The sequence below is a fragment of the Candidatus Bathyarchaeota archaeon genome (assembly GCA_026014745.1).
Lineage (GTDB): Archaea > Thermoproteota > Bathyarchaeia > Bathyarchaeales > Bathycorpusculaceae > Bathycorpusculum.
Genome location: JAOZHS010000001.1, coordinates 115,344 through 173,014, shown reverse-complemented (window position 1 = coordinate 173,014; position 57,671 = coordinate 115,344). Strand labels below are relative to the sequence as shown.

The 57,671-nt window shown below is 45.8% G+C and carries 52 protein-coding genes and 1 tRNA gene (1 of these 53 only partly in view); 25 read left to right on the top strand and 28 right to left on the bottom strand.

The features are described 5' to 3' along the window. The first annotated feature begins 81 nt into the window (after nucleotides 1–81). On the top strand, nucleotides 82–1,608 hold the full coding sequence (locus NWE92_00900) for a carboxypeptidase M32 (GenBank protein MCW4028194.1): 1,527 nt from the start codon (nucleotides 82–84) through the stop codon (nucleotides 1,606–1,608). Here NWE92_00900 and NWE92_00895 read toward each other — a convergent pair. Beyond that, the gene (locus tag NWE92_00895; GenBank protein ID MCW4028193.1) at nucleotides 1,596–1,790 is read right to left on the bottom strand and encodes a hypothetical protein; all 195 of its coding nucleotides are present in this window, start codon (nucleotides 1,788–1,790) and stop codon (nucleotides 1,596–1,598) included. The two genes, NWE92_00900 and NWE92_00895, sit on opposite strands and share 13 nt — an antisense overlap. A gap of 404 nt (nucleotides 1,791–2,194) precedes the next feature. Between NWE92_00895 and NWE92_00890 the strand changes: the two genes are divergently transcribed. Then, nucleotides 2,195–3,427, top strand: coding sequence for a bifunctional 5,6,7,8-tetrahydromethanopterin hydro-lyase/3-hexulose-6-phosphate synthase (locus tag NWE92_00890; protein MCW4028192.1), 1,233 nt, complete (start codon nucleotides 2,195–2,197; stop codon nucleotides 3,425–3,427). 40 nt (nucleotides 3,428–3,467) lie between these two features. Here the strand turns inward: NWE92_00890 and NWE92_00885 are convergent, their stop codons facing one another. Further along, complete coding sequence (locus tag NWE92_00885) at nucleotides 3,468–4,712, bottom strand: MFS transporter (GenBank protein MCW4028191.1); 1,245 nt, start codon at nucleotides 4,710–4,712, stop codon at nucleotides 3,468–3,470. Between the two features lie 329 nt (nucleotides 4,713–5,041). Here NWE92_00885 and NWE92_00880 point away from each other — a divergent pair, with 329 nt between their 5' ends. Next, a complete protein-coding gene (locus NWE92_00880; GenBank protein ID MCW4028190.1) occupies nucleotides 5,042–5,428 on the top strand; it encodes a 30S ribosomal protein S6e in 387 nt (128 codons plus the stop codon). 91 nt (nucleotides 5,429–5,519) lie between these two features. After that, the gene (locus tag NWE92_00875; GenBank protein ID MCW4028189.1) at nucleotides 5,520–6,767 is read left to right on the top strand and encodes a translation initiation factor IF-2 subunit gamma; all 1,248 of its coding nucleotides are present in this window, start codon (nucleotides 5,520–5,522) and stop codon (nucleotides 6,765–6,767) included. A gap of 3 nt (nucleotides 6,768–6,770) precedes the next feature. Here the strand turns inward: NWE92_00875 and NWE92_00870 are convergent, their stop codons facing one another. Beyond that, nucleotides 6,771–7,205 carry an NUDIX domain-containing protein gene (locus NWE92_00870; protein ID MCW4028188.1) on the bottom strand — a complete coding sequence of 145 codons (435 nt, stop codon included), beginning with the start codon at nucleotides 7,203–7,205 and terminating at the stop codon, nucleotides 6,771–6,773. A gap of 134 nt (nucleotides 7,206–7,339) precedes the next feature. On the opposite strand from NWE92_00870, the gene NWE92_00865 reads away from it, so the two are divergent. The 7 genes from NWE92_00865 to NWE92_00835 all read left to right on the top strand — a co-directional run bounded on the left by NWE92_00865 (nucleotide 7,340) and on the right by NWE92_00835 (nucleotide 10,195). Next, a complete protein-coding gene (locus tag NWE92_00865; protein MCW4028187.1) occupies nucleotides 7,340–7,762 on the top strand; it encodes a DNA-binding protein in 423 nt (140 codons plus the stop codon). After that, nucleotides 7,763–8,347, top strand: coding sequence for a DNA-directed RNA polymerase (locus NWE92_00860; GenBank protein MCW4028186.1), 585 nt, complete (start codon nucleotides 7,763–7,765; stop codon nucleotides 8,345–8,347). Between the two features lie 11 nt (nucleotides 8,348–8,358). After that, a complete protein-coding gene (locus tag NWE92_00855) occupies nucleotides 8,359–8,544 on the top strand; it encodes a DNA-directed RNA polymerase, subunit E'' (GenBank protein MCW4028185.1) in 186 nt (61 codons plus the stop codon). Between the two features lie 67 nt (nucleotides 8,545–8,611). Next, a complete protein-coding gene (locus NWE92_00850) occupies nucleotides 8,612–9,142 on the top strand; it encodes a GTP-dependent dephospho-CoA kinase family protein (protein ID MCW4028184.1) in 531 nt (176 codons plus the stop codon). Between the two features lie 43 nt (nucleotides 9,143–9,185). Then, nucleotides 9,186–9,494 carry a hypothetical protein gene (locus tag NWE92_00845; GenBank protein ID MCW4028183.1) on the top strand — a complete coding sequence of 103 codons (309 nt, stop codon included), beginning with the start codon at nucleotides 9,186–9,188 and terminating at the stop codon, nucleotides 9,492–9,494. A gap of 89 nt (nucleotides 9,495–9,583) precedes the next feature. Further along, nucleotides 9,584–9,721, top strand: coding sequence for a 30S ribosomal protein S27ae (locus NWE92_00840; GenBank protein MCW4028182.1), 138 nt, complete (start codon nucleotides 9,584–9,586; stop codon nucleotides 9,719–9,721). A gap of 45 nt (nucleotides 9,722–9,766) precedes the next feature. Then, complete coding sequence (locus NWE92_00835; protein MCW4028181.1) at nucleotides 9,767–10,195, top strand: hypothetical protein; 429 nt, start codon at nucleotides 9,767–9,769, stop codon at nucleotides 10,193–10,195. A 161-nt stretch (nucleotides 10,196–10,356) separates the two neighbouring features. Here the strand turns inward: NWE92_00835 and NWE92_00830 are convergent, their stop codons facing one another. From NWE92_00830 to NWE92_00805, 6 genes are all read right to left on the bottom strand, one after another. Next, entirely contained in the window at nucleotides 10,357–13,176 is a 2,820-nt protein-coding gene (locus NWE92_00830; GenBank protein MCW4028180.1) for a PQQ-binding-like beta-propeller repeat protein, read from the bottom strand. 352 nt (nucleotides 13,177–13,528) lie between these two features. Further along, on the bottom strand, nucleotides 13,529–13,936 hold the full coding sequence (locus tag NWE92_00825) for a 30S ribosomal protein S19 (protein MCW4028179.1): 408 nt from the start codon (nucleotides 13,934–13,936) through the stop codon (nucleotides 13,529–13,531). Nucleotides 13,937–13,979: 43 nt separating this feature from the next. Further along, complete coding sequence (locus NWE92_00820; GenBank protein ID MCW4028178.1) at nucleotides 13,980–14,720, bottom strand: 50S ribosomal protein L2; 741 nt, start codon at nucleotides 14,718–14,720, stop codon at nucleotides 13,980–13,982. A 20-nt stretch (nucleotides 14,721–14,740) separates the two neighbouring features. Further along, the gene (locus NWE92_00815; protein MCW4028177.1) at nucleotides 14,741–15,001 is read right to left on the bottom strand and encodes a 50S ribosomal protein L23; all 261 of its coding nucleotides are present in this window, start codon (nucleotides 14,999–15,001) and stop codon (nucleotides 14,741–14,743) included. Next, the gene (gene rpl4p, locus NWE92_00810; GenBank protein ID MCW4028176.1) at nucleotides 15,001–15,783 is read right to left on the bottom strand and encodes a 50S ribosomal protein L4; all 783 of its coding nucleotides are present in this window, start codon (nucleotides 15,781–15,783) and stop codon (nucleotides 15,001–15,003) included. Before rpl4p ends, NWE92_00815 begins: the two co-directional genes overlap by 1 nt. 11 nt (nucleotides 15,784–15,794) lie before the next feature. Further along, nucleotides 15,795–16,808: a 50S ribosomal protein L3 gene (locus tag NWE92_00805; protein MCW4028175.1), complete on the bottom strand. Its 1,014-nt coding sequence runs from the start codon at nucleotides 16,806–16,808 to the stop codon at nucleotides 15,795–15,797. A 385-nt stretch (nucleotides 16,809–17,193) separates the two neighbouring features. On the opposite strand from NWE92_00805, the gene NWE92_00800 reads away from it, so the two are divergent. Then, a tRNA-Ser gene (locus NWE92_00800) sits at nucleotides 17,194–17,316 on the top strand. 152 nt (nucleotides 17,317–17,468) lie between these two features. Further along, a complete protein-coding gene (locus NWE92_00795; GenBank protein ID MCW4028174.1) occupies nucleotides 17,469–18,620 on the top strand; it encodes a M28 family peptidase in 1,152 nt (383 codons plus the stop codon). A 19-nt stretch (nucleotides 18,621–18,639) separates the two neighbouring features. Here the strand turns inward: NWE92_00795 and NWE92_00790 are convergent, their stop codons facing one another. The 3 genes from NWE92_00790 to NWE92_00780 form a co-directional block, all read right to left on the bottom strand. Continuing rightward, the gene (locus NWE92_00790) at nucleotides 18,640–18,774 is read right to left on the bottom strand and encodes a hypothetical protein (protein MCW4028173.1); all 135 of its coding nucleotides are present in this window, start codon (nucleotides 18,772–18,774) and stop codon (nucleotides 18,640–18,642) included. Nucleotides 18,775–18,807: 33 nt separating this feature from the next. Beyond that, complete coding sequence (locus NWE92_00785) at nucleotides 18,808–19,794, bottom strand: radical SAM protein (protein ID MCW4028172.1); 987 nt, start codon at nucleotides 19,792–19,794, stop codon at nucleotides 18,808–18,810. A 107-nt stretch (nucleotides 19,795–19,901) separates the two neighbouring features. Beyond that, the gene (locus NWE92_00780) at nucleotides 19,902–20,933 is read right to left on the bottom strand and encodes a radical SAM protein (GenBank protein MCW4028171.1); all 1,032 of its coding nucleotides are present in this window, start codon (nucleotides 20,931–20,933) and stop codon (nucleotides 19,902–19,904) included. A gap of 405 nt (nucleotides 20,934–21,338) precedes the next feature. On the opposite strand from NWE92_00780, the gene NWE92_00775 reads away from it, so the two are divergent. Continuing rightward, nucleotides 21,339–24,056, top strand: coding sequence for a cation-translocating P-type ATPase (locus NWE92_00775; GenBank protein ID MCW4028170.1), 2,718 nt, complete (start codon nucleotides 21,339–21,341; stop codon nucleotides 24,054–24,056). A 51-nt stretch (nucleotides 24,057–24,107) separates the two neighbouring features. Here NWE92_00775 and NWE92_00770 read toward each other — a convergent pair whose 3' ends face one another. Then, nucleotides 24,108–25,973, bottom strand: coding sequence for a hypothetical protein (locus NWE92_00770; GenBank protein ID MCW4028169.1), 1,866 nt, complete (start codon nucleotides 25,971–25,973; stop codon nucleotides 24,108–24,110). 185 nt (nucleotides 25,974–26,158) lie between these two features. On the opposite strand from NWE92_00770, the gene prf1 reads away from it, so the two are divergent. Together prf1 and NWE92_00760 are read left to right on the top strand one after the other, a co-directional pair. Further along, the gene (gene prf1 / locus NWE92_00765) at nucleotides 26,159–27,436 is read left to right on the top strand and encodes a peptide chain release factor aRF-1 (GenBank protein MCW4028168.1); all 1,278 of its coding nucleotides are present in this window, start codon (nucleotides 26,159–26,161) and stop codon (nucleotides 27,434–27,436) included. Nucleotides 27,437–27,487: 51 nt separating this feature from the next. Next, nucleotides 27,488–28,063 (top strand): nucleoside 2-deoxyribosyltransferase, encoded by a 576-nt coding sequence (locus NWE92_00760; GenBank protein MCW4028167.1) that lies wholly within the window; start codon nucleotides 27,488–27,490, stop codon nucleotides 28,061–28,063. 16 nt (nucleotides 28,064–28,079) lie between these two features. Here NWE92_00760 and malQ read toward each other — a convergent pair whose 3' ends face one another. Genes malQ through treZ form a run of 4 tightly spaced genes read right to left on the bottom strand, consistent with a single transcriptional unit; the run spans nucleotide 28,080 to nucleotide 36,387 of the window. Next, nucleotides 28,080–29,582 (bottom strand): 4-alpha-glucanotransferase, encoded by a 1,503-nt coding sequence (gene malQ / locus NWE92_00755; protein MCW4028166.1) that lies wholly within the window; start codon nucleotides 29,580–29,582, stop codon nucleotides 28,080–28,082. Next, entirely contained in the window at nucleotides 29,575–32,184 is a 2,610-nt protein-coding gene (treY, locus tag NWE92_00750) for a malto-oligosyltrehalose synthase (GenBank protein ID MCW4028165.1), read from the bottom strand. Before treY ends, malQ begins: the two co-directional genes overlap by 8 nt. Then, nucleotides 32,130–34,565, bottom strand: a complete 2,436-nt coding sequence (locus tag NWE92_00745; protein ID MCW4028164.1) for a DUF3536 domain-containing protein — start codon at nucleotides 34,563–34,565, stop codon at nucleotides 32,130–32,132. The genes treY and NWE92_00745 overlap by 55 nt, the downstream gene beginning before the upstream one ends. Beyond that, on the bottom strand, nucleotides 34,558–36,387 hold the full coding sequence (treZ, locus tag NWE92_00740; GenBank protein MCW4028163.1) for a malto-oligosyltrehalose trehalohydrolase: 1,830 nt from the start codon (nucleotides 36,385–36,387) through the stop codon (nucleotides 34,558–34,560). Before treZ ends, NWE92_00745 begins: the two co-directional genes overlap by 8 nt. Before the next feature lie 173 nt (nucleotides 36,388–36,560). Between treZ and NWE92_00735 the strand changes: the two genes are divergently transcribed. After that, nucleotides 36,561–37,799, top strand: a complete 1,239-nt coding sequence (locus NWE92_00735) for a glycosyltransferase (GenBank protein ID MCW4028162.1) — start codon at nucleotides 36,561–36,563, stop codon at nucleotides 37,797–37,799. A gap of 5 nt (nucleotides 37,800–37,804) precedes the next feature. Here the strand turns inward: NWE92_00735 and NWE92_00730 are convergent, their stop codons facing one another. After that, the gene (locus NWE92_00730; protein MCW4028161.1) at nucleotides 37,805–38,107 is read right to left on the bottom strand and encodes a hypothetical protein; all 303 of its coding nucleotides are present in this window, start codon (nucleotides 38,105–38,107) and stop codon (nucleotides 37,805–37,807) included. Between the two features lie 155 nt (nucleotides 38,108–38,262). Between NWE92_00730 and NWE92_00725 the strand changes: the two genes are divergently transcribed. The 4 genes from NWE92_00725 (at nucleotide 38,263) to NWE92_00710 (ending at nucleotide 43,482) form a co-directional block, all read left to right on the top strand. Beyond that, a complete protein-coding gene (locus NWE92_00725) occupies nucleotides 38,263–40,332 on the top strand; it encodes a radical SAM protein (GenBank protein ID MCW4028160.1) in 2,070 nt (689 codons plus the stop codon). A gap of 295 nt (nucleotides 40,333–40,627) precedes the next feature. Then, on the top strand, nucleotides 40,628–41,797 hold the full coding sequence (locus tag NWE92_00720) for a magnesium transporter (protein ID MCW4028159.1): 1,170 nt from the start codon (nucleotides 40,628–40,630) through the stop codon (nucleotides 41,795–41,797). Nucleotides 41,798–41,924: 127 nt separating this feature from the next. Then, on the top strand, nucleotides 41,925–43,061 hold the full coding sequence (locus NWE92_00715; GenBank protein MCW4028158.1) for a hypothetical protein: 1,137 nt from the start codon (nucleotides 41,925–41,927) through the stop codon (nucleotides 43,059–43,061). An 85-nt stretch (nucleotides 43,062–43,146) separates the two neighbouring features. After that, entirely contained in the window at nucleotides 43,147–43,482 is a 336-nt protein-coding gene (locus NWE92_00710; protein MCW4028157.1) for a hypothetical protein, read from the top strand. A gap of 72 nt (nucleotides 43,483–43,554) precedes the next feature. Here NWE92_00710 and NWE92_00705 read toward each other — a convergent pair whose 3' ends face one another. Continuing rightward, nucleotides 43,555–43,911, bottom strand: a complete 357-nt coding sequence (locus NWE92_00705) for a hypothetical protein (protein ID MCW4028156.1) — start codon at nucleotides 43,909–43,911, stop codon at nucleotides 43,555–43,557. A 75-nt stretch (nucleotides 43,912–43,986) separates the two neighbouring features. Further along, entirely contained in the window at nucleotides 43,987–45,243 is a 1,257-nt protein-coding gene (locus NWE92_00700; GenBank protein MCW4028155.1) for an adenosylhomocysteinase, read from the bottom strand. 152 nt (nucleotides 45,244–45,395) lie between these two features. On the opposite strand from NWE92_00700, the gene NWE92_00695 reads away from it, so the two are divergent. Both NWE92_00695 and NWE92_00690 read left to right on the top strand, forming a co-directional pair. Next, nucleotides 45,396–46,001 carry an ATP-binding protein gene (locus tag NWE92_00695; protein MCW4028154.1) on the top strand — a complete coding sequence of 202 codons (606 nt, stop codon included), beginning with the start codon at nucleotides 45,396–45,398 and terminating at the stop codon, nucleotides 45,999–46,001. Between the two features lie 10 nt (nucleotides 46,002–46,011). Continuing rightward, entirely contained in the window at nucleotides 46,012–46,878 is an 867-nt protein-coding gene (locus NWE92_00690; GenBank protein MCW4028153.1) for a PHP domain-containing protein, read from the top strand. On the opposite strand, the gene NWE92_00685 is transcribed toward NWE92_00690, so the two are convergent. The 3 genes from NWE92_00685 to NWE92_00675 form a co-directional block, all read right to left on the bottom strand. Further along, on the bottom strand, nucleotides 46,875–47,882 hold the full coding sequence (locus NWE92_00685; protein MCW4028152.1) for a hypothetical protein: 1,008 nt from the start codon (nucleotides 47,880–47,882) through the stop codon (nucleotides 46,875–46,877). The genes NWE92_00690 and NWE92_00685 overlap by 4 nt on opposite strands. Before the next feature lie 250 nt (nucleotides 47,883–48,132). Then, nucleotides 48,133–48,762 carry an orotate phosphoribosyltransferase gene (locus tag NWE92_00680; protein MCW4028151.1) on the bottom strand — a complete coding sequence of 210 codons (630 nt, stop codon included), beginning with the start codon at nucleotides 48,760–48,762 and terminating at the stop codon, nucleotides 48,133–48,135. Nucleotides 48,763–49,037: 275 nt separating this feature from the next. Next, nucleotides 49,038–50,009 (bottom strand): hypothetical protein, encoded by a 972-nt coding sequence (locus NWE92_00675; GenBank protein ID MCW4028150.1) that lies wholly within the window; start codon nucleotides 50,007–50,009, stop codon nucleotides 49,038–49,040. A 249-nt stretch (nucleotides 50,010–50,258) separates the two neighbouring features. On the opposite strand from NWE92_00675, the gene NWE92_00670 reads away from it, so the two are divergent. Continuing rightward, the gene (locus NWE92_00670; protein MCW4028149.1) at nucleotides 50,259–51,842 is read left to right on the top strand and encodes a DNA-directed DNA polymerase II small subunit; all 1,584 of its coding nucleotides are present in this window, start codon (nucleotides 50,259–50,261) and stop codon (nucleotides 51,840–51,842) included. Here NWE92_00670 and NWE92_00665 read toward each other — a convergent pair. Then, on the bottom strand, nucleotides 51,837–53,078 hold the full coding sequence (locus tag NWE92_00665) for an orc1/cdc6 family replication initiation protein (GenBank protein MCW4028148.1): 1,242 nt from the start codon (nucleotides 53,076–53,078) through the stop codon (nucleotides 51,837–51,839). The genes NWE92_00670 and NWE92_00665 overlap by 6 nt on opposite strands. A gap of 799 nt (nucleotides 53,079–53,877) precedes the next feature. On the opposite strand from NWE92_00665, the gene NWE92_00660 reads away from it, so the two are divergent. Then, nucleotides 53,878–54,309: a hypothetical protein gene (locus NWE92_00660; protein ID MCW4028147.1), complete on the top strand. Its 432-nt coding sequence runs from the start codon at nucleotides 53,878–53,880 to the stop codon at nucleotides 54,307–54,309. 11 nt (nucleotides 54,310–54,320) lie between these two features. Here the strand turns inward: NWE92_00660 and NWE92_00655 are convergent, their stop codons facing one another. From NWE92_00655 to NWE92_00640, 4 genes are all read right to left on the bottom strand, one after another. Further along, nucleotides 54,321–55,094, bottom strand: coding sequence for a MarR family transcriptional regulator (locus tag NWE92_00655; protein MCW4028146.1), 774 nt, complete (start codon nucleotides 55,092–55,094; stop codon nucleotides 54,321–54,323). Nucleotides 55,095–55,378: 284 nt separating this feature from the next. Next, a complete protein-coding gene (locus tag NWE92_00650; GenBank protein ID MCW4028145.1) occupies nucleotides 55,379–55,858 on the bottom strand; it encodes a hypothetical protein in 480 nt (159 codons plus the stop codon). Nucleotides 55,859–56,364: 506 nt separating this feature from the next. Continuing rightward, nucleotides 56,365–57,198 (bottom strand): carbon-nitrogen hydrolase family protein, encoded by an 834-nt coding sequence (locus NWE92_00645; protein MCW4028144.1) that lies wholly within the window; start codon nucleotides 57,196–57,198, stop codon nucleotides 56,365–56,367. 10 nt (nucleotides 57,199–57,208) lie between these two features. Next, nucleotides 57,209–57,671 carry the 3' portion of an NAD+ synthase gene (locus NWE92_00640; GenBank protein MCW4028143.1) on the bottom strand. Its footprint extends 353 nt past the window's final position, so 463 of the gene's 816 nt are visible here — the last part of the coding sequence; its start codon lies off the right edge, out of view; its stop codon occupies nucleotides 57,209–57,211.

The following is a 57,671-nucleotide window of genomic DNA, read 5'->3' as shown; positions in this document are numbered from 1 at the left end:
AAAGAACCAAAAAGTAACGATTGCTTTTTAGGAGTAACAGTAAATAAAACCGCAGCTTATAGGAAAAGGGGAGAAAAAGTCTTGAACAACACAGAATCAGCTTACAAGGAACTTTTAGCAAAAACCAAAGACGCCACGGTCCTTTCCACAGCGGAAGGCATCATACACTGGGATATGGAAACCATGATGCCACCCAAAGCGGTCGAGCAACGCAGCCAACAGCTTGCCCTGCTTAGCCGCATCCACCACCAATTAGCCACTGACCCCCAAATCGGGAAACTCTTAGACGCCATCCAAACCAGCAGCCAATACAAAGCAATGGGACAAACCCAGAAACGTAACCTCTACCTTATCAACAAAACCTACAAAGAACAAACCGCGCTACCTGAAAAACTGGTTTCCGACCTTGCCATGCAAGAAGCTGTAACTGTGAACAACTGGAAAAAGGCAAAAGCAAAAAAAGACTTCAACCTCTACAAAGCGGACCTCCAAAAACTTTTCGAACTCAGCCAAGAAGCGGCAGAAATTCTAATGAAGGTTAAAGGCGCCAAAACGCCATATGACGCTTTGATTGATAATTTTGAACCTAACATGTCAACCGAAAACATAACGGCTACGTTTAGGGAGTTGCTGGCTGGTTTGAAGCCTTTAATCGCCAAAATTGAAGCCTATCAAACTCAGCCTTCAAAAATACTAAGTCAGCATGTGCCCGTTGAAGAGCAGCGCAGAATTACTCAACTTATAACGCAGACGCTTGGCTATGACACCGCCTCAGCTGACGCGGCGGGAAGAGTTGATGAGACAGAGCATCCCTTCACCACAGGCTACTACAGTGACGTGCGCATAACCACCCATTACTACCCAGACAACTTTGCTAGCTCAATCTTTTCAGTACTTCACGAAAGCGGACACGCCCTATATGAGCAGCATCTAAACCCAGAATGGGAGTATCAACCCGTCGGCTCCACCTGCTCGTATGGCATCCATGAATCCCAATCGCGATTCTACGAAAACATGATTGGACGCTCCAAAGAGTTCTGGATGGCTTTTCTGCCTAAACTCAAAAAAGCCGCGCCAAGCCTCGCCAGATTAGAGTTAGACCCCTTTGTTGAGGCCATTAACAGGGTGGAACGTTCTAAAATCCGCATTGAAGCCGACGAAGTCACCTACAGTCTCCACATAATTATCCGCTTCGAGTTGGAACGTGACCTCTTCGCGGGCAAAATCACGGTGGATGAGTTACCGCAGGTTTGGAAAGAGAAATACGCCGAGTACTTGGGCGCCAAGGTTGAGGATGATGCGGAGGGGGTTATGCAGGATACACATTGGGCAAGCGGCTTGTATGGGTACTTCCCCAGTTACGCGTTAGGTAACATTTATGGGGGCCAAATAAGGGCTCAAATCAACAAAGACTGCCCTAACTGGCAAAACCAACTCGCAGAAGGCAACCTTGGGCCCGTTAACGATTGGCTAAAAGAAAACATTCACCTCAGAAGCGACCTCTATGACCCTCAAGAACTAATCAAGCTGGCGACAGGAAACAACTTGGATGCCAAGCCGTTTCTGCAATACTTAACCCAGAAGTACAGTTTGCTTTATGGGTTTTGAGCGGCGGCGGGTGTCTTGGTGAGTTCTTTATAGAGATAAATCAGGATGTAGGCGGCAATTGAGCCGATGAACATGTAGACGCCGGCGTAGCCCACCATTGCGTTGTAGACGTTGGCGCCGTAGAGGAAAAGCAGGAAACCGACTGCAAATATGGCGGCTAAGATCCAGTCAATCCTTGACATAACTGTTCCCCACGAGTTAGGCATTCAATGCGAGGCTTGAAATATAAAGATTTAGAGGATAAAAACGCTGCAAAACTTCAGCAAATCATAAACAGGAAAAAGGGAGGCGTCTCAAACCGCCTAAACATCTTTTGGACCTTATCCGAGAGTCTTAAATATCGGGGTAAGTTAACCAAAAACACCGAGGTTAATAGTTAATGTCGGGAACGGATTTTAGAAAGCCACAAAACAAAGAAGAATTCATAAAAATTTTAACAGAAGCCGCAAAAAAAGAGGTTTGTTCGAAAGGCAAACCAACAAAACCGACAGTTATTGGAACAGCAAAAAAGATGGATATTCACAGAGACACACTTTATTCTTGGCTAAAAGAGTATAATGTCGATTTCAAAGAAATCATCGATAATATGCCGACAATCGATGACGCCGCGCCCGTTAACAGTGAACCAGCATTCTTCATCGGTGAATCACTGGTTGGAGAAGGAAACGAAGTTGCGCACATTGACCTTATGATAGGCGACAAAAATGGCCCCATAGGTCAAGCATTCGCAAATGGCATGACCAGCCTATCCGCAGGTCACACGCCATTACTTGCAGTCATCAGACCAAACCTACCGCCTAAACCCCACACGCTCATCGTCCCCAAAGTCACCATCAAAAACATGGAAGACACGGGCAAAATATTTGGTCCTGCTCAAGCTGCAGTTGCAAAAGCCATCGCTGACTCCGCCGAGGAAGGCGTCATTCCAGTTGACAAACTTGACGAATGGGTTATCGTATGCAGCGTATTTATTCACCCTCAAGCAACCGATTACCGCAAAATCTACCAATATAACTATGGCGCAACCAAAATGGCGCTTCAACGTGCGCTCAATCAGTACCCCTCCTTGGACAAAATCATTTACGATAAAGACCGCGCCAAGCACCCCATCATGGGCTTTAAAGTTCCAAGATTATGGAGACCACCCTACCTCCAGATTGCACTGGATGCACCCTCACTTGAAGGAGCAAAGAAGGTCATAGAGCAACTGCCGGGCAGCGACCGCATCATCATTGAAGTCGGAACACCACTCATCAAACGCTACGGCACACGAGTAATTAGCGAACTTAGACAAGTAGCCAAAGACAAATTTATAATCGCAGACCTCAAAACCCTCGACGTAGGCAAAGTGGAAGCTGACATCGCCTACGAAGATACCGCAGACGCCGTTGTCGCAGCGGGTTTAGCGCCCCCCGAAACGCTGGATGCAACCGTCCAAGAAGCCAAACGCTTAGGCATCTACCCGGTCATCGACATGCTTAACGTTGAAGATGTTTTAGCTAAACTAAAATCGCTCAAAGAGTTGCCAGACATCGTCATCTTACACCGCGGAATTGACCAAGAAACTGGCAGAAGCTGCGGACTTGAACGCATCCAGATGATTCGCAAAGCCTTCCCCAACAAGAAACTCCTCATCGCAGTTGCAGGCGGCATCGTCCCTGAAACAGCCAAAGAAGCCCTCGAGCAAGGAGCAGACATCCTAATCGTCGGCAGATACGTGACACAATCCAAAGATGTCGAGCGGTCAGTACGCGACTTCCTTGAGCTCACGCCCAGCATGCGTGAAGACATCGACCTCTACAGAGTCCACACCGAATAAACTAAAGGGAGCAAAAAAGCTCCAAACTTCTTTTTTTGCGTTATCTACAGATTTTTATCACGAGGAACGCGACTAAAAAGAGAACAGCAGTAATTATGAAGATTGGAACATAAACGAATTGGTTTGGAAGATAGGTAAAGCTGTAAGCAAGGAAAGGTCCTAAAAACGCGCCTACTGCGCTACCTAAACCGACCATTCCATCAAAGAGACCAGCTTTTCCTTCAGGAATAATTTCCATCGAAAGGGCAAGCATCATGATATAGTACATAGCGTATACGAAGCCTAAACCGACTAGCAAAACACACGTTAAGGTAGTTGGCGCAATAGCGAAAGAAACTACGCCGACAAGAGCAAAAACTAAAAGGCTACGAAGGAGGATAAAGCGGGGCATCTGCTTTCTTATGTTAATAGATCTTGCCTGTCTGCGAATAAGGAAGTAACCAACCGTTGCGCCAACAGAATTCAGGATGTAGGCTAAATACACATATTGAGCTTGCCCGCCGAATAATCCTTTGAGGTAAATAGGTAAAGGAGTGAAGAACAGGCTAGAAGCAAGGGAAAACAGAACTATCGCAACAGCAAATCCAACAAAGCTGTCCTGTTTTAGGGATCCATCCCAACGCAATCCATCCATCATTCTACTTGAGCATTCAACGCCGCGGCAGGTAAAGTCGATTTTTCTTTCAATACCGACGAGGCGTCTTTCAAAAATCATCAGTGGATCGGCAATCAAAGCCACAGCCAACACCAAGGAAACTACACTTAAACCGCTGCAGATATAGAGGGCGTAGTTGGCTAAAACAGAGAAAGCAACGCTTGAAGCGAACATGAACATGCCGATAGCTAAGCCTATGATGAAGCCGATTTCGGTAAGGCCCTCATAGAAGCCAAAGGCGCGTTCCCAGTCGCTACGACTATAGTTTTCTGTGACAAGCACATTTTTTGGAGACTCATGGGCTACATGGAGCATTTGCATCATAACATAGAGGACAACAAATACGATTAGGTTCTGAGCAAAGGGCAAAGTCATCAGGAAAAGAATTATTGCTATTGAAAGGAAAGACAGCAGAATGAAGGCTTTGTAGTGGCGCGTTTTATCGCAAAGGTAACCCCAAATAAACGATGCGGGAATCGAACAGAAAATGGCTATCGAGGTCATTACACCTAAAGCTAGGAGGGGTCCGCCTAGCAGGCTGGTATTTTGGAAAGTCACCACATATAGCGGTATGAAGACTGTTAGTAAACCAAAGGCCATGTCGTGAAAGAAGAACCCTAGCCGCCACATAGCTCAGAGAGCACTCGGAGGTCAGATTAAAACATTTACCCACTCAATTATTAGTTTACAGAAATTAGGTCTCTGCCACGCAAGATAACATTGAATTTGATTAGATAAGTTTGAACCAAAAGCACAGAAACACCCATCAGCCCCCTGCGGATTTATCAACCACTAAAAAGAAAGTACCTCCTGCAAAATGATAACTATCTTGAAGTTTTCGTTTGACTTAAAATCACGCTTCTGGAAGGCAGTTTCAAATAAATTGTAGCCTCAACGGGATAAATACTTAATAGAGAGACCCTCCAACTTCATATCTCCGCTGGAGAGTTAATCAGTAAATGGCAAAATTCAAAGTCATAGTTTCCGACCCACAAGCAGGAACATCCAAAGTAGTTGAACTCGAAGAAGCACGCGCAACCCCGTTCATAGGCAGAAAACTAAACGAAACCTTAGACGGCGCAGTGGTCGATTTACCAGCACACAAAGTGCAGATTTTAGGTGGCTCCGACAAAGACGGCGTCCCCATGAGAGGAAACGTTCATGGCGGTGTACGCAGAGCTGTGGTTTTAAGCGGCGGAGCAGGATTTAACCCCCACAGAAAAGGCGAACGAAGACGCAAAACCGTCCGAGGCGACACAATCACCGACGAAATCGTGCAGATAAACATGAAAATCGTCGAACGCCCAGCAGGCGCGAAACCCATCGAATCGGCAAAGTCGCAATAATTCCTGCCAAGTTTAAGAGTTAAACCTTATAAACTCCCATCCTTAATTCATCCTTTACTAACTCGTATTTACTGAAAAGAAGAAGAAAATTATGAGTAACGCACCAAAAGCTCTGCCGAAACAGCCCGAAGTCAACATTGGAACCATCGGTCATGTTGACCACGGAAAAACAACCCTTGTACAAGCTTTAACTGGAACTTGGGCGTCTAGGCACAGCGAAGAACTCAAACGAGGCATCACAATCAAACTCGGCTACGCGGACATGCCAATTTTCAAATGCCCCAAATGCCCACAGCCAAAAAACTACACCAACAAACCTGTCTGTGATAACTGCAACTCACCCGCAGAATTTGTCCGCGCTATAAGCTTTGTTGACGCACCCGGACACGAAGCGTTGATGGCTACAATGCTTTCAGGCGCAGCAATCATGGACGGCGCAATCCTCGTTATAGCCGCAGATGAACCCTGCCCTCAACCCCAAACGCGCGAACACCTCGCAGCGGCAGAAGTCAGCGGCATAAAAAACATGATTATCGTACAAAACAAAATCGACATCGTCGACGAAAAAAGGGCATTGGAAAGCTACAAAGAAATCAAAGCGTTCGTAAAAGGCACGGTCGCTGAAAACGCACCCATCATTCCTGTTTCAGCCCAACGAGGAATAAACATCGACGTGCTTCTAGACGCCATAGAGACTATCATCCCTACGCCCAAACATGACCCCACCAAACAGCCCCTAATGTACATCATCCGCTCCTTTGATGTTAACAAACCAGGAACAAGCATCGAAGACTTAGAAGGCGGCATCTTAGGCGGCACAATTGCACAAGGCAAATTTGAAGTAGGCGAAGAAATCGAAATCCGCCCAGGCATCATGGCAGAACGTGAAGGCAAAGTAGTCTATGACCCACTAATCAGCGAAATCGTCAGCCTCCAAGCAGGACAACAAGACGTCAAAGAAGCCACCAGCGGCGGATTAGTCGGCATCGGAACTCTTCTAGACCCATCCTACTCCAAAGCAGACGGCTTAACAGGCAGCATCGCAGGCAAAACAGGCATGCTACCACCCACAACAACAGAACTCACATTGGAAACTCATGTTTTAGAACGCGCTGTAGGCACAAAAGAACTCCTCAAAGTCGAAAAAATCAACCCAGACGAAGCATTACTACTCCACATAGGCGCAGCCGTCAACATAGGCAAAGTCATCTCTATCAAACAAAACATCATAAAAGTGAAACTAACCCGACCAATCTGTGCCCTACCAGACTCCAGAGTAGCAATAAGCAGAAAAATAACTGCCCGCTGGCGCCTTATCGGATACGGCTTGGTAAAGTAGCGGTTATTCTTTTATTATTCCCTTGTTTTTTAGGAATTCATGTGCTCTAATCAGCACAACTTTTGCATTTTTAAAAGTTAATTTCTGTAGAGCCTGCTGATAATCAAGCCAGACAAAGCCCACATGCTCAAAGCTAATGGTAACATCTCCAGTTTGAGATTCCATAATAAAAAAGACAACTTCTTTATGCACAGTTAAACCTTGGCGCCGATAAAAATAGGCTATGGATTCTCGGAAGCCCTCAACAAATTGGGCCTCGGTTATGGCGGTTTCTTCTCGGAGTTCACGGGTGACGGTTTGCTTTTCCGATTCGTTGACTTCTACGTTGCCTTTAACGAAGTCCCAGTGCCCCGCGGCGTAATTTAGCAAAAGATACTTTGTTGTTTCATCAGCCTTTTTAAGGTAAACAACTGCGCCACAGGATTTCTCGCGAAGCACTGTACTCACCATTGGCTGAATTCATAGATTCAAGATATTTAAAGTAATACTAAATCAGGGCAGCACTTATCGTCGTGGTCTTAGGGAAACGTTTAAGCCCTCAAAGTACGTTAAGAAGTCAGGAGCCCTGTCAAGTGTCGGCTTCAACCACTAAAAAAACGCCACTAAAAGTGATTTTAGACTCAAACGCCTTCTTTGTGCCCTTAAAATTCAAAATAGACATCTTTGAGGAGCTCAAACAATTGCTTAACCGAAATGTGGAGTATGTTTTGCTCTCTCCAGTTAAACATGAATTGGAGTTGCTCACCCAAAAAGAAGAACCAAAACTGCAAAGAGAAGCAGGTTTAGCGTTGCGGTTTGCAGAGAAATGTCAACTCGTCCCGGTTGAAGATTGTAAGGAAGCTACGGATGATGTTATTGTTCGAGTGGCAAAAAAATGGAATTCACCGGTTTTCACAAACGATAGAATCTTAAAGAAGAGGCTAAGAGATATAAGTGTGCCAGTGATTTATGTGAGACAAAAATCGCGTCTTGACATAGACGGGTTGATATCGTAGATGTTCAAACTGATTACTCTTCAAGATACTATCCGCATCCCACCCGAGACCTTCGGTAACCCACTCGAGAAAGTGGGCCGCGAACAAGTTAAACAGAAATACGAGGGCGTCGTGGATGAGGAATTGGGCTATGTTATTGCAGTTACAGGAATAGAGGTTAGCCCTATCGGAAAAATCATCCCCGGTGACGGCGCAACCTACCACAAAGTTACCTTTTCACTATTAACATTCTATCCAATAATCCAAGAAGTCGTCGAAGGCGACGTAGTTGAAATCGCAGATTTCGGCGCATTCGTCCGCATCGGACCCGTCGATGCCTTACTTCACGTATCACAACTTATGGATGACTACATCAGCTATGACGAAAAACAAGGCGTCCTGTTAGGCAAAGAAACTAAACGTAAACTCACCACAGGCGACCAAGTGCGCGTTCGCATAACCGCCGTCTCTTTGGGTCGGGCAGGCAGCAGCGGCAAAATCGGCGTCACCGCAAGACAACCCTTCTTGGGCAAACTCGAGTGGCTCAGGATGGATCAAGCTAAAGATGCAGCTGGCGAAAAGAAGCCTGAAACAGGAGCAGAATAGGGGTAAAAACTGTGAGCGAAAAAGCATGCACTAATTGTCATTTTATAACAAAAGAAAATGTTTGCCCCAAATGTCGGTCAACAAGTTTTAGCGAAGACTACAGTGGTTTAGTGGTTATGTTTGACCCTGAACACTCCGCCGTCGCTAAAGCCATGGGCATCAAAGAAAAGGGCCGATACGCACTCAAAGTCCGCTAAACCTTTTGGGTTTTCTGCGGCAGTTTCTTATCTTAGATAACCCTTCATCTTTTGTCAGGCTCCAGCCATGAATATAGTTTACACGCTTACCCCTCAGTTACGCATTTTCCTTAAGGAACCCTTCGGCAGCCTAATTGAAGGCACCCCCGACCAAACAATGGCTAAACTAAAAGAGCAAATCAACAAAGAAAAGCCACCGATGGTCATATCCGTCGGGGATGTTGTTTCAAAAAACCTCCACACCTACGGGATGCATCCGCAGCTAACGGTTATTGATCATATTTCTTTGCGGAGCAAAAAACCTTTGCCGTTAGAGCCCCACGGGGAGAGAACCGTTAACGTGAAGAATCCACAGGGAACCATTACAGAGGAAGCCATAGAAGCCATCCAAGAAACTCTCACCAAGGGTGACCACACGCACATTGTGGTGGATGGCGAAGAAGACCTCCTGACGCTTGTTGCTGTTTTGTATGCTCCTCAAAACGCGTTTGTAGTTTATGGGCAGCCGCATGTTGGCGTAGTGGTGGTTAGGGCATCGTTTGAAAAGAAAGCTCAGGTAGAAGGGTTACTAAAAGGCATGAAACCCGCGAAAAGCTAAATAAGAAGATTATTGTATGAACTTACGCCTCAAGTGAACATTAATGCAAATCAAAATAGAATCAACCAAAGATAATCCGCTTCTCAAACGGAAAGAAGTAGGCTTCACTATCATTCAGGGTCCAAAAGAGAAAACTCCGCAGCGGTTGGAAGTCAAAAAAGCCGTAGCCACAGAGATGAAAATCGGCGACGAAGTGGTGTTTGTGAAACGTATGCGCACCAAAACTGGAACCAACATCACTGAGGGAACCGCTAACGTATATCAATCAGTCGCTCAAGCTAAACTGGTTGAACCTGAATACATCCGCAAACGGAACAATCCACAAAAACCCAAAGAAGAGGAGAATGCATAATGGCACCTAAACCAGCCGCAGACGCAAAACCCGCTGAAAAAGCCAAATCAGAAAAGAAAGGTAAAGGCGGAGAAAAAGGCATCAAAGCCATGTACAAAGTTGATGGCGAAAAATTTACACGTGCTCGACCAACCTGCGAACGTTGCGGACCAGGCTACTTCATGGCAGACCACCATGACCGATACACCTGTGGCCACTGTGGATTTACTCGCTACAAGCAGAAATAAGCAGTTTTAAATCTCCCCTCTGCACTTATTCTTTTTTGAACCAACATGCTTAGAGTTAACGTTATAATTTCAAGTATATCGGCTGAACGCTTCTGGGATATCCGCAAGCCTGTACCGCCCATTCAAATTAACACCAACATTAACGTGGTGGGCATGGAGAAGAAGCAAGACGAAAACTTGGAGGTACCATTCGTTTTATCAATCATGTATAATCCCTCGATTGCACAGATGACAATCAAAGGCAACGCATATGTAACCGGCGAAAAAAACGAGTTAGAAAAAGTCCTCAAAGATTATGAACAAAAAAAGCCGCCAGCACAAATAATCATCCAATCCATATCCAACGTTGTCTTCATTGAATCAGTACTCATTTCAAGAACGTTGAATGTGCCGCCTGCAATTCCGTTGCCACAGATTCCTGAAGCAGGCAAACCGCCAAGCTCAAAACCTGTAGGCAGAGACTACAGCGCATAACCCCAATTCTTGGGGCAACCCACATTTTTAGTTGCAAGGTTTCTGTGCCGCTAATCCCAAGGGTACTTTTGTTTTTTTTGAGGGTACACAAAAGATGGTCAGGTATGACGAAAAGTTAATTAAAAAAAAATAAAGGGGGGAGGGATTGTTTTTTTGCTGGTTTATGGCCGTTTTCTTAGCATCATCATTACTAATGCGCCAACAATGGCGATTGCGATGATGATTGCTACTGTTGAGATTGCGAAGTAGGTTTCTGTGGGTGGTAGGTTAGCTGCGGGGACGGGTGAAGCTGTTGCTGGTGCTTCGGCTACTGATAGGTAGGTTGTGTCTGAGGATGACCCGTACGATTTGGAGCCTGCAAATGTTGCAATGATTTGGTAGTTGCCGGGGACTTCAGGGTTGAAGGGTAGAGCGTATTTGCCATTTAGGTCGGTGGTGACTGTGCCTATGTCGTAGTAGTTGCCGTTGGGGTCAATGGTGGCTAAGGTGACTTCGACGCCTGTTCCGTCGGTTGGGTAGGGTTGCTGCATGAAGAGGTATTCCATCCATGCACTCATGGTCTCATCAGAGACAGCGGGGGTGCCTTGGAGTGTGAAGTCTACCTGGTCGTTGGTGTTGCGTCTGCCAGTGGTTGTTTGGTCTGTGACGGTGCCAGTGATCATTACGCCTGTGCCTAGTGTTGGGATGATTTGGGGTGCGTCAACTGTGGTTGCGCTTGGACCCATGCCGTAGCAGTAGATTTGGTTGTCCATGCTATTGCCAGCGACTAGTCGTCCATCTGCGATTGCTACACCGCCGCCAAAGTCTAAGATGTCCCAGATTACTGTTCCATCTGTGGCGTTGAGGCAGGTTAGGTTAGGACCACGGTAGAGCGGAATGGTGTAGGAGTGTTCCCAAGTTGTTGTGTAGATTTTGTCGCCTGAGACTGCACTTATCTGAATGGGGTAGTTACCGTAGGGTGATTCGTCACCGATGCTTTGCCAGTTGTGGACCCACTCGACATTGCCAGTTTGGATATCAAAAGCAGTCATTTTGCCTGCATATCCACCGTAGAGGATTAGTTTTCCGTCTATGACTATTTGGTCTTGGCCGTAGAAGTTGTATTGGTTATCGGCTGAGTAGGTTTCATTGGTTGACCAGAGTTCTTGGCCTGAGCCTAAGTCGAAGACCCATGTCTTTAGCTGCTTTGTTTCGCCGAATGTGAATACGCCATCTTCTGGATATACGCCGGTCATGCTGAAGCCGCCTGTGAACATGGCTGCCAGAGTGATGTTTTTGTCTAGGTCAACGAATGGCGGTGTGAAGGTTGTTTTCCAAAGTTGGGAGCCTCTGTTTGAGGGTTCTAGGCTGATACCCATCAACCATCCTTGAGTAACTCCGTTCTTGGTATTTGAGCCAGCGGTTCCAACAATCATTATTTCATCTTGGCGAATAGCTTGGATTGAGCCGCCTGATATGTTGGGTATTGAGAAGTTCTGCGAGTAGAAGAGGTTACCGTTGTGAACGATGTCGTAGTTCATGGGCATTGAAACAAAGAAGTTACCAGTACCGAAGTATGGGTTTTCTGCACCGAAGTCGCCGCCTGCGGGTCGCCATTGCCAATAGCCTGTTCCTGTTTCGCTAGCAACCATTGTGCCTGCTGAAGAATTCCAGACGGTACAGTAATACTTTGGATTTGTGGAATTTCCAAGATTAACTGCATTGTAGTAGAGATAACTGCCGTCTTTGCCGTAAACCTGTGTTCCAGAAGAAGAGACGTTAGCAATGTAGCAAACGGTGTTTAATGTGTGTGCATCAACCATTCTCCAAACAGTGCCTGAGGTTATGGGTGTTTGGCTTCTATTCACCACATAGGGGTTTCCTACTTTGTATACGCTGAGGTCAGAGACTCTTTGACTGGCATTGGATAAGGTTACGATTTGTGGTAATGTAGCTGGTGTGCCGCCTCCAAAGAAGCCGCCGCCGGTACCGGTGTCCCATAGATAGGCAAATTCGCCATGTTGGTTGGGTGATTCGTATTGGTAGACTGAGCCCATGCTTGGCGCGTTTTGAGAACGATTAAGGTATAGTGTTTCACCTGTGTATAGGTCGATTACTTCCCAACCTTTCGTTCCTGTGTGTGTCATGTAGGGAGACCAGTGGATTTTGCCATCAAGAATTACGTTTGGAGAGAATTGTACACCTTGATAGTGAGCTGTCGCAAAAGCGCTGTCGCCGAAGCGTTCATCCGCTATACCGCCAATATAGAAGGGTTTCGACCATAGAATGTGGGAAGATTCAGGTGCCGTACCGTAGGCATATGTCTCTATGTTGCCGCCTGCGCTGCCTAGTGGCCACACATCTGCTGCGCTACCTAGCCAGTTGCCTGCAAGAGGGTACCATTCTCTGGATGCGCCACTGATTGGGCGGGTCCAGTAATCGCTGGGAAGAGGTGACTCAACCCATTTCGTTGGGGCGTCTTCAACAACTAGGAAGGTTGTGATTGGGCTTACAGCTGCGCTGTAGATGTAGTGGTCGCCTGCGTGGAAAGTGCTTCCACCAGAGACTAAGTCCACTTTTAGTTCTTTGTCAGTTTCAGGGAAGATTGCTTGTACTTTGTATGTGCCTAACTTTTCAGGGGTATACTGGACGTAGTTGGCGCCGACGGAGTCGCTGTAGGGCATCTCGATTATTTGTGTTTCGTTGTCAGGGTCCCAGACTTGTACTTTCATGCCATACCATCCGGCTCTGCCAGAGGGAGAATTAACCACGTGGCTAATTTCTCCAGTGTCCGGAGGCATTTCGGCTGTCCAAGCGACGATCAACATAGTTGCGCCAACTTGGGTGCCGCTTGCGGGAGCGCTAGTTGCAACGTAGATCCAAGTGTTGTAGTGATTGGTAGCTGCATCAACTGCTGGTGCCATGAAGACTGAAGAGAGCATTAGTGCTGCTGCTATTAGGGCGATTAAAGTAGATTTGTTCTTTCTGTTTTTATTTATCATTTTTTCAGTTTCCTTAATTTTTACCGAAACAAAGCCCCTAAGGTAAGGGCTTGTTCGGTAGAATTGCCTTATAGGATAAGTTGTTATTTATAGGTGTGTAACAAGTGGCGCTTACTACTAGCATTTTTTTAAAAAATCTTCAAAAACATATAAATGATTAGACAAATAATAAAAAAAACTAATTTTTTAACGTCCAACAATAACACAAAAAGGAGCGCTTGAGCGCTTTATATAAGGGAAGGGGGATCACTGAAAGCTATACACCAGGCATACTCAATTAAAACAAAGTAACCAAAAACTACCGTATACAAAAGCATCAACAAACATAAGAAAAGAAAGAAGAAAAAAAGGTTTACTTCAGAGGCACATACATCGAAGAACGAGATGCACCAATACCGGGCGTTCCATGACGCACTGGTTTGTTGGTTATGGCAAATTCGCCGAGGTAATGACCAATCATGTCGGGTTTTATGTCAATTGCGACGAATTCTTTGCCGTTGTGCACACTGATCTTTGAGCCAACCATTTCCGGCAGAACAATCAGGTCTCGGACGTGGGTTTTTATCCCCGCTTCTTTGCCCTGTTTTTGTGATTCTTTAGCTTCACGGAGTTTCTCTAACAGTATACGCTGTTCAGGGGTTAATCCGCGTTGCAGACTTCTGCGTTGTCGTGACGGGAGGAGGTTGATGAATTCATCCATAGACATACCTGACAAACTGGCAAGGCTGTGTCCACGGTAGCTAAATTCTTTGAGGGGCATCTTTCATCTACACCTAACTTTTTTCCTTAACATTTAAGTTTTATCATCTAATGGCACGTTTCTTTTTCTGTCCTGGACCGCGAGCAGCGATTAAGCCGACTTTCTGTCCTGGAGGAGCACCGTGCGATGTTGTTGTGGTTCTGCGTGCGCTACGTTTGCTGCTACCATAGGGGTGAACAGCAGGGACCATTTTGCGACCGCTAGTACGTGGGTACTTGTGACCTTTGGCTTTCATGAGATGGAATTTCTCGCCTGCTTTAAGGAACGGTTTCTCAATGCGTCCAGAAGCAGAAATTACACCCACAGTGGCCAAACAATAATCGTCAACGTAACGTGTTCTGCGTGAAGGTAAACGAATCATAGTGCCTTGAGGTGTATGGCCGACAACAGTGGCGTATGCACCAGAAGACCGAGCCATCTTGCCTCCGTCGCCGGGGCGAAGTTCAAGGTCGCACACTAAGGTGCCTTCAGGCATTTTACCAAGCGGTAAGATGTTGCCGATTTCTGCGGGAGCTTTTCCGCCGTAGACGATTTGTTGACCGGCATATACGCCTTCTGGAGTAATGCTGTAAACAGATAAGCCATTTTCAAATTCGATCAGTGAAAGCGGGGCACCGCGGCCAGGGTCATGGACCAAGTCAACGATGACGCCGACTAATTCGGCTTCAAAGCTTTCTTTTGGAGCAATAGCTGGATATTTGGCTGGAGCAACACGTTTGTGAGTTGAGGCGCGGAAGTTACGACCACCACGACCCCTTCTTTGAACACGAATACGTTTTCCCATAAGTCATGCCTTCGTTATGTTTAGAGTATTCCTAATTTGATTGCGACATCTGAAGCTTTGTATTCAGGGGTAAGCTTCACGAACGCTTTCTTTACGCCTTGCGGAGTAATGAGTACGTTGATTTTTTTGACTTTAACTTCGTAGAGCAATTCGACGGCGCGTTTAATGTCTTCTTTGCCTGCTTTTAGGCTGACAACAAAGATGAGTTTGTTGTCTCGCTCAACCATTAAACTTGCGGATTCAGTCATCAGTGGGTATGAGATTATTTCATCAATGTTCATTATGCTGATTCTCCATAGAGGGTGTTTAGTTTTTCGATAGCGCCATTAGTCCAAACGGTTAATCTGCCGGGGTGAGTGCCTGGAGCCAACATTTCAGTGTTTAGGTTAGAGACTGTTGTCACTTCAACGCCTGGAACGTTGCTTGCGGCGTTTACTAAAGGTGTGTCGTCCGCTACCACGATGAGTGGACCGACGGCTTGCTTCATTTTTCTGCCGCGGTGTTTGCCTTTGCCTGCACGTATGTTGCGGCTGTCTTTGACGCGTGTAACATCATCGGATAAGCCGAGGTTTGCGAATGCGTCTTCGACTTCTTTAGCTTTAGTTAAAGCTGCAAATGCGTCTGCGACCACTAAGGGCAAGGCAACTACTTTGTCGATTTTGTGACCACGTAGAGCAACGGTTTCTTTTTGTGCGGTTGCTGCAATAGCGGAGGTTAAGGCTAATTTGGCTTCTTTTTTGGGTATGTTTTTGACTATGATTTTTTCTGCACGAGGCGGATGAGGCTGGCGACCTTTAACGGTGCTAGGGGCGAATCCTGCGCGTCCGCTTCCACCCTTAACACGGGGAACTCTTGCAATTCCGCTACCTGTACCACGTGATTCCGCGGTGGTTTTCTTGCCTGCCATTGGATCTCGTCCTTGGGGTTGGATCCTGCTAGATTGTATTGCTAAGACGGCACGTTTGATAACGTCGGGTCTTAACGGGGTAGAGAAAACATCTGGCAAAGTAATTTTTCCTGTTGCTTTGCCTTGTAAATCGTAGATTTCTGCGGTTTGTGCCATTTCTATTCAACCTATTTTCCTTGAGTGGATTCTAGTGAGACATAAGTTACTTGTGGAGCAGCTTCAGGGGCTTCGGTGGGTGGACGTGCGGGTACGCGGAGGCGAATTTGGCGTTTTTCAGTGCCAGGAATGCTACCGTCGATAATGATGTAGGGTCCGGTCACTTCGCCATAACGGACGAAGCCGCCTTTAACGGTAACTTCTTTGCCGTTTTTGCCGATTTTGAGGATACGTTTGTTAAATTCGACGCGTTGGTGATAACCCATCTGACCAGAGCGTGCAACGCTGTACATCAAGTGGTGGGGGTTCCATGGACCGAGCGTGGCGATGCCGCGTTTGGTTTTTCGACCTTTGTGCTGGAGTTTAGTAACGCCCCAACGTTTCACTGGACCTTGGATGCCTTTTCCTACGGTGACGCCGGCAATGTCGACGTATTGACCGTCTTTGAAGACTTCTTCAGGGGTAACGGTTTTGCCCAAAAGCTGTTTTGCATATTCGATTTGTTGCTGGATTGTTCCGCCGCCGATTTGGATTTCCCAAGTGTCTGGCTTCTTCTTTGAAAGCTTAGTCTGGGAGGGTTGAGTAGCAGCGATAACTCGGACTATATTGGTTTGTTCAATGTTTTGCTGTAATTTTTCAAGCATCGCATCGGTGTCAAAGTTTTCTGGCAAAACCAAGAGTCGATCCAGTATTGCTGGGGGATCTTTCATCCAGGCTTCGGTTATGTTTTTGAGTCCGTATGGAGTTTTAGAGTAAGTTCTTACGCCGCAAACAAGGATTGGCGGCGTTTCAAGTATTGTTGCTGCCCGCATGACTTCTTTCCCAAAGTTAGGGGAACGTTTGTGGTCTTCGATAGTGAAGACGTAGGTCATACCTGCCTTGTAGGCTGAGTAAGCAAGTAGCCTAGGAGATTCTGACGTAATTTCTGGCCAGTATCGTATCCGCGCTGTTGGTTTCTTAGCGCGGTGCCTAGGTAAATAAGCTAGTGAACCATGTCTTGGAGCGTGTACTTTACGATGTCCCATTGATCATCCGCTTCGCGCCTTTCTCAAATAGTATAAGAGGTTATAAACGTTGCCGTCAAAAACGCAAAAGGCATGACAACCTGTTGAAAAAACCATCATCGAATTTCAGGACCTGAAGCACCCTAGATGCACCCTTAAACGATACGCTATCGTTTGCAACACTAAACAACACGCTTGCATAAATAAGTAACATAATTTCAATCTCGGGGAGCTGAGTCAACAGATCAAGCATGTTTTAATGGATAATTCCGCCCTTGTTTAAACCATAAATAGGCACTGGGAATTCCAGACGCGTTCTCAGTTGACGGCAAATATTTCAAAGTTTTCTTTATCTTGGGTGGACTGAAAACTCTAATAGTTAGCGAGGCAAATCATATGGCTGTGTGCCGGGGTGGCGGAGTGGTTATCGCGCCAGCCTCGAGATCAAACAATGGGGCGCCAGATCAAAAATGGCAAGATAGCTGGTGGGCTTCGGCTCGCAGGGGTTCGAATCCCTTCCCCGGCGCCAAAAATTTCTGCTTTTGACTATTTGCCATGTTTATTTCAATAATTTTAATATCCAAAATTTAACAAAGCAAAAAACAATCAAGGAAGCATAGAGCAATGAACACTAGCGATAATTCGACAAAAGCAAAAGACTATCTAAATACCCTTTGCAGCGTGACACCGAACAGACGAGTTGGTTCGCCGGGGAACCGTGCTGCAACAGACTTTTTTGCGCAGAAAGTGAGTTCTTGGGGCTATTTAGTCGATGCTACGCCCTTTAAGTGCTTAGATTACGAAAGCAAAGAGCCATCGTTAACCTACAAGGACAGGCCCTTTGCGGTCAAGATTAGCCCGTATTCTTTAGGTTGCGATGCAAACGCCGAATTGGTGGTTGCGTCAACAATAACCGAACTAGAAACATGCGATTGCCACGGTAAAATTCTGCTCATAAAAGATGAAATCTGCGCCGAGCAATTAATGCCCAAAAACTTTGTATTTTACAACCCCGACCACCATAAAAGAATATACGCTCTACTTGAAGAGAAACAACCCAAAGCAATTATTACTGCAACAAGCAAAAAGCCACAGATGGTAGGCAACATCTACCCTTTTCCATTAATAAACGACGGAGACTTTGACATCCCCTCTCTCTATTGCACCGACATAGTTGGAGAAGAAATAGCGACTAAAGCAGGGAAACCGTTTGAGTTGAGAGTAGAAGCTAAACGTATTCCGACGACAGCATGCAATGTTATAGCTTCCAAGAACCCCAAGGCTAATAAGAAAATTATAATTTGCGCCCACATAGACGCAGTCGAGGATAGCCCTGGCGCGTCAGATAACGCTTCAGGTGTTGCTGTTTTGATGCTTGTGGCAGAGTTGTTAAAAGACTACGCGGATAAGTTGGGCATCGAAATAATTGCCTTCAACGGAGAGGACCATTATAGCGTCGCAGGACAAATGGATTACCTGAACCGATACAGCGGCAGCTTGAATCAGATTTGTGTAGCTATAAATATAGATGATGTTGGTTACTTCAAGGGTAAAACGGCATACTCCTTCTATGAATGTTCAGGGGAGACTTGCAAAAAAGCACAAACGGCATTCAACAAGTTTGGAGGTTTGCTGGAGGGAGAACAGTGGTATCAAGGTGATCACATGATTTTTGCACAAAAACAAATACCAACAATAGCACTGACTGCGGAAAGGGTACAGGAATTAATGGCAACCATAACGCATTCTCCAAGAGACCGCCCCGAAATAATTGACTACAATAAGCTTGTTGAGGTAGCTAAAGCACTGAAAAGTTTAGTCATCTCTTTCTAGAAACACATTTCTTTTGCAGCTAAGTTGTTGTTGATTTGCTCAGGACTTCACCCTGTTCCCAGTAGTACCCGTAGAGATCTTTAGCCGACTTCATGAAATGGGGGTCACTGCCAAAGAAAGCGATTATGTCAAGATTGCCTTCCACACGCGTCAACCCACCATCGGCTCCTTTTTAGTAATCATGAGGTTATTGTAGAAGAATTCGTGCATCGCCAACAAGGTGCATCAAGTGAAGGGGATTGAGCGCGTAAGTGTAGGTGTAGCCTCTCACGCATGTTCTTATGCAGACGTTGCAGGTTTCTGCTCTCTTGACGTGTTCTTGGTAGAGTCCGCTTGAAAAATAGTCACTAAAGGACCCTTGATTGAGGTCGTAGGTGTGGTCGTAGGTGCAGCTAAAAATTTTGTTGTCAGCCGACACGTAAACAAACATCTTTGGAAACTCACATTTCCAAGGCCGCCCCTCCACAAAATGCTTCAACACAGGTTCGGTCTCCATCAACGGATAACCGTCTCTTTTTAGTTGCAAAAGTAAATTGTAGAATGTCTGAAGCTGCGTTGCAGTCAGACCAAAGTCTTCCACGGGTGTTGAAGTTCTGCCATTTTCGAAGCTAAGCTGAACGGTGGGCTCTACGGAATTGTAAGAAATGCCCACGCCCAAATCTTTAGCCAACTTTGCCATAGGTTCAACAGCATCAAAGTTTAGGGAACTAATCGTAGTCACCAACACGACTTTGGTGTGACCAATTTTTCTGATTTCTTCAATTCCCGTCATTACTTCTTTAAATGACCCTGACCTGCCGCGGATGAAGTCGTGATATGGGTTAAAATAGTCCAGCGAAACAAAAGCAAAGTCGACGTTTCGCAGGGATTCTGCCTTTGATGCCAGCAAGGAGCCGTTCGTGTTAATGGTTGTCAAAAAACCCTTGGCCTTCGCATAATCGACGATTGCGCCGATGTCGCTTCGCACGGTGGGTTCTCCGCCGAATAGGTAGTAGCCGCGCATGCCAAAATTGTAGGCATCATCAAGCAGCCTAAAAACACGCGGGGTGGATAAATCCTCGTTTTTCCTCTTTGACATCCGCCAGTAGGTGCAGGTTTTGCATTTCGAGTTACAGGCATAAGTGATTGCATGCGCCAAAAAGAAGGGCTTATGAAACCAAAGCCGAGATTTCACCAAAGAGAGAGCTGCCCCAAAAAATCTAGAGGCATCGCTGACCTCCCGAGAATTAGCCGCAAGGCCAATTTGGACAGAGTTTGACACTTTCAAACCCCCTAACGCTCTTAATGGAGGAATTTGAGGTAAAATTTCGGATTGGATCGAATTTCTTCCCGCACTGCTTTAAGCGCGGTTGCACGTGAAGCAAGAGAAGTTTCTCGAAAACAGTTAATGAAACAAGACTTTTCACAACCGCATGCGGTTTCAGTACAGCAATTTTTAAGGTCTTGACAATCTCGCAGATTGAAGATTTTTTGTCGCATGTAACAGGGAAAAACATTGAGGTCACAATCAATCACCAGCGAGGTTCGTCCCGCCTTGCAAGGGTAACGTATGGGCAACCCATCATGAGCACTCAACACATCTCGCAGATAACCGGAAACGGTTGCCACATCAGAGCCAAGAAGCTTCATGTCTAAAACTTTGGCAACCATGTTTCGGAGGTTTGTTTGGGTTTGAAGATGCGAACGGCAGAGGTTACCTCCAACAGTGAATGTTCCGTTGTTCGAGGAAGCAAAAGGGTAGGATAAGGCAAATGAGACGCCTAATTCGTCGTTAACGTAATGTATAATGCGTTCAATATCGGTTACTGTCCAGGCGGGGTTAAGAAAAGTTATTGCGTAAAGGTTCAGTCCAGCTTTTTTCGCTGCATGAATTGTTTCTTTAGCTTGTTTTGATATTCCAGAGACATGCTTTGCCTCGTCCCAGAGGCTTTCGTCGTAGTGGTCCACAGAAACCGACAAAACATCCAAGTCCTTACGGATAGCCATCAAAGTTTCATGGCTAATTGTGCCGTTAGACGTTATCGAAGTCACCATACCCTTCTTCTTTGCATACGCCAAAACCTCAGCTAAATGAGGATACAACCCAGTCTCGCCCCCCGTGAAGTAGGCAAAGGAAAAACCGTTTTTTGCCAGCACGTCAACCGCAAAGGTCGCGTCGTCAAGGGGCAAGTCAACGGGTTTTGAAGCCCAAATATTGCATCTATCCAAGCACTTTGCATTGCATCGGGTGGTAACTTGGATGAATGCAAATTTTAGTTCCCCATAATTTCTAAGGAAACGTGAAAAAACGTTTGCTACCACTGTAGCCTTCAAAACCTCACCTCAAAAAAATATTTGCGGTTTGATAAAATAACTGGTCCAGAACCATGCTCTGCATCTGTTTAATGTTGTCTCTTAATGATAAGTTTTTTTCATATCAGTGCACAATCAGTTGCCAGAACAGCATAAATACAAGCCTTTTCCCGAATGTTTAGTTCAAACGATAAATAATGTAATTAAAAATATTGCATCTTTAATTTAAAGAAAAATATTTTTAAGGAATACCCAGCTAATCAGTATTGTAGGCGATATTCTCTTTTTCAAAAAATCCCTTGTCAGCGATGGAGACGTTTTATTGAATATCCACATGGTGACCGCTTTTTTTGAGCACCCCCAAGAGTCAGAGGCAGGGTTTCCATTAGCGACGCTTAGCATCACCAAACACGCGAGGTGCAACTGATGCCAAAAAAACCAAAAACTAAACACCCCCAACAAAGCGGAACCGAAAAATGGTTTAAACTAAGCGCTGAACAAACCGCAACAAAACTAGGCGTAGACCCCACGCAAGGACTAAGCACATCTGAAGCCCAAACTCGCCTGCAGAAATATGGCTCAAACGTGTTAGAAAGCAAAAAGAAAGAATCAGGTCTCCACGCCTTCGCGCGACAATACAGAGATTTCATGCAAATCATCCTTGTTGCCGCCGCCATAATCAGCCTCATCGTCACCGCCAAGTTAGGCACTAGCGTGGCATTGTTTGGCTTAACTGTTTTCAACGCCCTGATGGGACTAAAACAAGAAGCCAAAGCCCAGGCCAGTCTGGAATCGTTGCAGAAAATGATGAAAAACGTAGCACAAGTACGCCGCAACGGACAGATAACAAAGGTTGAAGAAGAAAAGTTAGTGCCCGGCGATATTGTGCTCATCGAGGCTGGAGACCGCGTCCCCGCTGATGGCCGCCTTTTTGTGGCTGCGTCGCTTGAGGTTGAGGAAGCCGCATTAACTGGGGAAAGCGTTGCCTCACCCAAGAACACCGAAACCATCATGGCACCTGATGCGGCGCTGGGTGACCGTCATTGCATGGTTTACATGAACACCTCCGTCACCCGCGGTCGAGGAGAACTAATCGTCACAACCACTGGCATGGGCACGGAGATGGGGCGCATAGCTGAGTTACTCAACAAAACCAAAGCCGAAAAGACCCCACTACAAAAACAACTCGACAAACTAACCCTCATAATTGCAGGCATAGCGGGCATCACCTTTGTCTTGATGGTTATCTTGGGGCTACGCCAAGGCCAAGCATTTGAGACGCTTTTCATGGCGGGAGTGGCTTTGGCGATTGCCGCCATCCCCACAGGCATGCCCGTGGTAGTGACAACTCTGTATTCGGAGGGCACCCGTGTTTTAGCCAGCCATAACGCCATCGTAAAGCGACTGCCCTCGGTGGAGACATTGGGTTCAGTTTCGGCGATCTGCTCCGACAAAACAGGCACCTTGACGCTCAACAAGATGACGGTACGAGAATTCTCCATACCAGGCAAGAACCATTACCGCGTAACAGGAGAAGGATACAGCACTCAAGGCCAACTATTACATGATGGCGGAGCAAAAATTGACCTAGACGAGATACTGCTACCCATGGCGTTATGTGCCGATGCGACTTTGGAGGGGAATAATTTGATTGGTGACCCTACGGAGGGCGCCTTGATTGTGTTGGCTGAAAAGGGCGGCATAAGTGTTGAGGGTGCAAGAAAAAATTATCCAAGAATCGCAGAGGTGCCCTTTGACTCCGAATACAAGTTTATGGCAACCTTCCATAACCTAACAGACGATCAGGGCAAACCAGTCGTGCGCGCATTCATCAAAGGTGCCCCTGACGTTTTAATCGCCCGCAGCAGCAACTATTGGACGCCGGGAGGCAAAATCTTCCCCATCACCGAGCAAAATCGCTCTGTAGCCGTCGAGGAAAATGAGCGTATGGCAAAAGCAGGCGAGCGCGTGATTATTGTGGGTCGCAAAGACTTTAACCCCCAAGCCTTTGACCCCCACGCCAAACTACTTGATTTAATGAAAGACATAACGCTGTTGTCTATAGTTGGCATGGTTGATCCCCCAAGGGTGGAGGCTAAAGACTCCATCGCCAAATGCCACCGCGCCGGCATCCAAGTACGCATGATCACCGGAGACTACGCAACGACTGCAGCCGTCATAGGTGAAGAATTGGGAATTAGAGGCAAAGCGTTGAGTGGCGCACAGTTTTCAGCTATGAAAGATGAAGAACTCGAAAAAGAAGTAGATCACATAGGGGTTATCGCGCGGGTGGCTCCTGAGGACAAGTTGCGGTTGGTTTCTTTGCTTCAGAAGAAATGCAACATTGTGGCTATGACAGGCGACGGCGTTAATGACGCACCCGCACTAAAGAAGGCAGATATTGGGGTAGCTATGGGCATCACAGGAACTGAAGTGTCCAAAGATGCCGCAGTAATGATTCTAACAGACGACAACTTTGCCACAATCGTAGGCGCAGTCGAATACGGACGGGGCATCTACGATAATCTGGTAAAATATATTCGTTACCAGATGGGCACGCTGGTGGCGTTTATCGCTACGTTTTTGGGGGCAGCATTTTTCTCAATTCTAGGAGGCACCCCATTTGGACCGCTCACTGTTTTGTGGATTAACTTTCTAGTTCAGGTCCCCATCGCCATCGCGTTGGGCTTTGATGACCCCTCGCCCGGTTTGATGAAACGCAAACCCCGTCCCCTCTCTGAGCCAGTTCTATCCCTGCATCGGTGGATACGCATCATTTTTATGGGCTTGATAATTGCTGTTGCAACATTATTCATTGAGGGATATTACAGTGGAATTGCAGACAATCAGGCGATAACGATGGGTTATGCAGTTTTCTCACTGCTCAGCATTGCCTTAGGCATAACCTCGCGAAGTGAAATTGAAACCATATTCTCTAAGGACCTTTTGCCCAGTGGACGCCAGTTGGGGCTATATATAGTGGCGCTGGTTTTCCTCTTCGTCGGAGCAGGCTTGTTACGGGATATCTCCAACACAACCCCGTTGACGAGTGAGCAGTGGTTGATTTGTTTTGCTTTTGCGGGTTTGTTAATTTTGGTTGATGAGATTACGAAATTTTTCATGCGTCGAACAAGAAAAAGATGAAAATTTGATCGATACTAATTTCGCCGCGATTTTCCATGCGTCATTTTGCGGCTAATTTTTTGCTTTTTGTAACTTTGTTATTTTTGCAATCAACACAATACTTGCAAAAAAGACAATTATCGCCAAAAGAAGCAGAACAACAGGATATAGACGCACTTGGTCGGTGTCTTTGAATGTGGGTGTTGGGGTTGGTTGCTCTGGAGGGCTGTCAAGAGACTGGATTTCGAGGTTTTTGAAGATTACAGCGTTGTCCTCATTGTTTGCTAACACCAGTGCCAAGCTATTGTTGCCAGTTTCATCGTAGGCGGCGTTGCTGCTTTGCAGAGTAGTGCCATTTGGGCAGGTTATCTTCGTCGTTATTCCACTTAGAGAAATATCCAAGGAAAACTCATACCACACGTTTTCTTTTACGTCCTCGGTGGCGTTCATTAACACAACATTTTCGTTGGTTTGTATGCCTGCCAAGTCATAGTCATTTAACCCCTTAAAACTCAAACTGTAGTTATCGGCAGGGTTACTTTGCAGAAGTAAACAGAATTTGTTGTAAACTGTTTGGTTAAAATCGTCAGGTAAAGATAGAGGCTGCAGACCCTTTGGAATATTGATAGGAACAAGGACTGTTTGTTTTGGAATTGTTATGGTTTCTGTTTGCCCATGATGAGACATAACTGTTTGCTCTTTTTCAGGCACAGTTACTGTTTGGGTTTGAACATTTGGAGCCCCGTGTCCCGTTTGGATTAAGGTAAAATCGCAACTTAAAGACACATTTTGACCCAAAGGAACATTAAGAAAATCGTTCACGCCGACAAATGGACGAAGTTCATAGGCGCCTATGCCGTGCCCAAAAATATAGTTATAAAGCGGTGCCTGAAACTGCAAAAGCAACTCGGGACCAACCAAAACTGCAAGGGTTTCGCTGTCAGCTCCAGCATATTCTGAAGCGCCACTCCAACTTGCCTCAAGGTAGTAGGTGCCCAGCAACGTAAAATTCCACAATATCTCAAAGTTGCCACAGCTATCGGTGGAGTTCGTTAAACAATCAAGTAATTTGCCGTTACGAGAGATGTATAGGGTGACGTTTTGAGCGGCTTGCGGAGGGTTAATTGTCCCTGAAAGTAGAAGGCCACGGGTTTGGTTTTCATTGTTCAAGGGAGGCTGCGAGATGCTTAGGGTAATCTCAGAGGAAAGTAGAGGTTTGTCTAGACACGCTGAGAGGCTATTTGACTGGTTATTTGGATGATTTAGAGAAATCATCAGTGCTTGTGCCCCTGAGAGTGCGTCGGATTGGTCGCCTACTTTCCAATCTAGTTTCCCAGTTGCTTCTGCAGTCCAGTAGGTTTTATTTTGATATTCAAAGCTTGTAGGCGCAAAAAGAAAAGAATGATAAAGGGGGGCGTAAGGAAGACAGACACCCACATTGATGTGCCCAGGGTCTATTCCTACATAGTGAATCAATATTACATCCAACCCCCCAGCCGCCATAATGGAGGCTGCAAGCAAAGAAAGCCCTACGCAATCCCCGGTGTTAGTCACCAAGGTTTCAAGCGGATACTTTGCCCCAGTTATATTGTAGGGAATTTGGTGAACTAACGCTAAAACTGCATTCGCGAACTGTTCGTCATTGTTTGGGAGGTTAGCCGTTAGGTTTCGGAGGTTTTCTGCTATGGGTTTAACGGCTTGGGGCGTCACCATGTTAGCGTAGTAACTGTCAGAAGGTATACGGTGGGTCAAATTACAATAGTAGTTGTAGAGGGAAGGAGTTATTTGGATATACAATTGATGATTCAAAACGTTGAATTGCGAATAATAACTTGAGGCATCGACCTGCTGACCATCAACAACACCCGAACTAGACAAAACCATCAGTGATAGCAAAACGTTAAGCAGAAGCACGGCAGCTTTGATGGAGTTGTGCATTCGAACCACTCGAACTGTTTAAAACGCGTCACTTAAAACGGTGAATTTGGCAAAATATATCTTTGTCGCTTCCTCAAGTATCAGTTTAGGTGTATCTTAACTGAGCAGAAACCAAAAACACCTCAGACATGTTGAGCCGCAACTTGTATAAGAAATAAACGCTCAAAGCTTAACAGGTGCCAATTGTGGGATCAGAGAAAATCACACGTTTTTATGGTTGCCAACTCACAACCACTAACTCAGCCAAACAGCATAAGCTCCAAAAAATCATCGCTTCCCTCTCCAACAAACAAGGCAGAGGAAAAGAATTCATCTCACTCTACCTCCCCCCAAAAGCCTCCACTGAGCAAATAGCCGCGACTATGAAAAGAGAAGCTGAATGCATTCCTACAAAAAACCAAAAAGAAGCCGACCGTCTCCAAGACGCACTAAAAAACACGCTCAAACACATAAAACAACAAAACGAAACCCCCTCCAACGGATTAGCAGTCTTCGCTGGAACCTACCAAAACGAATCTGACAAAGAAGCCCTACACATAGAGGAGCTTGCGCCACCCCAACCTCTCAGTAGCTACCAATTCTTCATTGATGACCATTTCCACTTAGACCCCATGCGGGACATGCTAAGAGACCAAAGAGTCATCGGGTTAATTGCGCTTGACGCCAAAGACGCTAGCCTCGGTCTCGCAACCAGTGAAAACCTTCAGTCACTCGAAAGTCTCTCCTCGGGAATCCCGGGAAAAACAGGCAAGGGCGGCCAGAGCCAGCGCCGCTATGAGCGCGAACGAGACATGGAACTAACAGCCTTTTTCCATCGGGTCGCGGAGCATGCTACAAAGGCGTTTCTGGAAGACAAAAAGGCAACCGTGATTATTATCGGCGGACCCGGTCAGACAAAAGATGATTTCCTAAAAGGCGACTACCTCAACTATGAACTCAAAAACGCGGTTCTAAAAGTAATTGACACACAATCCGCTTGCGAAGCGGGACTGAGAGAGATGTTCGAGAAATCCCAAGATGCACTCATGACCATGTGTGGGCCTCAAGAGAAGAAAACTATAGAACGCCTCCTCACCTCGCTAAACAAGCAGGATGGTATGTCTGTTTTTGGACTGGACCCCGTGTTAGAAGGATTGAAGAGGGGCGAAGTCGAGGTGGCGCTATTAACAGATAACTCAGATTTCGTTGAAGTTAATCTTGTCTGTCGAAACTGCGGTCTACCCAAAACCCAGATAATCAACAAAAAAGACTCCAACGCACTTCAGGAAATGAAGTCAAAGGCATGCGAACGGTGCCATGCAGTGGAATTTGATGTTGTTGAGAGGGATATGGTAGAGGTCTTTGAAGACGCTGCCGCAGAGACAAACGCGCGGGTTGAGGTTATATTTACGGATTCTGAGGAGAAAGCTAAGCTTAAAGCCTTGGGCGGGTTTGCCGCGCTGTTAAGATACAAAACAGCCTAACGCCCTTTAGCTTATTTACCTTCAACATCCATCAGTAAAGCGAGGAATAACATGACACCCAAACGCGTGTATCTTGCAGGTCCCGAAGTTTTCCTCAAAGAAGCCAAAGAAGTCGGCGAACGCAAAAAAGCACTCTGCAGAAAATACGGATTCGAAGGCGTATTCCCCCTCGATACAGAAGTCGCCGTCGAAGGCAAATCGCAACGCGAAATCGGTTTATGCATCAGCAGCATAAACGAGGAACTTATCAAAACCTGCGAATTTTTAGTTGCTAATGTTACGCCGTTTCGGGGTCCAAGCGCTGATGTGGGAACAGCTTTTGAGATGGGCTTTGCGCATGGGTTGGGCAAAAAAGTGTTCGCCTACACCAACACCGCCGTGCCGTTTACGGAGCGCACAATAAAAGCGCTCAAAGGCAAAGTTAGCCGAGTCGAGGACTGTAAACTACGTGACAGTAACGGCATGTTCATCGAAGAAGTGGACTGCGTGGACAATTTGATGCTGGACGGCTGCATCCATGTAAGCACAGAGCAGTTGGTTGTTGAAGAGGCGCCTGAGGGGCAGCTTTTTACTTTTTTGGACGGATTCGAGAAGTGCCTAAGAGCAGCCCAAGCCACGTACAGATAGATGAATCCAAAAGCGTTTACCCTGCCCGACCAGACTCAACAATAAGACCACCTAATTCGGCTATCCGAGGACTCTTCAACTGCGCGGCTGTTACGCGCCATTCCCAGTTATGACAAGGTTGGCTGGGATGGTTCATGCGGGCATCCGAACCTAAACCAAGCACATCCTGCAAAGGAAGGATACATAAATCGGCTTTAGATGTCAACGCCAACTTCACCAGCTCAAAGCTGACGTTTCGAGCAGTGGGAGGTTTGCCTAAGATTTTGGTCAGGTTGTTTTTTTCTTTGACTGATGCCTCAGCACTATACCAACCCTGAGCAGTGTTAGTGTCATGGGTTCCCGTGTAGACAACTGCGTTTTGGGGGTGATTTTTGGGCAGGTGCGGATTTTTTGGGTCGCCGTCAAAGCCAAAAAGCAGCACCTTCATGCCAGGTAGGCGCCAGCGTTTGATGGCGGCGCGGACTGGTGCGTCGATGTAGCCTAAGTCTTCAGCTATAAACGGCATAGTTACAAATGCTTTTTTTAGGGCGGTAAAAAACGCTTGTGAAGGCGCCTTTACCCAGTGTCCCTTGAGGGCGGTTTTTTGGTGTCCAGAAACCTGCCAGTAAGCCACAAATCCGCGGAAATGGTCCAAACGCAACAGGTCACAAAGGGTTAGGTTGTGGCGTATGCGGCTCAGCCACCATTCAAAATCTGTGGCTTCCATGTTTTTCCAGTCATAGACAGGGTTGCCCCAGAGTTGCCCAGTGGCGCTAAAATAGTCAGGGGGAACGCCGCCAACGTATCGTGGTTTACCGTTGCTGTAGAGTTTGAAGAGCGTTGGGTTTGCCCAGACGTCGGCGCTGTCATGAGCCACATAGAAGGGTAAGTCGCCTAAGATGTGGATTTGGCGTTTATTGCAGTATGCTTTGAGGCTGCATATCTGGCTGAAAAAGAGGTACTGCACAAACTTTTCCTTCGCAATCTCATTTCTAAAGGCTATCTGGGCTCGATTCATCGCTGCTGGAACACGTTTACGGAGGCTGCTGGGCCAGAGGTACCAAGGCACATGCATCTTCCGTCTCAATGTAACATAAAGTGCATAGTCATCAAGCCACGCTGCATTTTCGGCGCAGAACCCCCCAAAGTCGAAGGGTGCATCGGGGGGTTGAGTTTTAGTTTTTTGGAAGATTACGTGGGCTTGCTCTAGGAGGACTTCTTTTTGCTTATAGACAACCGCATAGTCCACCTTGTTTGGCGACGTAGTTGTGGGTGTCGTTTTTTTAGGGAGCAAACCAGCCTCAAAAAGTTTTTGTGGGCTAATTAGCAGGGGGTTACCAGCGAAGGCGGAGCTGATTAGGTAGGGTGAGTTACCGTCGGCTAGCCGAGTGGGGTTTAGGGGCAGGATACTCCAGTAGTGCTGCTTTTGAGCAGCTAATAAATCGGCGAAACGGTAACTTTGTGGGCCTAAGTCGCCGATGCCAAACTCCGAGGGCAAAGAAGTCACATGCAACAGTATACCACTAGCTCGCTTACCCATTGGAGTCACTTCCAAAAAGCATAGCCACTGGTAACTCGCCTAAAACTTCGCGGAGAGGCAAACGACCACATTGAGAAGGCACTATTTGGGCAGTTAAAGCATCGGTCCATCTTGTGGGGGCACCATCGGGCAACGAAACGTAGGTGTCTACCCAGTCAACCTCTTCGCGCCAAGCAGCATCCGCAGCCAACAATTCTGTGAGAAACCTTGATGCTAACACTACAACATAGCAGTCGCCTCTATGTCGGCAGAAAGCCACTACGTTTGCAGCGCAGAACCCCCGAACGCGCAGAGGAATATAGTCACCCTCCTCAAAGAGGCTCTTCAGTTTTTGTCTCAACTCAAGCGCCCGATAAATCACGTAAAATTTGACCTTTCCAGTGTCGGGTTTGTCGAGCAGTTTGGGTGATTTGTGGGGTTCGAGTTGATTGATTTCTCTAAGAAGGGTTTGTCTTGTGGGGTAGTTGATTGGTCGGCGGTTGTCGGGGTCGACGAGGTTGAGGTCCCAGAGTTCGGTGCCTTGGTAGAAGTCGGGGACGCCTGGGCAGGCGATTTTGAGGAGGGTTTGGCTGAGGCTATTAAAGACGCCGTAGAAGGCGACTTTTCGCTGGAAGGCGTGAAAGGCGTCAAGGAAAGCGGTGTTGTTTAGCAATTGGGTTACATAGGCAGTGGTGGCGGCTTCGTAGGGTAGGTTGGGGGCTATCCAGTTGCTGTGACGTTTGGCTTCCCGCAACGCCTTGACCAGATACTGTGTGAGACGGTTTTGAAACTCGACTTGGTCAATTGGATTCCAAGGGTAAGCTCCCAACAGTGTCTGATAAAGGAAATATTCCACGTTTCGATCAGGCGGAACTTCGTCGCTAACTACCTGTTTAAGGGGAACCGCCAATCCCGCCCATTTCTCGGCGTTAGTTTTGAATTCGTCAGGTATCTCGCTAAGAACATTTAGGCGTGCTCGGAGGTCTTCGCCGCGTTTGGTGTCATGGGTGCTTGAGGCGTTTAGTGTGTGGGGCCAATGCTGTTGCCGCTGACTGATAAAAGCGTGAAAAGTCTCTAGTGAGATACCGAATTTTGAAGGGTCGCCGCCGACCTCATTTAGAGACAGCAACCGACAGTAGCGGTATAGGGCGGTGTCCTCAAAGCCCTTGGCCATCACAGCACCCGTGTACTGTTGAAGCCTCATTAGAGCATGCAAAGCGGCAGGGGAGGTGGAACATTTTTGGAGCAACCACACAAAAGCCGCAAACTCAGCAGATAGTTGAGGGTCTTTTTGTTTTGCACGGTCCAAAGCTTCAATTAAAGCCGCTGCGTCGGGGTTTTGTTTGTCTAAATATGTTCGGTAGATGGGAAAGCAAGCCAGCAACTCCACAACTGCTGCCCTCAACACATCGCGACTGAAGACTTCCTCAATGCCAAGGCTGCACAGGGTCTGACTAAACAGTCGAGCAAGATTTGCTACGTCACCCAAAAAAGAGCCAGCAATAGCTGCTTTCTTACAAGCGTACACCGTGTCGTGGAAGGTTTGCAGGTTTCCAGTGAATTGTCTATAAAACGCATCAATTTCCTGCTCTCCTTTGGTTTGAACAAACACCGCGTTGACGTAGTTGAGGAAGTCATAGCCAGTGGTGCCCTCAACTGACCAAGAGGCAGGCAACTGCTCATTACCAGTCAAGATTTTTTCTACAACTAAATATGTCTCGGGCAAACGCAGCCGAAGCTTCTGCAAATACTCTGTGGGCTCATATAATCCGTCAATATGATCTACGCGTAACCCCGAAACGCACCCGCCTTTGGTCAACTCGAATATGAGGCGGTGAGTATCTTCGAAGGCGAAGGGGTTTTCCATGTGCATGCCAATAAGGTCTATTATGTCAAAGAAACGGCGATAATTGAGGTGCCAAAACGCGGTTTTCCAGTGAGTGAGGAGGTAGTTTTGGTTTTGGAGAAGTTGATGTAGGAGTTTGGGGTTTTTGTTATATTGGGTGAGGGTTTGAGGGATGGGAGCGCTGTTTAGGTGTTGTTGGGTTTTGGCGTTGAGGGGAAATTCTGTGTTGTCGTATTTGACTTTGAAGCTGCCATTATGGATTAGGGATAATTTGCCTTCTTTGAGGGACTTGATGTAGGACTCGGCTAGGAAGGGTGCAAGAATTTTCCCCCGCAACTGCTTAGCTGAATAAGCCCAGTCTACATCAAAATATCCGCTAAAACGCGACTCAACACCCTTCTCCAACACGTCATACACCCATGGATTCTCCAGCGAATACGAAGCATGATTGGGGACGATGTCTTGGAGCCAGCCTAAACCACAAGCCCCTACCTCCCGCAAAAGGCGCTCAAAGGCTGCCTTTCCGCCCAACTCAGGATTGATTGTGCTTGGGTCAACGACGTCGTAACCGTGGCTGCTTGCAGATTTGGCTTGGAAAATTGGGGATGCATAAATGTGGGATACTCCGAGGTCGCGTAGGTAGGGCAGGATTGCTTGGAGGTCTGCAAACGTGAATTGGGCGTTTAGTTGGATGCGGTAGGTTGCCGTAGGTATCTTGGATGTCATGCTAACCGTATCCCAATCAAGTTGCACAACTCTGAAAACGCGGTGACCCAAGCTTGAGAGTCGGCGTCTGGCTGTTCTTTGAGTTTTCTGTAGTGATTCTGGGCGATTTTGAAGGCTACATTTTGAGATTGCCAAAGGTCAAGTTGCATGGGAAGCTCTAAAGCCATTTTGATAAGGGCAGTGATGGATTGAAGGGCTTCAAAGTTTTGAGGGTTCGCTTGGAATTTGCTGAGTTCTTCAGCAATTTTTTGGCTAGCCCGAAAGCCCAACGTTTCTTTGTCAAGCGTAACCGAGAGCTGCTTAGAATCCGCGATTAGTTTTTGGAGTTTTTCTAAATCAGGTGTCTGCTCTAAAAATGCTTGCTCTATCTCCATGTTTAGAACGGTTTCGGCTGCGGCTAGGAGCGGTTTTGGTGAGGGAATTCGGGTTTGTTTCATGAATCGAAGCAACGCAGAGTTGTCTCGGTAGATGATGTCATAGAGGTCTTTGGCTTTCTTCAACCCGTCGCTAAGAATAAAATCAAGGATATAGCGTTGGTCATCTCGAAACAGATCCTTTAGCGAGTAAGTGTTCTCGCCAAAATACTTGGACAAAAGAACAATTATCTCGTTTATTTGTCCCCGCTCAAAACACGCCAGCGCCCTTCTGCGTAAAGCCTTGAAGGCTCTATCCGGCATGTCCCGTTTAGCTCCGCAACTTACGTTGTGGTCTCCTAACCAAATTGCGGCGCAACCAAAACTTTCCTCGTCCAAAGTTATGTCCGAAGAAATTGTTGAGCGATTGATTATGAAACGGAATTTGCCGTCATCGCGTTTCTCAATGGCGCTTGTAGCTATGTGAAAACAGTTGTTAGGTTTATGGGTGTTTAATGCATCGGACGCTATGTTGTCTTCAAACAGGTCCATAATTGTGTTTTGGGCGCTTATTTTTGCGAAGTCCACGATTGCGGGTTCGATGAATATGGAGTAGATTTTTGCTCCGTTCTCGAACTCAGCGATGTTACTTGGGGCTTGGGCTAAGAAGGTTTTGTATTGACTTTCAAGGTCTAAATTGAATAGTTCTTTGGCTAGCTGCATAGCCCGCGCCGCATACATCATCACCTGCACGGTTTCTATACCAGAAATTTCGTCAAAGAACCAGCCGCAACTCGTATACATAAGCATGGCATGACGCTGCATCTCCAAGAGTTTTATGACACGCCGTTTTTCAGGATCAGTTAAGGGTTTTTTGGCATACTTTCCTAGGAAGGCTTCAATGTTTTCTTTTGAGCGGTCTAATAGGACGTCGATGTAGTTGTTTCGGGCACCCCAGGGGTCGTTGAAGTACTGCTGGGCTTCCGCTTCAAATTGAGGAGCTAAAGTATCGCGTAGCCAATCCATAGCGGCACGCAAAGGTTTACGCCATGCCTGATGCCAACCGATTTTGCCCATGTTATCTCCGCAGTCGCTTCGCCAACGTTCCACGCCATGGATGCAACTCCAAGAGGTGTTTTCTTGAATTTGGACTTCAAAGGTTGGAGGATATTTTTCGAGGAACTCACCATAGTTTGTGAGTTTCGCCGCGTCGGTGGACACGATGTAGTAGATGCAGTAGGCCAGGGTCATGTCGCCGTGGGGGTGATGGTGACCGTAGAGTTCGCCGTCGCTGGCTACACTCTCGATTAGGGGGTCATCTTCGTTGTCTTGGAAAGCATCAATTAAACGATTAGCGAAGGCTTCTCCGTTCTCCAGCAAATTCCCAAAGGCGATGTCGCTGGCGGTGCGCTTATCAAAAAAGAACAAACTAATCGTTTTTCCAGAGGGTAAACGACAAAGATAGCAACGGCGCGGATCAATTTTTCCGTCGGAAACATCAGTCCATTCAGTTGCACCTATTCGTTGAGCTTTTGCGGCTTGCTGTGGCCCAAGAATAGTGAATTTTATGTTGTTTTCTGCGAGTACCTCAAGGGTTTCAAGGTCGACAGCTGTTTCAGGTAGCCACATACCCTCCGGGGGGCGGTTGAAGCGGACTTGGAAATCTCGTATAGCCCATTTTACCTGGGTTTCTTTGTCGCGTCGGTTAGCAAGCGGCATTATCATATGATTATAGACCTGTGCAATGGCTGAGCCGTGACCATCAAAATTGTTCATGCTTTCTTGGTCCGCGTTGAGGATGGCTTGGTAGACTTGGGGTTTATGCTTAGCTAACCAATACATCAGGGTTGGGCCAAAGTTGAAGCTGATGCGGGTGTAATTGTTGATTAAACCGATTATGCGCCAATCGGCATCCATGACGCGTGATACAGCGTTGGGGGCGTAGCATTCCGCGGTTACACGTTGATTCCAGTCATGGTAGGGCTGGGCGGATTCTTGGAAATCAACTTTTTCAAGCCAAGGATTTTCTCGGGGAGGCTGATAGAAGTGACCATGGATGCATATGAAGTGGTCAGCCAACGCCTTTGTCTCCTTGATGGGGTTTTTGGTAAACTGCCAAAGTAAAGCCAGCCAAGGTTAGTTGCTGACCTTGAGTAGTGGTTTGGGGGAGAGCAATGCCAGAGCCAGCGTATTTGGCGTCGGCAGAGTCCAAAACCTTGAGGTACTCACCTAAAAAGGGAAACGTGAAAGTGCAGTTTTGGCTCGAAAAGTTTGCAGCAATAACCGCTTCAACATCCGCGGAGAGTTTATGTATTAAAAGAAGGCTGTTCTGCTCGGTTAGAACCTCCTTTATTTGTCGGTCAGGTTGAGGACGAAACAGACCATTTTTCCTTAAGGAAATCAGGTCATGGTAGTAGCAGGTGACTTTTTTGCCTTGCTCGCTGTTACGTTGCTGCCAGTTTAGTTTTGAAGCCAAAAACGTATGGGTGCTCTGAGGGTCAGGAACCTCGCCTGTCCAGTGAAAATGTTCAAACTCTTTTTTTCTAGCATCGCGGATGTTGTCGATTAGGATTTGGTCGGAATAGTCAGTGAAGAACAAAAAAGGCGCGGTTTCCCCGTATTCTTCACCCATAAAAAGCAACGGGACATAGGGAGAAAGAAGCACTATGCCGGCGGCGAGTTTAGCGGCTTCTAAACCTGCGGATGTTGTTAGTCGGTCGCCTTTTAGGCGGTTACCCACTTGATCATGGTTCTGCCCAAAAACAACAAAGCGGTCGGCTGCAACGTTTTGGGTGGATTCACTGGGTTGTCTGCGTTTATAGCTGGATTGGTCGCCTACGTAAACGTATGCTTCACGCAATGCCTCTGCAACATCTTCTATGCTGCCGTAGTCACGGTAGTAACCTTCCCGTTCACCCGTTAGCAGGGCGTGAAGGGCATGTTGGAAATCGTCCAACCACTGGGCTTCAAAGCCGAATCCGCCTTCCTGAGTGGACGTTAAGACTTTTGGGAGGTTGTAGCTGGTTTCAGCGATTAAGTGAATTTTTTTCCCCAATTGTTCTCCAAGGTTATGCACTGTTTGGGTTAATTCGGCTAGAAAAGGGGTGGAACTGTTATCGGGCATAAATAAGATAGCGTCGAGGCGGATGCCGTCTATGTGGAAGCGATTAAACCAGTAGAGCACGTTTTCTTTGAAGTAGTTACGCACACCCTCATTGCCTGCGCTGTCCAAGTTGACGGTGGGTCCCCAACGTCCAATTTGCGTCAGCGGAAAGTAGGGTCCATAATCGTTGAGGCAGTTACCTTCGGGTCCAAGATGATTAATAACTACATCCAAAAACAAAGCGATACCATGGCGGTGGCATTGGTCGACGAGGGCTTTGAAGTCGTCGGGAACACCGTAACTGTTTTGCACTGCATAGGGAAAAACTCCATCATACCCCCAATTGCGTTTGCCTGAGAACTGGTTAAGCGGCATCAACTCTAAGGCTGTAACGCCTAAATCGGCAAGCTCACCTACGCGTTGGGCGGCGGCTTTTAGGGTGCCCTCAGGCGTAAAAGTCCCCACATGCAGCTCATAAAAAACCAAGTCTGCTAAGTCCAACCCACGCCAGTTGCCTTCAGCCCATTTGTAGGCGTCATGGTCAACAACTGAGGATGCGCCAAAGACGCCGTTTGGCTGATAATTTGAGGCAGGGTCAGGTTTTAGAGCATCGCCGTCTAGGCGGTACAGGTATTGGGTGTTGGGGTCTATGCCTTCAACAGTGTGAGTCCAGTAGCCGTTGCCGACAGAGTCAAGGTCAAACCACTGGTCCTCTAGGGGCAGAGACAAGGTGACTTGGCGGCGGTTTGGAGCCCACACTACAAAACGGCAGGTTCCATACTCAAAATCAGCGCCCACACGCAATTTTTTCCCTTAATCCCACAAGTTTAAACTATAAAGCAGCTACAGCAGAAGGTTAAATCGTCTCTTTGCTGACTAATGTTAGCAGTTAAAACGCGAATACATTATTATTAGGCGCGAACTAAATATTATTTGTCATTTTTGGGTTATTTTGATTTTGGGGTTTTTTTATGCTGCGGGTTGATTTGAAAGAGAAAATTAGGCTTGAAGATTATGTGGGCATTGTGGATGACGAAAACATAAAGGCGGTTCGAGAACTCGGCGAAAAACTCAAGGGTAAATCGGTGACGCATGTTAATTCAACAGCGTTCGGGGGTGGAGTAGCAGAGATATTGCAAAGCATGGTACCCTTAATGCGCGATATCGGCATAGACACGCAGTGGGAGGTTCTCAAAGGAGACCTTGAATTTTTTAGCGTTACCAAAAAAATCCACAACGCTCTGCAAGGCATGAATCTGACATTAAGCAAAGAAGAAGAACAAACCTATATTGAATATAACAAAAAAAACAGTGAATTATCAAAATTGGACACTGACATCGTGATGGTTCATGATGCTCAACCAGCCGCGCTTATCCAATTTTATCCTAAAAAAAGCAATCGGTGGATTTGGCGGTGCCATGTGGATTTGTCCACGCCTAACTTGACGGTTTGGGAGTTCCTTGAACCCTACATTGCCAGTTATGACGCGGCAATCTTCACTGCAAAACAATATGTGGTTCCCAGCTTAACTGTGCCTACGCTGACTATTCGTCCACCTTCGATTAATCCGCTTAGCGAAAAAAACCGTGAACTCTCCGACCCCGAAATTCTCTCAGTTCTAGAAAGATATGACATCCAAGCCGACCAGCCTATTATTACGCAGGTGGGGCGGTTTGACCCTTGGAAGGACCCTTCAGGCGCCATCGATGTGTATCACTTAGTGAAGAGGCAGTTTCCGACCGCGCAACTGCTTTTAATTGCAGGCATGGCAAGTGACGACCCTGAAGGCTGGCTATACTTTGAAAAAACCGCGCGGCACGCAGCCGAAGATCCCGACATTCACCTGTTAACTGACCTCAAAGGCGTTAAAGATCATGAGGTCAACGCATTTCAGAGTGCTTCACAGGTAGTGTTGCAGATGTCTACGCGCGAGGGGTTTGGTTTAACAGTGGCAGAGGCGCTGTGGAAGGGGGTTCCCGTTGTTGGACGCAGGGTAGGAGGGATTCCGCTACAGATTATTGATGGTGAAAACGGGTTTTTGGTCGATACGGTGGATCAGGCAGCAGAGAAAACGCTTAGTTTGTTGAAGAACAGGGATATGGCTATGCAGATGGGTGCAAGTGGCAAAGAGTATGTGCGGAAAAATTTCTTGATTATTTGCCAGATAAGGGATTATTTGATTTTGTTTGATGAATTATTAAATGAATAATGGGTTTAACCCATTATGGTTGGATGTTCGTCTTCTTCGTTTATGTGATGCATTACGTGTAGGCCTAAGCCAGTGGCGGCGCCTGCCGCTAAACCAACAAGCAGATAGGTTAACCAAATGTAGCCAAAGCCCATACCGATTATGGCTAATATATCGAATACGATAGCGACGCCGAGATAGCCTGCGCACCACGTTTTGACGCTCATGCCTCGGGGTTTGTTGATGCCAATGCCGCCAAGGTACCCAAACATAATTAGGAAACCAACTAAGGCAAGAATGAGGTTGATCATGTTTGCATCTAAATCCAAACGGTTCACCCTTTCTTGGGCTATGTTTCCTTGGCGCCTAATTAGTCTATTGGGTCTACGTTTCTTTTGAAGATGCAACAAGCTAACTAGCAGAAACTTCGCTAGTCTTTTTTAGGGTCAACCTGTAAATCTTATGCTTCAAGGGTATGCGACGCATGACAAACTTTGATGTTAGACAATGCCATAAATGGGCTCAACTCCTAAACGAACGCAAAACCAAACTAAACCAAGCACTCAGTGCAATTGAGCAGCAAGATTTTGATTCCGCTAAAAAAGTAGTCACCCAAATTTTTGCCGGAGCCATGGGTAAACAACCTGATCCCGGCATGGCGGGTTCACTGCTTTATCATATGGCAATGGTCTCCAAGATGGAATCTGAAACCCAAGTCTTGCTTGACGAGTTACAAATCAAACTGCCTAACGTCACTTCAAACCTTAACAAGATTTACGGCGAATTCTACGCAGACGCCAAAGAATTAACCAAAGACGTCATGCACCTAAACTATGATGCAAACGTCATAGCTAAAAATAATCACTTAAACAGCGAGGAAAAAATCGCTTTATTCAATAAGCTAAAACAGGGCCAAAAACAAGTTGAAGCCCTCTTAGCGAACAAAGACCCCAAAGCTGCACAGGCGTTAGAGAAGCTTTTTGATGACTGGGCGCAGCAAGTTGTCCTAATGAGGTTTCTCCAAGAATACGAAACCATCAAAGGTCTCTTGGTTCTTTCGGAGCTCGTAAAGACGTTTGGTTATGAAGCCGTTGAAGCAGCCATGAAAAGGGTAAAAGATGAGTTTGGTCAAAAAACCGTCAACATCGCCCTTGAAGTAACACTAAGGGTTGGCATGCGCCGAGAGAAACTCCAGTCAGTCATGTTAGCAGACCACTTCATCAACATGACAATGGATGGGTCAACTCTTGATGGTAAAATGGAATTCCTTAACTGCCCAATACATGGCGGTCATCAGTTCGCCCAACAAAACTATGGCATCGACCCAAAAGTTTCCACGTTATTCTGCAACAATTTCTGTTTTGCACACGCCAAAGCAATGCTCGACACAGTCCTGCCGTTTCCATTCACGCTTTGGCAGCCTAAACTTATGGCTAAAGACGGCTTATGCGAATATTACCTAAAGCTAGCGTATTCGCCCGAGGCAAAATCAACCGAGCATTATGTTCCATTGGTCATGTCCTACAATGTTACCCGCGAATGTAACATGAAATGCAGCCACTGCTACATCAACGCAACCGACAAAAAACTCGAAGATGAATTAACCACCAAAGAAGCCAAAGAACTAATCGACCAAATCTATCAAGTTAGTAGCCCCCTGCTTATTCTAAGCGGCGGCGAACCATTGCTACGCCCCGACATTTTTGAGCTCATAGAGTACGGTTCCAAAAAGGGGTTAAAGATGGGGTTGGGAAGCAACGGTTACCTAATTGATGACGCTGTAGCCAAGAAGCTAAAAGCAGCAGGTATCGCAACTGTTTCCATTAGTTTAGATTCAAACATTCCAGCGCAGCATGACGAATTCCGAGGAGTAGCGGGCGCATGGGAAAAAGCAGTAAACGCCTGTAAAGCGCTAAGAAAGAACAACGTGCTTGTTCAAGTTAACACAACCCTCACACACGACAACTACAACCAAATAGACGACATCATGACCCTTGCCGAATCCATCGGCGTCGAAAACTTCCACCTATTCTTCCTCGTACCCACCGGTCGCGGCGTCAAATTAGATGACATTTCACCACAAAAATACGAAGACATGATAACCAACACATTCGCCAAAGTTCATAAACATCGATTAAACGTTCGCCCCTCGTGTGCACCACAATTCATGCGTATCGCCAAAGGCATGGGCTTAGATATGAGACAGTGGATTAGGGGCTGCATTGCAGGTATGCATTACTGCCGCATCTACCCCAACGGAGACGTAACCCCCTGCCCCTACTTACCTATAAAACTAGGCAATATTCGTGAGCAAAGCTTCAAAGACATCTGGTTTGGCTCTGAAGTGTTTAAGGCGCTTCGTAACCCAGATTGCCTCAAAGGCAAATGCGGCGCATGCGAATTCAAAACGATATGTGGCGGCTGCCGTGCACGCGCCTATGGACTTTCAGGTGACTTCATCGATTACTGCGGAGACTTACACGTGCCAGTCAAAGCCAAAAAAGATTACTTAACTGAGGACCCCTGGTGTGTTTATCAACCAAAAACCTATTAAGGCATAGGTGACTCTCAGAAACTTCGGCAGGCAAATAAAAAAGGCTTTGGCAGCCCGCAAACACAGCGGTTAGTGCAATGTGGACAGCCAAAACAACAGAAAGGCGAATACTATGGAAGGAGTCCACACCTCTCAGGCACAAAAAGGAACTGTTGAAGTGAAAACTTTTGATGATACACAAATCAGTCGACTAACCCATAAGTACCCAGAAAGACACGTTTTTTATTGTGCTAAGCCTGTTGGACTTTAGGAGGCGTCTAATATAACACATGCCGGCTCAAAAGGTTTCTTTGGAATGTTTAAAGAAACCGCCGTAGCATGCCTGTTTGATATTGGCGGTTTAGTTGCAGGTTTTATGATTGCGGTGCAACTGGGCATTTTCCAGCTATCACCATGGGCAATAGCACTCTACCCAGCTGTCGTCAGCGTCAAAAGCGTAATAACGGGGTTATTAACGGGGCGCTTAAGCACAGCCTTACACTTAGGCACCGTTTACCCCAGATTTAGGAACAACACCAAAACCTTCTACAAACTCATCCAAGCCATGATTGTCTTGACGCTAGCAACAAGTGCCACCATATCAGCCATCGCGATTGTATTCGGAAGCCTCTTTTGGGGGATAACCCTCGCGGATTTTCCAGCCATATTAGCAGTTATGGTTTCAACAATGTCGCTTGGATTACTCATCACCCTGCTAACGGTAAAATTCACCTTTAGCTCCTTTAAGGAAGGCTTAGACCCAGATACCATTGTTTACCCCGCGGTTTCAACAATAGCAGGCATCATCATAACTTTCCTCTATATTGCCGTGTTGAACCTCTACTTTTCGGGCGGTTACATCGGTCAGGGTGCAATCGTGGTTTTCGGTTTGGTAAACGTATTATTAGTTCTCTATATTTTACCTAAAAATGTCCGTGAAGAAGAAGTCATAAACACTCTCAAAGAATCCCTGCTAACAATGGTTTTAGTAGCGTTCATGGCCAACATAACGGGAACTATACTAAAAGGCATAAGCAACCTTGCCCCGCATAATCGTGAAATATACACCGTTTATCCCGCTATGATTGATATGATGGGAGACGTAAGCTTGGTGATAGGTTCAGCCGCAACCACAAAACTCGCGCTAGGCATCCTTACACCCTCCTTCGCTTCAATTAAAAATCATGCAAAAAATATTTTCAGCGCATGGCTTGCGTCGCTATTGCTCTTCATGATTTTAGGATTACTATCGCTTTCAATAAACGGTGCGTTAGGAGTACAGAATATAATGGTTCTGTTGGGGCTGCTGTTAATTGCCAACATCATCGCATTTGTAGCCATAACCTTGGTCACATTTGCCATTTCGATACTTACTTTTAAAAGAGGGCTAGACCCTGACCACTTTGTTTTACCTTTAGGAAGCTCCTTAGCCGATGCCATCACCACCGCTGCCTTGTTTGCTGCGCTAATAGTTATTATGGCATAGCATCTGGAAAATCATAAGTAAAATATTCTAGAGACGCGCATTATTTGGGTGGAGCGCTCCTTTAGCATTGCCGCAGTTCGAAAAATTTGAGTATAAACCGATCCCTGTCCGAGAAGTGCTTCTTGAAATGAAGAACCTCTCGGAGTTAATGATTGATTTGGCTTATTCCGCTGCACTCTACAACGATAAAGACCTAGCCGAAGATGTCTTAGCCTTGGAGAGTCGAGTGGACAATTTAGGGTATTTACTAGAGTTAGATATTATGGTTGCAGCCCGAGACATCAAAGACGCTGAGGCGCTTATCGGAGTCTCAACGGTTGCTGCAGCTACCGATAAAATCTCTGATGCCGCGGCTGATATTGCCGCTATTGTAATTCGAGACATTGGAATTCACCCGATCGTGGGAGAAATCTTTGAGAAAGTTGAAGAACGCCTCATGAAAGTCACCGTTAACCCTAACTCAACAATAATTAAACAAACCATCGAAGACCTCGATTTAGCGGCAAGAATGGGCGTGGACATAATTGCCATCCGCAGAAACCATGACTGGATACTAAACCCCCCCGACAACGAACGCGTCTATCAAGGCGACACACTCATCACCCGAGGGGCACCCTCAGGAACCAAAGAATTCAAAGACCTAGCCGAAGGTACTCTAAAAACCATAGATACCCAGAAAAGAGCAAAATTCGAAGAAATCGTCACACGCTTTGTAGAACTCAAAGATACATCAGAATTAATGATGGACTTAGCCTACACAGCTTTGATGCTTAACAGCAAAGATTTAGCCGAAGAAGTCGAACGCCTAGAAGAACTCATGGATCAACTACACACCAGTTTTGAATTGCTTGCATTAACAAGCGATTTCAAAAAAGAGGAAGCCTCAGGTTTTCTGGGATTAATCCGATTAGGAGTTGCGACAGAAAAAATCGCGGACGCCGCCGCGGAGATGGCAGAGGTTGTTCTACGCGATATTGAGCCACATCCAATTTTAAAGGTAGCAATTAAAGAGGCAGATGAAACAGTAGTCCAAGCTTGCGTTACAGCCGATTCACCGTTGGTCGGTAAGTCGTTAAAGGAAGCAAGGATTAATGAAGAGACGGGAATGTCAGTGTTGGTTATTAAAAGAAGCGAACAATGCTTGCGACCGAGGGGGGACGCGAAAATCCAGGTTGGAGACATATTGGTAGCTTCAGGATACGCGGAGGGCGCAGACGATTTGATACGGTTGGCGTCGCCCACGCAGGCCTGCGATGAAGAGTAGGCTTGCTCTTTATTTTTAATTCATCAACACTATAAACCCCAATCTGCTCATTGTAAGCTAAACGTTAAAACAAGAGGTACAATGAGTGTTTAGCTGCCCAAATCCATCATGCAAAAAAACGTTTGCTACACCCCTCAAAACACTCAACCTCCAAGAAGACCCAGACCAACCCTACAATGCTTGCCCTTATTGCTTAACAAAACTTGCACAACCTACCCCGCGGCAAAATGAAGCCAAAAATGAGCAAGCGCCTTCAAAGTCGATTTTAAGTGAGAATTTGATTAAAGAAAAACCAACGGCTTGCCAGTACCATCTTGGCTACTTAGGGGAGCGGAAACAGAATCAGCCTATTCCTGAGGACTGCATGGTCTGCAAGGATATTGTGGATTGCATGCTACGTAACATGCGGAAAACAAACTAGCCTATTTTCGGGTTATTGGTCTAATAAATATAGGTAAAAAAGTTGAAAAGAGAAGAATAAGGAAAGTTGGGATTACTTCTTTTTCTTGGCTGCTTTTTCGTCGGCGACTGCTGCTTCAGGGGGGGCTGCTACGGGTTCTTCTTTCTTTTCTTCAATTTCGGTAGTTATCTCTTCAATTGGCTTTGGAGGCGGAGTTGTTGCCATTGTCCAGCCGATCCATGCTCCAATGAACAGGATTGCTAGGAAAGCAATCAGCACCGGAATGAGTACAGCATACAGTCTTATGGTGTTACCAGTGCTTGAGGTAACGGTTTGACCGAATAGTCCGTAAATTTCTGCTGGGAAAATTACTAGAACAGCGTAACCTATAGCGACTATTAAGCATACAGCAAGTATTGCTCCACCGATAGCTTGATCTTTGCTAACCATTTAGTGATTCACCACTTTATAGGCATGTATTCTGTCAGGCAATTTAAAGTTTGCCATGCTCAAACCCTTAACCGCTTAGGTGGTCCCCATTTCCCATGTTGAAAGATATTTCTCTTGTTCAGGAGTAAGCTTGTCGATTTTGACGCCCATTGCCTGCAATTTGAGTTCAGCGATTTTTTCATCGATATCTTTAGGAACTACGTAGACTTTTGTTTGTAACTTAGCAGATTTTGCAACGTATTCAGCGCTGAGGGCTTGGTTAGCAAAGGACATGTCCATGACTTCACTGGGGTGGCCTTCGGCTGCAGAGAGGTTTACTAGTCGGCCTTCGGCTAAGAGATAGATGTGTCTGCCATCATTAAGAGTGTATTCTTCCATGTTAGGGCGCATTGTGCGGTGAGAAACTGACAGCGCCTCTAATTCAGGCACGTTGATTTCGACGTTGAAGTGTCCACTGTTACAGATGATGGTTCCGTCTTTCATTTTTTCCATGTGTTCCTTTCGGATAACGTGGATGTCACCAGTTGCAGTGACGAAGATGTCACCGATTTCAGCTGCTTCAGCCATTGGCATGACGCGTAAGCCGTTCATGACAGCTTCAAGTGCGCGAGTGGGTTGTACTTCGGTTACTATGACGTTTGCGCCTAGACCTTGCGCACGCATGGCAATGCCTCTGCTACACCAACCATATCCGCCTACGACAAAGTTCTTGCCGGCTAGCAAAACAGAAGTTGCGCGAAGGATACCGTCGATGGTACTTTGGCCTGTGCCGTAGCGGTTGTCAAAGAGATATTTGGTGTAGGCATCGTTAACGGCTATTATGGGATATTTGAGGCTACCATCTTGCTCCATGGCTTTTAGGCGAATAACGCCGGTGGTGGTTTCTTCGGTTCCGCCTTTGATGTTTTTTATGAGGTCTGGGCGTTTACCGTGAATCATGCCGACTACGTCTGCGCCGTCGTCCATGGTCATGGTGGGCTTAAAATCTAAAACTTTCTCGATACATTTGTAATAGTCCTGAGTGTTTTGGCCTCTCCAAGCAAAAACATGAACACCGCTGTCGGCTAAGGCTGCAGCGACATCATCTTGGGTTGAAAGCGGGTTTGAGGCACATAAGGCTACGTTAGCACCTCCTGCGATGAGTACTTTGATGAGTACAGCTGTTTCTTTGGTTACGTGCAGGCATGCGGCAAGGGTTTGACCTTGGAGGGGTTTTTCTTTTTCAAAACGGTTTTTTATAATGTTTAGGACAGGCATGTGTTTGGCTGCCCATTCAATTTGTAAGTGACCTTGAGCGGCTAAGCTTTTATCTTTAACTTGGAAATCTTCCATGCAATGTTCCTTCTTTTAAGAAAAAGTGTATTCTCTTCCTATTTAGAATTTGCTTCCAACAAAATAGAGAAAACAGCAAATATAGTAATAGGTGATGAGGCTGGAAAAACTTAATACAGCCCCATTTAGAACTACACTAAAGGGTGCACAGAATGAAAGAACCTTTTGTGTCTTTTGTTAAAGCACAATTAGAACCAAGAACTCTCCTAATAACCTGTGGATTACCAGCTAGCTACAAAACTGAAACCTCTGAGGAAATCTCCAAAATCAAAGGTTACCCTATCCTCCGAAGTGACTTAATCAGATTAGAGGTCCTCAAAAACGAGGACATTTTTGACGCCAAAGTTGCAGGCAACATGAACAAACGATTATCCGTTTATGATGAATTGTTCCGACGGGCAGATGAATTGGCGGCAAAAAAGGAGGGCGGCATGATTTTAGATGCAACCTTTGTCACCCAAGAACTTCGAGGACGCGCAGCAGAGATAGCGGCAAAGAACAACATGACCTTTGTAATTCTCCAAACCAGTTGCCCCCAAGAAGTATCTCTTGCGAGAATAAAGAGACGAACCAAGGAAAAATATGAATCAAACGCGCTAACCGAAGAAGCGTACATAGCCAACAAAAACAAGTTTGAACCCATAGACCTCCCAGCCCTAAAGGCAAAGTACCCCAACCTAAAAATCAAGCATCTAACCGTTGACACCTGCCACGACGAAATGAACCAATGGTTCATCGTCGGCGAAGAGAAAGTCTAGAGTCTACAACATGAAAATTGACCTCCACATTCACTCAAACGCTTCGGACGGCAAATTCAACGTTGCCCAAATCATAGAAGAAGCTAAGACGCGAAACATCGCGTTTATGGCAATCAGCGACCATGACAACATCAGTTGCCAACGGGAAGCCGCCGAAGAAGCAAAAAAAGCAGGAATCGGCTACGTAACAGGCGTCGAGTTAAACGTAACCTTTTCACACCCCAACTTTTTAGGCGGCAAAGCAGTTTCTTTGGACTTCTTAGGCTACCAATACGACCCCACAGACACAGCTCTGGAAAGTAAACTGGAAACCATGGCAAAATACCGAACTGAGAGAGCCGCGAAAATCTTAGACAACCTAAATTTGGAGTTCCAAAAAGAAAACATACCTGCCCTTACGGGGAACGATTTTAGACAAATTGAAGAATCTGTTGATGGCACCTTAGGACGCCCCCATATTGCTGATTATCTTGTCAAAAAGGGCATCGTTGCCAACCGACAAGAAGCCTTCGACAAATACCTCGTTAAATGCGATGTTCCCAAGTACCCGCTGTATCTCGAGGAGGCTTCCAAACTTATCAGGAGCGCAGGCGGGAAACTGGTACTGGCCCACCCCAACGATCCGCATGGAACATCCCTTGTTGCATTATCTAAAACGTTGTCTGAACAGATAGCAATTGTTAAAGGTAAGATGCTGCCCTACATTGACGGCATCGAATGTTGGCATTCTCGAAGCACGCCTGAAACCACCAGCTATTATTTAGCGTTTGCCAGTCGACATGACCTCTTAGCTACAGGGGGTAGCGACTGCCACCAGAAGCCTATCATGATGGGTAACCTGGATATCCCCGGTTGGGTAGCTACACAGTTCCTTTAGAGGCTCTTGGCATATTGAGCCGCTAAATGGAAATATGCTTTTGCTTCGGTTATTGCTTCGTCTTTTTCTTTGCTGTTAATGTTTGGGTCATCCAACTTGAAGCTGATAACCTTACCACGGACATATGCACGGTAGCACTTGTAAAAGGGCAACAACTGGGTTAGCTGAGAATCTTTGGAGTACGCGATATATTGCGTGATGAAGTATTCGGCTAAATCGGTTTTCTGTTGGAAATCCAAATCCATCGCCAGAAAAGCCACATCCGAAGCAACATCGGAATAGCGGAAACGGTCGTTAAATTCTATGGCGTCAAATATGCAGACTTCAGGAGTTACAAATATGTTGCCAGAGTGCAGGTCACCGTGGCAGTCACGAATGCGATTGTTAGCTATGCGGCTAGCAAAGAGTTCCCCGTTGTTTTTCATGAAGCTGTTGATTTTGGTTTCAATAAAACCGAATTCGCTTTCGGGGATTGTTTGGTTGATGTATTTTGTTGTTTGAGAAAAGTTTTCATCCCAGTTGGTTTTGACGATTTTAAGCGAGCCGAACTCGTTGATTTCTGGGTTGGTTTGAGCTTTTGAGTGAAAGTCAGCGACGATTTTAGCAATGTTGCCGATTGTTTTTTTGTTGATTTTATCCTCTTTTAAGAGCAGAGTCATGATTTTCTCTTGGGGCAGCCTACGCATTTTTAGAGCGTATTCCACGATTTGTCCCGCCCCATTGATTTTTAGACCCTCGCCGGTTTGTGTAATTGCGTCAACTTCGAGATAGATTTGGGGGCAGAGTCGTCTGTTGAGTTCAAGTTCTTTTTGGCAGTACAAACCCCTCTTCTCTAGGGTAGAGAAGTCGAGAAATCCAAAATTTACGGCTTTCTTAACTTTGTAAACGTAGTTTTGGGTTATGAACACAAAGGATATGTGTGTTTGGATAAGCTCGATTTTGCCTGTTTCTTCAGGGTACGCTTGCGGCGTAAGCAGAGCCTGAACCACTTGATTTTGGGACATCACTTAAACCCGTTTTTGCAGTTTACTCACAATGGGGGGTTAATGAATATAGGGCTATCTGTCTTTTTGTTGTACCTAACCCTCAATTTTTAGGGATTTGATTAACTTTATAAGCAGTTCGAGTCAGTCATAATAAATTGGGAATCAACATGGAGAAAGAAAAACCACAAGAACTAAAGAAGGCGTTACAGGAAATGGGTTACTCCAAGCAGATTACAGAAAGAATTGTTGATTGGCTACAAAATGCATCTTAAAACTTTTTGATGAAATCTAAAACTTGGTCAGCTTGTGCTTGGGATATTCGTCCATTCCGCTGTAGTGAAGCCACCAACTCAGAAACTTTTGCTAATGCATGAACGTGGTAACCGAGGTTTTCTAGTTTTTCCTTACCGCCCTGCTCACGATTAACCACAACCAAAATATGCTCAACAGAGGCACCAAGTTCCTGAAGCGGCTTAACACCTTCCACCTTTGAGAGACCCTCACTCACTACATCATCAAAGAAGAGTATCTTGTCGCCTTTGTTAACGTCTGCACCAGCGATTCGACCTGTAACCCCATATGCTTTGGCTTCTTTGCGTACGATAACGCAGGGGAGGTTTAGTTTACAAGCGATGCTGGGTACAATTAAGGCGCCTTTGAGTTCTATGGAGGATAATTTGTCGATTTTGCTGGTTGCCATTATTTGGCGGATTTTTTCTGCTGCGGCCTCGGCTAGTGTGCACAGTTGAGTTGGCGCGGATAGCACGCGAGAGAGGTCAATGTAGTAGGGGCTTATTGCGCCCGATTTGATTTTGAAGCTGCCAAACTTTAAGCACTCAGAGAAGTAGAGGGCATCTGCAACTTGGTCAATTAAGCTGGACATAGCGGTTTCTACCATGTGAATATCTTTATGCCGATTAAAACCTTTACCAAGCCAACAGACCTATTTGCAGTCTTTTTGGATGCTAATATTCAAGCTATGCAGAAAACGATAGAGGGGGAGGGGCTAAGCGGGCATATTTGGAGCCTATTAGAGGTTCTATGCAGAAACCTAAGAGGGGTAGGTCACTATTGACGCAAAACAAGCGCATTAACATGTTAAAAACCAGTAGAAAGCTGCTCCCTAAATGAGGGAGAGCATAGGGGCACTAACAGCCAATGTTCGCAACAGGATTAAACAACGAGATCCGCCATGTCTACACTACGCTCATAAATCTGGCGCAAAAACGAAACCGCCGCCAAAATCTGCGGCATCAAATCCACAGACTCCTTAGCTGCCTGTTCAATGTTACAGTATGTAGAATCGATTTTTCTATGAAGGTTGCGCACGTTTTCGGCTATCCCAATGTCTTTGGTGAGAAATGCTTTGAGGGCTTGTTCATTGGCTTCACAGCAAACAGCTTGCAACTCAAAGAGCAATTTGCGCAAGTCCTCAGAGAGTTTGGTGCCGTTGAGTGCTATAGTGTTGGAGGCAACTTGAACACAAGCATCACCTATACCTTCGATTAGGCTTGCGGCTAAACGGTAGTCGAGACATTCAATGGGGGTTATGCCTAGTTTATCGCTTAATCGCGGATTCTGAATGATGGTACGCAGCGTTCGCACAAGTAGGAAGTAGAGACGGTTACTTTCGTTGTCGCGGGAAACCACACTTCGGGCAAGCTCCAAATCACCCGTAATAAAAGAGGTAGAAACATCGCGAATCATGCCTGCGACTAAGCCGTGGTTTCTTTGCAAAATTTTCTGAGGCAAAAACCCAAATGGCTGCTGCGCAATGCTCTGAAGTGAAATCCGACAACTTGTTTCCTCCACTATCTCTAACCCCGCAAGTGAGCTAGCCGTGGATTTTACGATGTTACGTGCGATGGCGTCTATGCGGTCCTTGGCTTCAATATTTATAGTATCATAACCTAGCAGGTAACGTCCAACGATTTCTCGACTCAAATATGGGCCAACGCCCAGTGTGGCAACTTTGACGGCGGGTTCAGCATCTGAGTGAGGCTCGACTAAGAGTTTGCCGTCGCTTGTTACTTCCAAATTGACTAAGGTGCCTTTTTGTAAGCCGTTCTCTTTTGCCCAGCCGCGGGGTAAGCAAACAAAGAAGGTACCGGTTGGGGTCTGCTGGATTTTGCGTGATTCACTCATCGATGATTCACCTTAAACAGGTTATAACACATCTAAACTCTTGTTTGCTTATATAAATTAAGTAGATTTTGAATAGCCAACAAAAAGCGCATAGACAAGCCCAACAGGCTCTAAGAGGTGAAACCGAAGAAATATATTTTGATCACTCAGCCACACCAAGATTTTTCTTATAAAACAACAAACAGTAAATAACTCAAAAACATAAGTGGCTAATTAAAAATAAGGCAATCAAAGGTTAAGGCACAACTGATGAGTGGGCAAGAGAGACTTCAGAAGGCGATTGAGGCAACAATCACTGCAGGGTATATGCTAAACAGTGAAGCCTTCGAGTTCCTAAGCCAAACCTGCGAAACCAACGACCCCGTTTGCCTCATGAATTTGGCGCTCCAAAAAATCGAGGAGCTTCAAGAGAAGCCAATGTTTATTGAAAAAGCCTTTCTGGAGACCTTGATGCATCAGCCAACCATAACCAGCGCAGTAGTTGAGCCCCAGTCTGAACCCACACTAGAGCCCACTTTGCCACCCGCAAGTTCACCAGAACCCGCTCTATCCGAACAATACGAAGTAAACGAGTTTTTCTACCCCTATGCAAAAAGCATCCCCTCCGACTTTAAAATCCTCGACGACGCCACTGGCCAACTCACATCCAACGGCACCCTCGAGGAATATGTAGGGTATTTCCAAGACCGCTTCAAACGTATAGAAAAACTGTTTCGGCAAAGAATTGACGTAAGAGGCGCCACCCCCATCGCGGAGGCGCTGAAGTCTCAGCCGAAAACCAAACTAAAAATCATATGCATGCTTACTGAGAAGCGGGATTCAAAAAACAACACCATACTCACAGTTGAGGACCTCAACGCCAGCGCCACAGTAATGGTCCCCCAAAAAGCCCAGCAAGAGGTACGCAAAAAAGCACTCATGCTCTTACCCGACCAAATAATCTGTCTAGCCGTAATCAAAACCCGAACCAACCTGTTCCTAGCCGAGGACATAATTTTCCCCGAAATCGGCAGAAAAGCCATCCAACGCGCCCCTGAACCCATCTATGCAGTACTCACCTCAGACATTCACATCGGCAGCACAAAATTCGAGAAAGAAGCCTTCAAACGGTTCATACAGTGGCTCCGAGGCAAATATGGCACACCAGAAATGCGTGAAATTGCAGGCCGAGTAAAATATCTTCTAATCGCTGGCGATGTCGTGGATGGCATCGGCATCTATCCCGGACAGCAGCATGAGTTAACAATCCGCAACGTGCACAAGCAATACGACTTTGCCATCAAATACTTTGAAAAAATTCCCAGCTACATCGACATCTTCATTTCACCAGGTAACCATGATGCAGCCCGCAAATCACTCCCCCAACCCGCCATACCAGAAGGATATCTCACAGCCATTAAAGACAAAGCCAACATACACTCAGTAGGAAGCCCCTGCCTGCTAAACCTGCACGGCGTAGATGTTTTGATGTATCATGGCAGAAGCTTAGATGACATAATCGGCGTAGTTCCCGGCATGGATCATGATCACCCCGAAAAAGCTATGCGGCTACTAATCCAGAGTCGTCATCTAGCACCAGTCTACGGCGGCAAAACCATGCTCTCCCCAGAAAACAAAGACTACCTAGTGATTGACAAAGTTCCAGACATATTCCACGCAGGGCACATACACGTAAACGGCTTATGCAATTACCGCGGAGTACTCGTAATTAATTCAGGCGGCTGGCAAGCCCAAACGGATTACATGGAAAAATTAGGGCTAGTTCCTACGCCAGGCAAAGTGCCAGTAGTGAACCTGCAAACTCTCGAAACGACCATTTTGTCGTTCTTATAGAGTCTTGTCGACGTTTTTGTGAAGAGCTTGAGGCGAATAACCGATTAGGCGCCCAACCATGTCATCGCCGCTAAGCACATCTCGAATTAGACTGCGAGAAATTTCCAAGCGGATTTTTTTAGTTCTACCGTAACGCCCCATACTCACAACCTTAGCGTTCACCAGTCCCATCGAATCCAACTCGTTAATCAATGTGCCCAATCTACGCTGCGTCAACAACCCTGCACCAAATTCGCCGCACAGTTCATTATAAACGTCATATATTTCCCCAGTTGAAGCGTTAGATTTGTTTAAATGATAGACGCTTAGAAGCACCAGTTTTGAGTGCAGAGTCAAATTTTTGAGCGCGTCAATTACTCTGTTGTGTTCTATGTGTTTTTCGGCTTGGCGCACATGCTCCTCAGTTATAGCTTTTGAACCTTGACGTTCTGCGACTTCACCAGCGACCCGCAGCAAATCAAGAGCTCGCCGAGCATCGCCGTGTTCTGCAGCCGCCAAAGCAGAGCATATGCTTAGAGCTGAATCAGAAAGCACACCATCTTGAAAAGACAGCTTGGAACGTTCCGAGAGGATGTTGCGGAGTTCAGCCGCGTCGTAGGGTCTAAAGACAAGTTCTTCTTCACTAAGGGAACTAAAGACGCGGGGGTCGAGAAATTCTTTGAGGCGAAGATCGTTAGATATGCCAATGATGGAGACTTTGCTATTGTGGAGAGTTTCGTTTATGCGGGTGAGTTCATACATAAAGGAGTCGCCGCGGTCCTTAATGAGAGCATCAACCTCGTCGAGAACGATTATGAATATTATTCGAGATTGATCAAGGCCTTGGCGGAAGCGATCAAAAACTTCTCCAACGGATAAGCCTGTGAAGGGGATAGATAAACCAACGCTTTGGCTTAAGCTGGCAAACACACGATATTCAGAGCCCACCATACGACAATTAATGTAGCAAAACTTGACTTGGGCGCCAAATTCCTTAGCCTTAGATTCTAAGTGACTCAGGACATATTTGGTCACAGCTGTTTTACCTGTACCAGTTTTGCCGTAGATAAAAATGTTTGAACATCGTGCATCTCGCAGGACAGGGGCTACTGTAACGCCTAAAAGGCGAATTTGGTCTTCACGATGAGGCAATTTTTCAGGGATATAATCATGTCTTAGAACTTCGCGATCTCTGAACAGTTTAATGCCGTTAACGAAATTGTCAAATACGTCATCAAGTACGCTTGAATTGCCCATTTTTTCAGCCCCTATCTTTTCAGTGGTACAACCGTTATTTCTTGTGGAACAGATAAAGGATACAGTACAAAAATCTGGTTTTAGAACAACACATTCCTAAAAAAAGAACCGTATAGTAGCTAAGAACCAAGTAACCCTAGAAAAAGACACACCCCAACGTTTCTACTGGAAAAGAAGTCTGGATTATAAAATTAAATCATAATATACTATATATAAGAATATACTCTGAGTGGTAAATTGTGTTTTCATATATTAATTGTTGCTATCTAAGAGTTTAGACAAACTCTCTGCGAATATTTTTTGAAGCTTCCTAAACTTCTTTTTCCTAAAAAAACTTCGATCGGAAACAGAGGGGTGTCTGTGCATACGTTTTTTCCATGGAAAAAATCATTACCTGGCAAGTGCATTCCTTGGATTCCTTACAATCCTTGATTTTAACTCTCAAGTTTTCTGTTCAAAGCTATTCACAACAATTTTAGCTTTCACAAAACTGTGAATAACAGTAAAGATGCAATGTGAACAGCTTTCCCCCGCACTCCGTTCCCCCTAAAATACCCTTATTCTACCGTTAACAAGTGAAGAAGGCACCCCTGCGCTTCCACTGCAAAATCAAAACCAATCAATAACTGGATTATTTTTAACTTAACCTTTTCATGTGAAGCTGGTAATTCCAAACAAACCACAAAAAAATCATTAATTCCAATTATGAGCCTGAAATGGTCTTTTCTAATTACCCTACTTCACCATAACAGCTATAAGCTGTGAAGCGTAAACTTGTGAACACCTTAAGGTGTAACAAGTGCCGGCTCGCAAGATCCGCGTAGAGCTGTTCGATAGCGATGGTAATCGATATACCATTGGTTTTGAGGGTCAAGTGACCCGTGACAAAGCTATGCGGCTACTTGACCTTGTAGAGCTGTTAGGTGGTGCACCAAGCGAAAACCCAACAGCCAACGCTACCACCGCAATTACAAACAAATCTTTGTCACGTTTTGAGAAGGTGCAGCTTGTTATCCAAAAGAACTTCCCCCTGATCTGGTTCTCGTCCAAAGAGATCCAATCTGTCTATGAGCAGGAACTCAAAGAACCCGTCAGCTTAAGCACTATCTCCACTTATCTTTCTCGTATGGCCAATAAAGGTATGCTGCAGCGAACTGGAGGACCCAACAACCTCAAATACAAAACAGCACCCAACATTGCTCAGGCAGCAATAAAGCAACATATAAAATAAAAAAATCTCGTCTACGTAGAGGTACTTTCAGCTTTCTGCATCAAGGTTTCCATCTCTTTTTTGATGCTGTATCTGAACGGGATTTTGCCCGCTTCACGCTCAAGATACCCTTCCTCATAGAGCTTCTTCATCAACCGCGCCGTATGCTCTCTGCTAAGCTGGAGGCGCTCTTTGATTTCAGGCGCCGTTTTTGCTCCCTCTTTGGAGAGCATTTCTAAAACTGCAATTTCGGTGTCAGTGAGGGCAGCCATGGCTTTGTCTCGTTTGATGGGTATAACAGGCATGAGTGGTTCGGTTTTGACTTCAGGTGGCGTTGTTGGTATTTTTTGTATTTGGGTTTCAACCTCGATGATTTTATTTCGAAGGGTTTCTTGAGAGGCTTCGATGTCTTGGATTTTTAATTCGAGCCCCTCTAAACTTGAAAGCAGACTAGTGTTGTTTTGTGTGTCTTGTGTTAGTAATTGCTGAATACTTAGGCCGACGCTGCCAAGTTGTTCCTCGAGGAAGGCTAACTTTTTTTCAAAGTTTTCAATTTTGTTTTGGTTACTCTCAGACTTCGATGCGCTTCCATCAACCTTAAATGCTATAGATTCAAAACGATCTGATTCGCGCTTAAGTTCCCGGTTGAAACTTAACACTATATCTTCCACGAAGTCTCGCGCTTTCTCATACTCTTTTTGTGCCTTACGTATTTGCCTGTAGTACTCTATGGAAGCTCCCGTTGTAGCAGCAAGCAGCACGCCAACAAGTATTATGGTTAAGTCAACCGTGATATCATGCCTCATGATGCTTGTGATTTTTCGGTGATTTTGCCGTGATTCAAACGGTTACATCACACATCACACTTATTTCCATGGGCTTTTTTAAGGTTTACGGTCTTTTTATCACAGTTATACATGATATCACACATCACATATTTTCCTCTAGATAGTTCCTTAACAATGTTGCCTAAAAAATAGCTTTATTTTAAGCTTATTTTCAGAATTTAATAGTGATTTAAGGTCTATTCTCCTGGGTTAATAACTTCATTTTATAGCCAAAAAATGGTGATTTGTTGTGATTTGTGACATCACAGAGGCTGTTCTGATGGGCTAGAAAGCCGTTTTAGGCTTGTTTCTAGCTCTTCTCGGATGATTTCTATGACTTTTAGATGGTCTTTTAGCTCCTCTTCCTTGGTAGGTACGTCCTGGTGAGCCTCCACATAATTGTGCAGTTTATTGGCTATTTCGAGGTACGGGTCAAGAGTTGTGCTCTCAAACACACCTAAATAACCTAAAAGTAGGACCGTGTAGATGGATTTTATGACGTTTTCTTTGGACTGTTTTAATGTCCTATTAAAGCTTCCGCGACTTATTTTTGCCCTTGTTAGCCGTAAGGCGGCTTTATCGTCGTATTTTAGTTGTTTGCCTGATATATTTTCGGCTAAAACGTCAATTAAGAACGTCTCGAGCTGTGTTTTAGTTAATTGGCTGTTTTTTGCCAGTATTTGTACAATGGGGTCGTTTAAAGCCCCATTTAACCATGCTTGTACTCCTTCTTTTAGCTTCATTTTATCGTTTATCTCCATCTCTGTAATGGATACAGTTTTGTATACCTACTCGCGTTTTTATCCTTTCTCCAAGCGCTAAACTCCATGTATCCACAAAATAAAAAGCTAAATTACAGCCTAAATTAAAAAACAAGGAAATTACAAACGTTCTCGACGGTTTCCCGTCGAATTCTGACCAGTTAACATTAAAAAGGCTAAATTCTCAAAGATTCAAACAACCTTTTACCCTGAACTTTACATAAAAAATGCACTTTTGCAAATGCTACAAACTGCGATACTACACAAAATTAACGGATACACATCGAATAAGACACACTTTTTACAATTAATCTCCTCTCAAAACAACCTTGTTTTTCCATAGTCTCACACGTGATTTAAACAAAAAACCCCGTGATATCAATCCATCACGCCAAAATCACCGTGATTTTACCATACAACCCTTGACATCACGTGCTGTGATGCACCTGTGATTCTAAACAACATCAAAAAACACGAAACGTGACCTGCTAGAAACGCTCACAAAAATCCTTAAGCTTCTCAAAAAGCTCCGGACGCAGATCCCGCATGGTAGGGATGAATGTTTCCGCTGCACGCAAATCCGTAAAATCGACCTCTGCTATTACAAAGTCCTCTTCATCATACTTCGCTTTAGCTAAAACATCTCCTGTAGGGCTTACAAGGCGGCTTCCACCCCAAAACTGCAAACCCTCCTGAACCCCTGCGAGGTTTACATAAGCCAAAAAAGCCGTGTTTTCCAATGCCCTTGCAGAAGTCAAAACTTCAAAGTAGCTTCGACGAACCGCAGGCGAGGCAGAAATGCAGACTATAAGCTGCGCACCCATAAGCCGTGGCAGCCTAAAGACTTCTGGGAAGAATACGTCGTAACAGATCGTTAAGCCGATGTTACCGAGGCTGGTTTGCAATGCCACAGGTTCATAGCCGAGACGAAAATAACGTTTCTCCTCAAACACGCTATGCGTGGGCAGATACATTTTTCGATATTTCCCGATTACTCCATCAGGTCCAATGCAGACGGCAGTATTATAGAGCGTTAGCTTGGCTTTTTCGCTTCTTTCAGGCATCCCAAATATAATATGCATACCCGTCTCTTTAGCTAAAGCCTCTACCTTTTTGATAGAGGGTCCGGGGATGGTTTCGGCTAGCTCGTAGATTTGGTCATGCAACACGTAACCAGTAAGGCACATTTCGGGGAAAACTGCGAGTTCAGCGCCTTCTGCTTTGGCTTTGCGGGTTAACTCTTCTATTTTTTGGAGGTTGCCCTGTTTGTCTTCTCTTTTGCTGCTGATCTGGCAGAGGGCAAGTTTGAATTTATCCTTCATCGGCTATTCCTTAATAGTTGTGTCTTGGAAGCCTAAAATCGTTTCCCACAGTTCGATAACCCACTTTAGGTGCTAAGGGTAATCGACGTTTATGTTCATTAAGAAGCCACCGCGTTTTAACCTTCTCAACAAGGGTTTGGTCCACGCTTAGTTGTTGAGCAATTTCCTGTGGAGTCATAAATCGTTCCAGCCCATACAGAATTAAGTCGAGGGTTTCATATTTTATTTCTAATTCTGTTTCTGCAAGCTGGTTGGGCCACAAACCTGGGGTGGATGGTTTGAGTGCCAGTTCCTTTGAAATCCCCATATGAAAGGCAAGTTTGCGGACCTGAGTCTTGTAAAGGTCCAGAATTGGTGCTATGTCTGCTGCTGCATCGCCCCATTTGGTGAAATAACCCATCATAGTTTCTGATTTATCGGAGCTGCCGCAGACGATGCGGTTTTGCTTGTTAGCATAATAGTATAGATATATC

Bases quoted from the DNA above. Each gene is read 5' to 3' on its own strand.
- NWE92_00655 (MCW4028146.1), bottom strand. From the start codon at position 55,094: ATGAGGCATGATATCACGGTTGACTTAACCATAATACTTGTTGGCGTG.
- NWE92_00880 (MCW4028190.1), top strand. From the start codon at position 5,042: ATGGCAAAATTCAAAGTCATAGTTTCCGACCCACAAGCAGGAACATCC.
- NWE92_00725 (MCW4028160.1), top strand. From the start codon at position 38,263: ATGACAAACTTTGATGTTAGACAATGCCATAAATGGGCTCAACTCCTA.
- NWE92_00720 (MCW4028159.1), top strand. From the start codon at position 40,628: ATGTTTAAAGAAACCGCCGTAGCATGCCTGTTTGATATTGGCGGTTTA.
- NWE92_00690 (MCW4028153.1), top strand. From the start codon at position 46,012: ATGAAAATTGACCTCCACATTCACTCAAACGCTTCGGACGGCAAATTC.
- NWE92_00805 (MCW4028175.1), bottom strand. From the start codon at position 16,808: ATGGGACATCGTAAAGTACACGCTCCAAGACATGGTTCACTAGCTTAT.
- NWE92_00675 (MCW4028150.1), bottom strand. From the start codon at position 50,009: ATGAGTGAATCACGCAAAATCCAGCAGACCCCAACCGGTACCTTCTTT.
- NWE92_00850 (MCW4028184.1), top strand. From the start codon at position 8,612: ATGAATATAGTTTACACGCTTACCCCTCAGTTACGCATTTTCCTTAAG.
- NWE92_00705 (MCW4028156.1), bottom strand. From the start codon at position 43,911: ATGGTTAGCAAAGATCAAGCTATCGGTGGAGCAATACTTGCTGTATGC.
- NWE92_00840 (MCW4028182.1), top strand. From the start codon at position 9,584: ATGTACAAAGTTGATGGCGAAAAATTTACACGTGCTCGACCAACCTGC.
- NWE92_00770 (MCW4028169.1), bottom strand. From the start codon at position 25,973: ATGCACAACTCCATCAAAGCTGCCGTGCTTCTGCTTAACGTTTTGCTA.
- NWE92_00830 (MCW4028180.1), bottom strand. From the start codon at position 13,176: ATGATAAATAAAAACAGAAAGAACAAATCTACTTTAATCGCCCTAATA.
- NWE92_00680 (MCW4028151.1), bottom strand. From the start codon at position 48,762: ATGGTAGAAACCGCTATGTCCAGCTTAATTGACCAAGTTGCAGATGCC.
- NWE92_00670 (MCW4028149.1), top strand. From the start codon at position 50,259: ATGAGTGGGCAAGAGAGACTTCAGAAGGCGATTGAGGCAACAATCACT.
- NWE92_00815 (MCW4028177.1), bottom strand. From the start codon at position 15,001: ATGAACATTGATGAAATAATCTCATACCCACTGATGACTGAATCCGCA.
- NWE92_00885 (MCW4028191.1), bottom strand. From the start codon at position 4,712: ATGTGGCGGCTAGGGTTCTTCTTTCACGACATGGCCTTTGGTTTACTA.
- NWE92_00890 (MCW4028192.1), top strand. From the start codon at position 2,195: ATGCCGACAATCGATGACGCCGCGCCCGTTAACAGTGAACCAGCATTC.
- NWE92_00860 (MCW4028186.1), top strand. From the start codon at position 7,763: ATGTTCAAACTGATTACTCTTCAAGATACTATCCGCATCCCACCCGAG.
- NWE92_00875 (MCW4028189.1), top strand. From the start codon at position 5,520: ATGAGTAACGCACCAAAAGCTCTGCCGAAACAGCCCGAAGTCAACATT.
- NWE92_00695 (MCW4028154.1), top strand. From the start codon at position 45,396: ATGAAAGAACCTTTTGTGTCTTTTGTTAAAGCACAATTAGAACCAAGA.
- NWE92_00735 (MCW4028162.1), top strand. From the start codon at position 36,561: ATGCTGCGGGTTGATTTGAAAGAGAAAATTAGGCTTGAAGATTATGTG.
- NWE92_00665 (MCW4028148.1), bottom strand. From the start codon at position 53,078: ATGGGCAATTCAAGCGTACTTGATGACGTATTTGACAATTTCGTTAAC.
- NWE92_00820 (MCW4028178.1), bottom strand. From the start codon at position 14,720: ATGGGAAAACGTATTCGTGTTCAAAGAAGGGGTCGTGGTGGTCGTAAC.
- NWE92_00715 (MCW4028158.1), top strand. From the start codon at position 41,925: ATGAAGAACCTCTCGGAGTTAATGATTGATTTGGCTTATTCCGCTGCA.
- NWE92_00700 (MCW4028155.1), bottom strand. From the start codon at position 45,243: ATGGAAGATTTCCAAGTTAAAGATAAAAGCTTAGCCGCTCAAGGTCAC.
- NWE92_00825 (MCW4028179.1), bottom strand. From the start codon at position 13,936: ATGCCCCTCAAAGAATTTAGCTACCGTGGACACAGCCTTGCCAGTTTG.
- NWE92_00685 (MCW4028152.1), bottom strand. From the start codon at position 47,882: ATGTCCCAAAATCAAGTGGTTCAGGCTCTGCTTACGCCGCAAGCGTAC.
- NWE92_00650 (MCW4028145.1), bottom strand. From the start codon at position 55,858: ATGAAGCTAAAAGAAGGAGTACAAGCATGGTTAAATGGGGCTTTAAAC.
- NWE92_00845 (MCW4028183.1), top strand. From the start codon at position 9,186: ATGCAAATCAAAATAGAATCAACCAAAGATAATCCGCTTCTCAAACGG.
- NWE92_00895 (MCW4028193.1), bottom strand. From the start codon at position 1,790: ATGTCAAGGATTGACTGGATCTTAGCCGCCATATTTGCAGTCGGTTTC.
- rpl4p (MCW4028176.1), bottom strand. From the start codon at position 15,783: ATGGCACAAACCGCAGAAATCTACGATTTACAAGGCAAAGCAACAGGA.
- NWE92_00835 (MCW4028181.1), top strand. From the start codon at position 9,767: ATGCTTAGAGTTAACGTTATAATTTCAAGTATATCGGCTGAACGCTTC.
- NWE92_00775 (MCW4028170.1), top strand. From the start codon at position 21,339: ATGCCAAAAAAACCAAAAACTAAACACCCCCAACAAAGCGGAACCGAA.
- NWE92_00645 (MCW4028144.1), bottom strand. From the start codon at position 57,198: ATGAAGGATAAATTCAAACTTGCCCTCTGCCAGATCAGCAGCAAAAGA.
- malQ (MCW4028166.1), bottom strand. From the start codon at position 29,582: ATGGGTAAGCGAGCTAGTGGTATACTGTTGCATGTGACTTCTTTGCCC.
- NWE92_00760 (MCW4028167.1), top strand. From the start codon at position 27,488: ATGACACCCAAACGCGTGTATCTTGCAGGTCCCGAAGTTTTCCTCAAA.